This is a genomic window from Streptomyces sp. ISL-12 (genome assembly GCF_018614415.1).
Classification (GTDB): domain Bacteria; phylum Actinomycetota; class Actinomycetes; order Streptomycetales; family Streptomycetaceae; genus Streptomyces.
This window is the reverse complement of sequence record NZ_JAGGOO010000078.1, coordinates 57672-115342: the sequence shown is the minus strand read 5'-3', so window position 1 is coordinate 115342 and position 57671 is coordinate 57672. Positions and strand designations below refer to the sequence as shown.

Sequence of the window (57671 nt, the reverse complement as noted above, 5' to 3'; positions counted from 1 at the left end):
TAGTCCTGCGTGACGTACAGCGAGTCCTCGGCCGCGACCTGGATGCAGACGGCCTCCTCCCGGCCCGCGGGCTCGATGCTGTCGATGAATCGCATCGGGCGTCCGCCGCCTCCCGCCGCGTGGTACTTGTCGCGCTTACGGGCGAGGCGGAAGGGCTCGATGCCCTCGGGGAGACGGATGTCGATGACGTGGGCGTCGTGCCGGTAGGCGATCTCCCGGCCCTTCGCGAGACCGGGCTCACGGCCCTCGGCGTCCCTGCGGCGGGTGTACGCGACCCCGCCCAGTGACCTCACCAGCGCGATCACGTCGTCGCGCAGGAGAACCGAGGTCGTCGTGTACTGGATGCGGCAGGTGCGGTCCGTCTGAGTGACCGGTCCTCCGTCGGAGTCGAGCAGGCCCTGGAGCACGGCCAGTCGCACTTCGGCGGAGTTCTCGAGATAGTCGTCCGGCACGTACTTGGTGTGGGAGCGGGTGCGCAGGAGCTCCAGCTCGCGGAGGAGCCGCGTGACCGGGTTCTCCAGGGTGACCACGTCACCCGGCGACTTGATCCGGTTGAGGACGTAGTCAGGTCCGCCCCGGTGGCGGGCGCTGATACCGGGGATCGCCGCTTCGAGAGCCTGCGTCAGCTCAGGGTCTTCCGTGGCGAACGACGGGGTGGTGGATCCGGTCAGGCAGCCGTCACCCAGCAGCAGCCCCAGGGCGTACGGGTCCATGGGAACGTCACGTTCGGGAAGCTGGACCGGTGCCGTGAGGAGCGGCAGCTCGTACCGGCGTGCGTGTGCCGCGCGCAGGTTGCCGATCATCTCCTGCGTCTCCAGGACGCGCCAGGGCTTGTCGCGGCGCTTGTCGGCCGCCGTGCGGACCGTCCACAGGTGTTCGCCGCAGCACAACGTCCAGGAGCCGTCCTGGGCACTGACTCGGTAGATGTCCTTCTCACCCTGCGGATAGACGCCAAGGACCGGAGTGGGCTCGCCGTCGGAGCCGACGACCAGGTCACCCACCTGGAGGTCGCCGATGGGGCGCCAGCCATCCGGGGTCAGAACCTTGGTGAAGGTCGGCTGTGCGCGGCCGCGCATGTACGCCAGCGGCGCCACCTCGATCGTGCCGGCCGCCATCAGCCGGGGGATCGAGTCCGGGTCGATCATGTCGTGCAGGGCGTCGTAGAGCGGGCGCAGGTAGGGGTCGATCTTCTCGTAGAGGGTGCCGGGCAGGAAGCCCAGGCGCTCGCCGGCCTCGACCGCGGGGCGGGTCAGGATGATGCGGTTGACCTGCTTGGACTGGAGGGCCTGGACGGCCTTGGCCATGGCCAGGTAGGTCTTGCCGGTGCCGGCGGGGCCGATGCCGAAGACGATGGTGTGCTTGTCGATGGCGTCGACGTACCGCTTCTGGTTGAGCGTCTTGGGGCGGATGGTGCGGCCTCGCGAGGACAGGATGTTCTGCGTGAGCACCTCGGCCGGGGTCTCCGGGCCGTCGCTCTCCCCGTTCTCGCTCGCCTTGAGCATGGCGATCGAGCGTTCCACTGCGTCCTCCGTCATCGGCTGCCCGGTGCGGAGCACCAGCATCATCTCGTCGAACACGCGCTGAATGAGGGCGACGTCCGCAACGTCGCCGGTCGCGCTGATCTCGTTGCCCCGGACGTGGATGTCGGCCGCCGGGAAAGCCTTCTCGATCACGCGCAGCAGGGAGTCGCCGGACCCCAGGACGGTCACCATGGGGTGCTGGGCGGGGACGGTGAACCGTGCACTCGCCTGCCGCTGCGCGGGGGTGTGAGCTGTGGGTGTCTGAGTCATGGGCCGGCGCTCAAGGCCTGCGGTTCCTCCTCGTCATGGCCGCACGCTGAGGGCGGCCTCGCGTGTTCCAGGGTACGACGGTGGACTGACAACACCGTAGGAGTTTTCGTATCACCGTGGTCCGCCCCCTCCGGTCCGCTCACGGCAGTTGCTCACTGCGGTGTGCGGAAGCCGATCGTGGGGACCGCGCGGCGCAGCGGCCACGGGCGGGCCGCGTGGCAGGGGCCGCCGTCGGGCACGAGGTCGGCCAGGAAGGCGTACCGGGACAGGGCCGCCGGGTCCTGGTCGTCGACCGACCGCACCTCGCGCCACCAGGCGCCGACCTCGGACCAGCCGGGCGCGGACAGGGAGCCGCCGAACTCCTGGACGGAGAGGGCGGCGGTCAGCCCGGCGAAGGCGAGGCGGTCGGCGAGCGGCCAGCCGGCCAGGGTGCCGGTGACGAACCCGGCGACGAAGACGTCCCCGGCGCCGGTCGGGTCGAGGGCCTCCACGGCGATGGCGGGGACCTCGGCGGTCTCTCCCGTGCGCCGGTCCACCGCGTAGGCGCCCTCCGCGCCGAGGGTGACGACGGCCAGCGGTACGTGCTCGGTGAGGGCGTGGGCGGCGGCGCGCGGGCAGTCGGTGCCGGTGTAGCGCATCGCCTCCTCGGCGTTGGGCAGGAACGCCTCGCAGTGCGCCAGGTCGGGCAGGGCGGCCAGGTCCCAGGCGCCGGTGTCGTCCCAGCCGACGTCGGCGAAGACGCGGGTGCCGTGCGCGGCGGCGCGGGCGATCCAGGGGGCGCGGACGCCGGGGGTGAGGGAGGCGACGGCGCCGCGCGCGCGTGGGGGGCAGCCGGGGGCGGGCTGTTCCTCGGCGGGGGCCTCGTGGCCGTGGGAGACCATCGTGCGTTCCCCCTCGTACGCCATGGAGACCGTCACCGGCGAGTGCCAGCCGGGGACGGTGCGGGAGGGGGACAGGTCGATGCCCTCGCCCTGTTCGAGGGCGTCCCAGCAGTAGTCGCCGTAGTGGTCGTCGCCGAAGGCCGCGGCGAGCGAGGTGCGCAGGCCGAGGCGGGCCAGGGCGGTGGCCATGTTGGCGACGCCGCCGGGACTCGATCCCATCCCGCGGGCCCAGGACTCGGTGCCGCGCACCGGGGCGGAGTCGAGGCCGGTGAAGATGATGTCGAGGAAGACGGTGCCGGTGAGGTAGACGTCGACGGGCGGGTCGCCGGGGGCGCGCAGGGCGGCCAGCGGGTCGGCCGACGGGCCGGCGCCCGGGTGACGGTGGTGCCCCTCTCCGAAGGGCGCGATGGAGGCGGTCACGTGTGCGCTCCCTGACGTGGTGCGGATGCAGGCCAGTGTGCACCACGGCACCGACGGTCCGTCGGCCGTCGCGCCGGGCGCCGGGGCGGATCGGTGCGCGTACCGCGCGAGGTGCAGGGCGGGCACCGGTCGACCCCTGGTGGTGTCCGGGGTTCCGTCGACCGCTGGATGCCGGGTGCGTCGGCCGGGCCCTGGCTTCCTCTCCTGTCACACGGGCGCGGTGACCGCCGAGGCCACGCCGGCGTCCTCGGCATCGTCGGCTTCGCGCCGCGCTACGACAACCCCGTCCAGGACGCGATCAGTTGCTCGGTGCCGTGGCCCGGCTGACGCCGCGCACGAGCGGCGGATCGTCGCGGTGACGCGGGAGATCCGGGCGAAAGCGGAGGTGCCCGTTCCGGGCGGGAACGGGTCGGCCGACCCGCGGCAGCGCCAACTGCTACCCGGCTTCCCGGTATGCAAACCATACAGTGACCTAGATCACATCATCTGGTTTCGCTCGCGCCTGCCCGCGCTTGATACAAATTGCCCGCGCGCCTGTCAATCAAAGGTCGCAGTCTCTCCTTTCTTTGCACTTCCCTGACCGCTTCCTTTCGCATGCCTTGGGAACGCCCGTGTTCGCCCGCACCACCCCCTGGCCCCTCGTCGCCCTTTTCACGGCCGGGTACCTCGCCCCGTACCTGCTGCCCACCACCGTCGGCAGACTGGACGCCGGGCTCCCCCTGACCGCCACCCAGGCCGGTGCCGTCGGCAGCGCGCTGCTGCTCAGCTCGGCGTCGGCCGGATTCCTGCTCGCCTCCCGCGTGGAGCGGGCCGGCGCCCGGACCCTGGCCCGGCTGGGCCTCGCCCTGGCCGCGCTCGGCTACGGCGCCGCCGCGCTCACCGCCTCCGTACCGGGCGTCGTGGCCGGCGCGGTCGTGGGCGGGTTCGGGTCGGGTACGGCGACGACGGTCGCCGCCACCCGGATCGCCGCCGAGAAGGACCCCCACCGGGCGTCCACGCTCGGCCTGTTGTCCGTCTCCGCGCTGGCCGCCGCCGTCTACCTGACCGTCCCGCACCTCGGGTCCGGCCACGGGCTGCCGCTGGCCGCCATAGCGCTGACCGCGCTCGCCGTGTGGCCGCTGACCGGCCGGCTGCCCGGCCCGACCCGGGACGTGACGGCCGGTCACGAGCGGGCCCCGCTCCCCCGCCGCCGCTCCGGACTGGTCCTCGCCGGCGCGATGGTGTGCTGGTCGCTCGCGCAGAACTCCCTGTGGGGCGTGAGCAGCCGGATCGGCCTGGAACAGGCGCACCTCGGCGAGGCCGCGCTCGGCGCGGTCCTCGCGGCGGCGCTGGGCGCGGGACTGGTCGGGGTGCTGACCGCCGGGGCGCTCGGCGCCCGGCTGGGGCGCGCGGTGCCGGTGGGCGCCGGGACGGTGCTGATCGCCGGGTGCATCGCGCTGACCGCGTCCGCGACCGGGCCCGTCTCCTTCACGGCCGGGGAGATCGTCTGGAACACCCTCTACCCGGTGGTGCTGTCCTATCTGATCGGCCTCGCCGCCTCGCTCGATCCGCGCGGCCGGTGGGCGGTGCTCATCGGCTCGGCGTCCTCGCTGGGCACCTCGGCCGGGCCGCTGACCGGCAGTGTGCTGGCCGCGCAGGCCGGGTTCGCGGGCATGGGCGTGGTCCTCGGCGCCGGACTGCTGCTGATCGCCGTGCCGATGACGGCCGTGGCCCTGCACACCGGCGGGCGTCCGCTGCTGCCCGGCGCGGTCCGCCGGCGCGGCGGTCACGCGGCCGCCGTGGTCGCCGCGACCACCGGCACGCCGAGCGGGGCGGTGCCGGAGGTCGGGGCGCCGGAGCAGCCGGTCGTGGAGATCCCGGTGGACGGCGCGGCCGTTCCCGTCCGGCGGGCCTACGGCACGGCGGGGCCCCGCCAGCAGGGGCCCTCGGCCGGGTGAACTGCCGGGTGAGCTAGGGGAAGACGTACGCCTCCACCTCGGCGAGGTACGTGGCCCGCAGCTCCTCGTCGTCCTCCAGGAAGGAGGCGAGGAAGGAGTTGCGGGCCAGTTCGCGCAGGCGGTCCTCACCGAGGCCCAGCGTGTCCCGTACGGCGTCGAAGTTGTCGCCCGCGTAGCCGCCGAAGTAGGCGGGGTCGTCGGAGTTGACCGTGCACAGCAGCCCGGCGTCGAGCAGGGCGGGCAGCGGGTGGTCGGCGAGGGTTTCGACGGTGCGCAGCCGGACGTTGGACAGGGGGCACAGGGTCAGCGGGACGCGGTCGCGCACCAGCCGTTCGACGAGTGCCGGGTCCTCGGCGCAGCGCAGGCCGTGGTCGATCCGCTCGACGCCGAGCACGTCCAGGGACTCGGTGATGTAGGCCGGCGGGCCCTCCTCGCCGGCGTGCGCGACCCGGCGCAGCCCGAGGGCCGCGGCCTCGGCGTAGACCTCGCGGAACTTGGCCGGCGGGTGCCCGACCTCGGCGGAGTCCAGGCCGATGCCGGTGATGCGGTCCAGGTAGGGGCGGGCGGCGGTCAGCGTCTCCAGGGCCGCGTCGGCGGGCTGGTCGCGCAGGAAGCACAGGATCAGCCGGGTGGAGACGCCGTGGTTCTCCCGGCTGCGGCCGAGCGCCCGCCACAGCCCCTCGACGACGGTGCCGAGCGCGACGCCCCGGGCGGTGTGCGCCTGCGGGTCGAAGAAGATCTCCGCGTGCCGCACGCCCTGCGCGGCGGCGCGGGCCAGGTAGGCGTTGGCGAGGTCCTCGAAGTCCCGCTCGGTGCGCAGGACCGCCATCAGCTCGTAGTACAGGTTCAGGAAGGACTGGAGGTCGGCGAAGCGGTACGCCTCGCGCAGGGCCTCGGTGTCCGGGTAACGCAGGGCGACACCGTTGCGGGCGGCCAGCTCGAAGGCCAGCTCCGGCTCCAGGGTGCCTTCGATGTGCAGGTGCAGTTCAGCTTTGGGCAGGGGCATCACAGAATGGTACGGGGACTTTACCGACGTTTCGGAACCGGCACCCGCAGCAGGTCACGGGCCACGGTCAGCTCGCCCTCGTATCCGGCGGCCCGTGCCTGCCGCTCGAACTCCTCCGGCTCGGAGTAACGCTGGCTGAAGTGGGTGAGGACGAGGTGGCGCACCCCGGCGTCGCGGGCCACGCGGGCCGCCTGCCCGGCGGTGAGGTGGCCGTGCTCGACGGCGAGGGTCTCGTCCTCGTCGAGGAAGGTCGACTCGATGACCAGCAGGTCGCAGCCGTCGGCGAGCGCGTAGACGCCGTCGCAGAGGCGGGTGTCCATGACGAACGCGAAGCGCTGGCCGCGGCGGGGTTCGCTGACGTCGTCGAGCGAGACGCCGTTCAGTACGCCCTCGCGCTGGAGGCGGCCGACGTCCGGTCCCTGGATGCCGTGCGCGGCGAGGCGGTCGGGCAGCATGCGGCGGCCGTCGGGCTCGGTGAGGCGGTAGCCGTAGGACTCGACGGGGTGCGAGAGGCGGTGGGCGTCGAGGGTGTAGGCGGGGGTGCGGGCCAGGACCCCGTCCGTGTCGACCGGGGCCTCGGTGAGGGCGACCGTCTCGCGGTAGGCGGTGGCGTAGCGGAGGCGGTCGAGGAAGCGCTGCCCGGAGCGGGGGTAGTGGGCGGTGACCTCGTGCGGGACGCGGTCGAGGTTGACGCGCTGGATCACACCGGCCAGGCCCAGGCTGTGGTCGCCGTGGAAGTGGGTGACGCAGATCCGGTTCAGGTCGTGGGCGGCGACCCCGGCGCGCACCATCTGGCGCTGGGTGCCCTCGCCGGGGTCGAACAGGATGCCGTCGCTGTCCCAGCGCAGGAAGTAGCCGTTGTGATTGCGGTGGCGGGTCGGGACCTGGCTGGCGGTGCCGAGGACGACGAGTTCGCGTACGGACAAGGCTTATCCGGGGGGCCACTGGAGGCCACGGCCGCCGAGGACGTGGGCGTGCGTGTGCCAGACGGTCTGTCCGGCGCCGGCACCGGTGTTGAAGACGATGCGGTAGCTGTCGAGTTTCTCGTCGTCGGCGACGGCCTGGGTCTCGCGCAGGACGTCGGCGGCGAGTTCCGGGGCGCCGGCGGCGAGGGCGGCGGCGTCCTTGTAGTGGGCCTTGGGGATCACCAGGACGTGCGTGGGGGCCTGGGGATTGATGTCGCGGAAGGCGACGGTCGTCTCCGTCTCGCGGACGATGGTCGCGGGGATATGGCCGGCGGCGATCTTGCAGAAGAGGCAGTCTTCCTGGGGGTCCCCTGGCATGTGCGGGTGCTCCTTCGGGCGGGTCAGGTGGTGATCGTAAGCGTATCGTCGCCGGGTGCGGACACCCCCTAGGTGCCCCCTAGGAGGGCAGGCCCGGGGGCGTCTTCGCCGGTACCGTCTCCAGAGCCTCGAGTGCCAGTCGTACCGCCTCGTCCAACTGGGGGTCCCGGCCCGCCGCGTGGTCCTGCGGGCGTTGCTCCACCTCCACGTCCGGATCGACGCCGTGGTTCTCCACGCCCCACTCGTAGCCCTCCAGCCAGAAGGCGTACTTCGGCTGGGTGACCAGTGTGCCGTCGACCAGCTGGTAGCGGCTGTCGATGCCGATGACGCCGCCCCAGGTGCGGGTGCCGACGACGGGGCCGAGGCCGAGGGCCTTGATCGCGGCGTTGACGATGTCGCCGTCGGAGCCGGAGAACTCGTTGGCGACGGCGACGACCGGGCCGCGCGGGGCGTCCTGCGGATAGCTGTAGGGCCGCATGCCGCGCGGCACGCCCCAGCCGACGATCCGGCGGGCCAGTTTCTCGACGACGAGCTGGGAGGTGTGGCCACCGCGGTTCTCCCGGACGTCGACGACCAGGCCCTCGCGGGCGACCTCGACGGCCAGGTCGCGGTGGATCTGGGCCCAGCCGGGGGCCTGCATGTCGGGGACGTGGAGGTAGCCGAGCCGGCCGCCGGACAGTTCGTGGACGCGGGCCCGGCGGTCGGCGACCCAGGCGTGGTAGCGCAGGGGTTCCTCGTCGGCGACGGGGACGACCACGACGTGCCGGGCCTCGCCGCCGCCGGCGGGCAGGACGGTCAGCTCGACCGGGGTGCCCGCCGTGCCGACGAGGAGCGGGCCGGGGCCGGTGACCGGGTCGACGGGGCGGCCGGAGACGGCGACGATCGCGTCCCCGGCGCGTACCGCGACGCCGGGTGCGGCGAGCGGGGAGCGGGCGTGCGGGTCGGAGGTCTCCGAGGGCAGCACGTGGTCGACGCGCCAGGTGCCGTCCTCGTGGCGGGAGAGGTCGGCGCCGAGCAGGCCCTGCCGGGCGCCGTGGCCGTGGCCGCCGCGCGGGACGACGTAGGCGTGCGAGGTGCCCAGCTCGCCCTGCACCTCCCAGAGGAGGTCGACCAGGTCGTCGTGGGTGGCGACGCGGTCGAGGACGGGGCGGTAGCGGTCCAGTACGCCGTCCCAGTCGACGCCGCTCATGTCGGGCCGCCAGAAGTGGTCCCGCATGACGCGGCCGGTCTCCTCGTACATCTGCCGCCACTCGGCCGCCGGGTCGACGGTCCCCAGGACGCGGGAGAGGTCGACGGTGATGTTGGTGTCGCTGTCGTCGTCGTTGGAGGCGCGGCGGTCGCTGGGGACGACCTTGAGGCGGCCGTCGGTCCACAGCAGGACGCGTTTGCCGTCGCCGCTGACGGTGAAGCGGTCGGCGTCCGAGGCCAGGTGCTCGACGCGCTGCTGGGCGAGGTCGTAGCGCTCCAGCTCGGTCCCCGGGTCGGGGTCCTCGGGGGTGGCCCGGGAGGCGCCGAGGACGCCGGTGACCGGGTGGCGCAGCCACAGCACGCCGTCCTTGGCGGCGCGCAGGCCGGAGTAGCGGGCGGCCTCGACCGGGAAGGGCACGATCCGGTCGGCGAGTCCTTCGAGGTCGACGCGGGTGGTGGGGGCGCCCTCGCTGTCGGGGGTGCCCTCCTTGTCGGAGGTCTCGAAGGGGCGGCCGTGGCGCTGCGGGCCGAACGGCGACGGCGTGGTCGCGGCCAGCGTGATCAGGTGCGGGCGGGTGCCCTCGACGAAGCCCAGGTCGAAGACGTGCTCGTCGTAGACCGGGTCGAAGGAGCGGGTGGAGAGGAACGCCAGGTGCTTGCCGTCGAGGGTGAAGGCGGGGGCGTAGTCCTGGAAACGCAGCGGGGTCGCCTCGGTGACCGTGAGGTCGGTGGTGTTGGCGAGCTTGAGCTGGGACAGGGGGCGGGGCCCGGGGTGGGACCAGGCCAGCCAGGCGGAGTCCGGCGAGAAGACCAGGCCCCGGGCGTCGCCGTCCTCGCTGCGGTCGACCTCGCGGACCTCGCCGGTGGCCCGCTCGACGAGCAGGACCCGGCCGTCGTGGGAGGCGACGGCGGCCTTGCTGCCGTCGGGGGCCATCGCGAGGCCGAGGACGCGGCCGAGCCGTCCGGCGGCGAGGCGGCGCGGGGTGGCGCCGGGCAGCAGGCCGGTGGCGGGCGCGAACTCCAGGGCGTCCTCGCCCTCGGCGTCGGTCACCCACACCGCCCACTGCTCGCCGTCGGCGCGGAAGGCGCGCGGCAGCCGGGCCCGGACACCGGGAGTCGCGGCGAGGGCGCGGGCGGGGCCGGAGCGGTGGGTGACCCAGTGCACGCCGCCGCGCACGGCGACGGCGCTGCCGCGCCCGGTGTGGTCGGGGGAGGCGGAGCCGAACCAGCGGGCGGCGTTGACCGGGTAGGGCTGGAGGTCGACGCGCGGGCCGCCGAGCCGTACGTCGAGGCGGCGGGGTTCGGCGCCGTCCAGGTCGTCCAGCGTCCACAGCTCACCGGCGCTGGAGTAGACGACGCGGGTGCCGTCGGTGGCCGCGTGCCGGGCGTAGAAGCCCCCGAGGGGGGTGTGGCGGCGCAGGTCGGTGCCGTCGGCGAGGGAGGAGTACACCGCGCCGGTGCCCTCGTGGTCGGAGAGGAACGCGAGCCTCCCCCAGTCTCGGCTGCGCTCGACCGGGGGGACCCCCATCCCGACCCAGAAGGGGTACTCGATGTTGCCGTCCAGACCGGCGTGGAGCCGTACGAACTCCCCGTCGTCCTCGGCGTCGATCCACAGCTTGCCCGCCGTACCGCCCCGGTACCGCTTCCACCAGGCGGCCTCGCGGCCCATCGGCGCGGACAGCAGCACGGTGTGCGGGCCGAACGCGACGTCACCGACGGGGCCGTAGGGCAGGGTCTCGGCGGGGCCGCCGTCCAGCGGGACCGCGCGGGCCCAGGTGCGGCGCAGGCTGGCCTGGCCGTAGGTGCTGATGGCCAGTACCCGGCCGTCCGGCAGCCAGCCGCAGACCTGCGTCCTGAAGCTGCCCCAGTACGTCAGGCGCCGGGACGGGCCGCCGTCGACCGGCGCGACGTGCACCTCGGGGGCACCGTCCCGGGTGGAGGTCCAGGCGACCGTGGTGCCGTCGGGCGAGATGCGCGGCTGGGTGACGGGGGTGTTGTCGGCGCTGACCCGCCAGGCGCGTCCCCCGTCGAGGGGCGCGAGCCACACGTCGTCCTCGGCGGTGAAGGCGGTCAACTCACCGTGTGGATGCGGGAACCGGAGGTAGGCAGCAGCTGCGGACTGAGTCACCCCCTCACCCTAAGCAGCGGCGGCGGCGCGGGACAGGGGTTTGGATCACTTGCCCTCGGGCCAGCACTGGGGGCGGGTCTGGCAGTAGACGGTCTTGGTGACGGTCACGGTGACGGTGGGCCCCGGTCCGTTCCGCGTCGGGTCGCTGTTCACCGGCGGGGTGGGGGTGGCGTCGCAGTCGCCCAGCCCGCTGACCCGGAACCGCTCCTTGCCGTCGACCTTGGCGGTGAGTTCGCCGCGCACGCAGGAGCCCTCGACGACGCGGGTGACGTGGCCGTCGACGGTGATGTCCTTGCCGTCGTCGGTCTGCCCCTCGCAGTCGACCTCCGCCACGGTCCGCTCCCCCGCGGAGGGGCTCGCACCGCCGTCGTAGGACGCGTTGCAGGTGATCCACCGCACGCCCGTGTCCCGCCGCTCCAGTTCGCGGGTGACCGTCTCGTCGGTGGTGTACGCCACCGACGCGGAACTCACACCGGCGGGATCGCAGGCCACGACGGAGCCGACGACCACGACGGCCAGTACGGCGGCCGGCACCCCGCGCCGCCCGAGCCGAAGACGCCTCAAAACCCCCATGCGGGCAGACTGCCACCGACGGGGGCGGGGCGGTAGGGCGCATACGGACACTCCGCACCACCCCGGCGCGGTCAGCCCCAGCGACCCGTGCGGCCCAGGAGCAGGGCGGCGGCGGCGGTTCCCGCGGTCGAGGTGCGCAGGACGGTGGGGCCGAGGACGTACGGCCGGGCGCCCGCCTCCTGGAAGAGCGCCAACTCCTCGCGGGAGACGCCGCCTTCGGGGCCGACGACGAGCACGATGTCGCCCTCGGCGGGGAGTTCGGCGCCGGCCAGCGGTTCCGTTCCGGTCTCGTGGAGTACGGCGGCGAAGTCGGCGTCGGCCAGAAGTGAGGCAACCCGCTTGGCCGTCGCCGCGTCCGCGACCTCGGGGAAGCGGACCCGGCGGGACTGCTTGCCGGCCTCCCGGGCGGTGGCCCGCCACTTCGCGAGCGCCTTGAGGCCCCGGTCGCCCTTCCACTGTGTGACGCACCGGGACGCCGCCCAGGGCACGATCGCGTCGACGCCGACCTCGGTCATCGTCTCGACGGCCAACTCCCCCCGGTCGCCCTTGGGGAGGGCCTGTACGACGGTGATACGGGGCTGGGGCGCGGGCTCCTCGACCACGGCGTGCAGCCCCATGACGACCAGCCGGTCCTTGCCCTCGGCGGCCTTGACGACGCCCTCGGCCCAGTGGCCGTGCCCGTCGGTGAGGACGACGTCCTCGCCGGGCCGCAGCCGCTTCACGGAGACGGCGTGCCGTCCCTCGGGTCCGTCGAGGACGTACTCCCCGCCGGGCAGGTCGTCGAGGGAGTCGGCCACGAACACCGGTGCCGTCATCGGTCCGCACCTCCGGTGGTGTAGTGCGACAACGCCGCCCCGGCGGCGGTGAGTTCGGACACGAGCACCTCCATGAGCTGCCCGGCGGGCAGGTCGCGGGCCATCCGGTGGCCCTGCCCCGCCCACAGGGCCAGGCCCTGCGGGTCGCCCGCCCGCGCGGCCGCCTTGCGCAGCGGCGCGGTGAGGTGGTGGACGTCCGGGTAGGCGGCGGGGGCGTAGGGGCCGTGCTCGCGCAGGAAGCGGTTGGCCAGGCCGCGGGCGGGGCGTCCGGAGAAGGCGCGGGTCAGCTGGGTGCGGACGAACAGGGGGTTGGTCAGCGCGGCCTTGTGCAGGGCGTGCGCGCCGGACTCGGCGGTGGCGAGGAAGGCGGTGCCGAGCTGGGCCGCGCTCGCACCGGCCGCGAGGACGGCGGCGATCTGGCCGCCGCGCATCAGACCGCCGGCGGCTATGACCGGAAGGTTCACCGCCTCGCGTACCTGGGCGACCAGCGACAGCACCCCGATGCCGGAGCCGTCCGTCTCCGGGGCGTCCCGGTGCGTGCCCTGGTGGCCGCCGGCCTCGACGCCCTGCGCGATCACCGCGTCGGCGCCGGCCTCCTCGACGGCCCGGGCCTCGTCGGCGGTGGTGGCGGTGACCACGGCGAAGGTGCCGACGCGGTGCAGGGCGTCGACCACCTCACGGCCGGGGACGCCGAAGTGGAACGACACCACCGGCACGGGGTTGTCGAGCAGTACGGCGAGCTTGGTCTCGTAGCCGTCGTCCCGGCCGCTGTCCGGGTCGCCGAGTTCCGTCTCGTACCAGGCGGCCTCGCCGGCCAGCTGGTGGGCGTAGACGCCGATGGCCGCGGGGTCGGCCGTCTCCGGCTGCGGCAGGAAGAGGTTCACGCCGAACGGGCGGCTCGTCAGACTCCGCAGCTGCTTGATCTCCTGGTACATCCCGTCGGGCGTCTTGTACCCGGCGGCCAGGAAGCCGAGCCCGCCCGCCTCGCAGACGGCGGCGGCCAGCCGGGGCACGGAGACGCCGCCCGCCATGGGAGCCTGCACGATCGGGTACGGGAAGAGATCGGTCAGCGCGGAGGACATGACCGCATCGTGCCATGTCCTCCGGGCAGGACCGAATCCGACCTTCCGTGCCCCGGCCGGGCTCCGCTCACCGTCGTACGGACGTGCGCCGGCGCCCGTCGAACGCGTCCTTCGACCGCGAGAACGACCCGTCCGCTCAGCGGCCGTTGAAGGCGTCCTTCAGCCGGGAGAACAGCCCCTGCTGACCCGGCTGGAACTGCCCCTGGGGCCGCTCCTCGCCGCGCAGCTTGGCCAGTTCGCGCAGCAGGCGCTCCTGGTCGGGGTCGAGCTTGGTCGGCGTCTGGACCTCGACGTGCACGATGAGGTCGCCCCGGCCGCCGCCGCGCAGGTGGGTCACGCCGCGGCCGTGCAGCGGGATCGACTGGCCGGACTGGGTACCGGGCCGGATGTCGACCTCCTCCAGGCCGTCCAGCGTCTCCAGCGGCACCTTGGTGCCGAGGGCCGCCGCCGTCATCGGGAGGGTGACCGTGCAGTGCAGGTCGTCGCCCCGGCGCTGGAACTGCGAGTGCGGCAGCTCGTGGATCTCGACGTACAGGTCGCCGGCCGGGCCGCCGCCGGGGCCGACCTCGCCCTCGCCCGCGAGCTGGATCCGCGTGCCGTTGTCGACACCGGCCGGGATCTTCACCGTCAGCGTGCGGCGGGAGCGGATGCGGCCGTCGCCCGCGCACTCGGGGCACGGCGTCGGCACGACCGTGCCGAAGCCCTGGCACTGGGGGCAGGGCCGGGAGGTCATGACCTGGCCCAGGAAGGACCGGGTGACCTGCGAGACCTCACCGCGCCCGCGACACATGTCACAGGTCTGCGCAGAGGTGCCGGGGGCCGCGCCCTCGCCGTTGCAGGTGTTGCAGACGACGGCCGTGTCGACCTGGATGTCCTTGGTCGTACCGAAGGCGGCCTCGTCCAGCTCCACCTCGATACGGATCATCGCGTCCTGGCCGCGGCGGGTGCGCGAACGGGGTCCCCGCTGCGACGCCGTGCCGAAGAACGCGTCCATGATGTCCGAGAAGTTCCCGAAGCCGCCCGCGCCGAACCCGCCGGCGCCGGCGCCGCCGCTCTGCGACAGGGGGTCGCCGCCGAGGTCGTAGACCTGCTTCTTCTGCGGGTCCGACAGCACCTCGTAGGCGGCGTTGATCTCCTTGAACCGCTCCTGGGTCTTCGGATCGGGGTTGACGTCCGGGTGCAGCTCGCGGGCGAGCCTCCGGAACGCCTTCTTGATCTCGTCCTGGGACGCGTCGCGGCGCACGCCGAGTACGGCGTAGTAGTCCGTGGCCACTTATGACTCCGCCAGGATCTGTCCGACGTACCGTGCCACTGCGCGTACCGCTCCCATCGTTCCCGGGTAGTCCATGCGGGTCGGTCCGACCACGCCGAGCTTGGCAACCGCCTCGCCGCCCGAACCGTAGCCCACCGACACGACGGACGTGGAGTTGAGTCCTTCATGGGCGTTCTCATGACCGATCCGTACGGTCACGCCCGGATCCTTCGCCTCGCCGAGCAGCTTGAGGAGCACGACCTGCTCCTCCAGCGCCTCCAGCACCGGCCGGATCGTGAGGGGGAAGTCATGGCCGAAGCGGGTGAGGTTGGCGGTGCCGCCGATCATCAGCCGCTCCTCGTTCTCCTCGACCAGCGTCTCCAGCAGCGTGGAGAGCACTGTGGCGACCGTACCGCGCTCCTCCGCCTCGAAGGCGTCGGGGAGGTCCTCGACCAGTGTCGGCACGTCCGTGAACCGGCGCCCCGCGACCCGGCTGTTGAGCCGCGCCCGCAGATCCGCCACCGAGGTCTCGCCGAACGGCGACGGGCAGTCGACCATGCGCTGCTCGACCCGCCCGGTGTCCGTGATCAGCACCAGCATCAGGCGCGCGGGCGCGAGCGAGAGCAGCTCCACGTGCCGCACGGTCGAGCGGGTCAGCGACGGGTACTGCACCACGGCGACCTGCCGGGTCAGCTGCGCCAGCAGCCGCACCGTGCGGGCCACCACGTCGTCGAGGTCGACGGCGCCCTCCAGGAAGTTCTGGATCGCGCGCCGCTCGGGGGCGGTCATGGGCTTGACCCCGGCGAGCTTGTCGACGAAGAGCCGGTAGCCCTTGTCGGTGGGGATGCGCCCGGCGCTGGTGTGCGGCTGGGCGATGAACCCCTCCTCCTCCAGCGCCGCCATGTCGTTGCGCACGGTCGCCGGGGAGACGCCGAGGCTGTGCCGCTCGGTGAGGGCCTTGGAGCCGACGGGCTCCTCGGTGCCGACGTAGTCCTGGACGATGGCGCGCAGCACTTGCAGCCTTCGTTCACTGAGCATCGCGCACACCTCCCGGTCTCGTCCGGTCACTTCTGCCCTGGCACTCACCGCGTGCGAGTGCCAGACTTCCCCGGCCCAGTGTACGGCCGTGGGGTACACCCCCGGCAAGGGCCGCCCCGTGCTGCCGTCCCCGGCGGGCTCGCACCGTTAGCGTCGCCGCCATGACGGTGACTTGGGAAGAGCTGGGCTGGGAGCGGGTGGCGGCCGGGGTGGGGCGGCGCCGGCTGCCGGTGTGGGACTGCACGGCGGGGCTCGTGGTCGGCGGGGACGCGGCGCTGGTGGTCGACGCGGGGTCCAGCCTCGGCGAGGGCTCGCGGCTGCGCACCGAGGCGCAGCGGCTGGCCGGCCGGCGTGTGACGCATCTCGCGCTGACCCACGCCCACTTCGACCACGTCTTCGGGGCGGCGGCGTTCGCGGGGGCGGAGGTGTACGGCGCGGCGGGGGTGGACGCGGTCCTCGGCGCGGGGCGGGCGGCGCTGCGGGCGGACGCGCTGGCCAACGGTCTGGACCGGCGCCGCGCGGCGGAGGCGGTGGACGCGCTGGTGTCCGTCCGGCACGAGGTGGGCGGCGAGCGGACCCTCGACCTGGGCGGCGGCCGGCGGGTGCTGCTGGCCGACGTGGGCCCGGGGCACACGGCGCACGACCTGGCGGTCGTGGTGCCGGGCAGCCCGGCGGTCGTCTTCTGCGGGGACCTGGTGGAGGAGTCGGGGGAGCCGCAGGCGGGGCCCGACGCGCTTCCCGGGCAGTGGCCGGCCTCGCTGGACCGGCTGCTCGGCCTGGGCGGCGAGGACGCGCTGTACGTGCCCGGTCACGGGGCGGTGGTGGACGCGGCGTTCGTCCGGGCGCAGCGGGACGCGCTGGCGGCGCGGTTCGGCGTGTCGTACTGATCACGTCCGTGGCGTTCCTCGTATCGTCGGCAGAATGCGCCCACCCGTCTCCCACCACCGCCCTTCCAACGAGGGCCCTTCGGGCCCGCGCCCTCGTGTGTACTCCGCCGACCTGACCCCACCGTGGAAGAAGCCGCAGCCGGTGCCCGAGGTCCCGGCCGATCCCGGTCTCGTCGTGGAGGAGCCCGGCACCGGGTTCTGCGGCGCGGTGATCGGCTGCGAGGCGGGCACGGTGACGCTGGAGGACCGCTTCGGCAAGCACCGGGTGTTCCCGCTGGAGCCGCGCGGGTTCCTGCTGGAGGGCCGGGTGGTGACGCTGGTGCGGCCGTCGTCGGGTCCGGTACGGCCGTCCCGTACGGCGTCCGGTTCGGTCGCCGTCCCCGGCGCGCGCGCCCGGGTGGCCCGCGCCGGGCGCATCTACGTGGAGGGCCGGCACGACGCCGAGCTGGTCGAGAAGGTGTGGGGCGACGACCTGCGCGTCGAGGGCGTGGTGGTCGAGTACCTGGAGGGCGTCGACGACCTGCCGTCGGTCGTCGACGGTTTCGCACCGGGTCCGGACGCGCGGCTGGGGGTCCTCGTGGACCATCTGGTGCCGGGCTCGAAGGAGTGGCGGATCGCGGAGTCGGTGACCAGTGAGCACGCGCTGGTGGTCGGCCATCCGTACATCGACATCTGGGAGGCCGTGAAGCCGGCCGCGCTGGGGATCGAGGCGTGGCCGCGGGTGCCGCGCGGGCAGGACTGGAAGACGGGGGTGTGCCGGGCGCTGGGGTGGCCGGAGAACACGGGGGCCGCCTGGCAGCACATCCTGGGGCGGGTGCGGTCCTACAAGGACCTGGAGCCGGAGCTGCTGGGGCGGGTGGAGGAGCTGATCGACTTCGTCACGGGCAGCGGTGGGGCCTGACGTTCTCGTGGACGGCGGACTCGCCGGTGTCCGGTTCGACACCGGCGAACCGGGATCAGGGACCGCACCGCCCCTCGGCAGCGCTTCACCCACCCGAGTGATCAGTCCACCAGATCCCTGACCACCCCGTCCGCCAGCAGCCGCCCCCGCAGCGTCAGCACCGCGCGCCCCTCCCCGTACGGCCCCGCCTGGAGCAGCCCGTCCGACAGCGCCCGGCGCGAGGCGGCGAGGCCCGCCTCGTGGAGGAGGGAGAGCGGGACGCCCTCGCGCAGGCGGAGTTCCAGGAGGATGCGCTCGACGCGGCGGTCCTCGTCGGTGAGGAGTTCGCGCCCGGCGCCCGGGGAGCGGCCCTGCGCCAGCGCCGCCGCGTACGCGCCGGGGTGCTTGACGTTCCACCAGCGCACGCCGCCCACGTGGGAGTGGGCGCCCGGTCCCGCGCCCCACCAGTCGGCGCCCCGCCAGTACAGCTCGTTGTGCAGGCAGCGGCCCGCCTCGGAGGTGGCCCAGTTGGACACCTCGTACCAGTCGAACCCCGCCGCGGCGAGGGTCTCCTCGGCGATGAGGTACCGGTCGGCGTGCACGTCGTCGTCGGTCATCGGGACCTCGCCCCGGCGGATGCGGCGGGCAAGCCGGGTGCCCTCCTCGACGATGAGCGCGTACGCGCTGACGTGGTCGGGTCCGGCGCCGAGGGCCGCGTCCAGGGAGGCCCGCCAGTCGTCGTCCGTCTCGCCGGGGGTGCCGTAGATCAGATCGAGGTTGACGTGGTCGAAGCCGGCCGCGCGGGCCTCGGCGACGCAGGCCTCGGGACGGCCGGGGGTGTGGGTGCGGTCGAGGATCTTCAGGACGTGCTGCCTGGCGCTCTGCATGCCGAAGGAGATCCGGTTGAAGCCGCCCTCGCGGAGGGTCTCCAGATACGCCGGGCCGACGGATTCCGGGTTGGCCTCGGTCGTGATCTCCGCGTCGGGCGCGAGGCCGAACTCGTCGCGGATCGCGCCCAGCATCCGTACGAGGTCGCCGGCGGCCAGCAGGGTGGGCGTGCCGCCGCCGACGAAGACCGTGCGGACCTCGCGGGGGTCGTCGCCGAGCACCTTGCGGGCGAGGCGGACCTCGTCGGTGAGGGTGTCGGCGTAATTGTCGCGGGAGGCGAGGACGCCGCCGGTGGAGCGCAGCTCGGTGGCGGTGTAGGTGTTGAAGTCGCAGTAGCCGCAGCGGGTCGCGCAGTACGGGACGTGCAGGTAGAAGCCGAGGGGGCGGCTCGCGGCCCCGGCGAGCGCGGAGGCGGGCAGCGCGCCGTCGGCGGGGACGGGCTCGCCGTCGGGGAGTGCGGAGGGCATGGGCTCCATTGTCCCGCATCCGTGTCCCGCATCCGTGTCCCGCCTACCGGCCGCTACTCGGCCTGGAGCACCAGCAGGGCCAGGTCGTCCTCCGGCGGGCCGTCGCCGAACGCGTGCACCAGCCCTCGGACGCGTGCGGCGATCAGCTGCGCGTCCAGGCCCGCGCACCCGGCGAGGGCGACGGCGAGGCCCTCGTCGTCGTCGAACTGGCGGGAGCCGTTGCGCCGCTCGGTGACGCCGTCGGTGACGCACAGCAGACTGTCGCCGGGCCGCAGGTCGAAGGTCTCGCTGGTGTACGTCTCGTCCTCCACGACCCCCAGCAGCGTCTGGGGCCGCGCGACCGTGCGGACGTCGCCGTCAGGCGTGAGCAGCAGCGGCAGCGGATGTCCGGCGGAGGCGAGGGTGCAGTGCACCCCGCCGTCGAACGGGACCAGTGTGCCGTAGAGCAGGGACAGGAATCGGGTCTGCGGACCGTCGCCCGGGGCAACCGGCCGGCCCCCGACGACGACCAGGGCCCGGGCGGCGGCGTCGGCGGCCTCGGTGGCGTCGTCGAGCAGGAGCTGGTTGAGGCGGTCCAGGACGTCGGCGACGCCGTAGCCCTCGCGGGCCAGCAGCCGCAGCCAGGGCCGGGCCAGGCCGATGACCACGGCGGCCTCCGGGCCCTTGCCCTGGACGTCGCCGACGGCGAAGCACCAGCGGCCGTCGCCGGCCGGGAAGAGGTCGTAGAAGTCGCCGCTGGGTCCGCCCTGGTCGCGGGGCTCGTAGACGAGGGCACTGCGCATGCCGGGGATCTCGGCGACGGCGCCGGGCAGCAGGCCGCGCTGGAGGACGGCGCTGATGGTGGCCTGACGGGCGTACTGGCGGGCGGTGCCGATGGCGAGCGCCACCCGCCGGCCGAGGTCCTCGACCAGGCCGGTGATCTCGTCGGGGAAGCGCACGGCGGCGGCCCGGCCGATGACCAGCGTGCCCAGCGGCCGGCCGCCCGCGACCAGCCGGTACGCGAGCGCCGCGCCCCACGCGCCGCGCGGGCCGAGCGCGTAGCCCGGCCAGGGGTGGGTGACCGGCCCGGAACGCCACGGGGCGGGCGGGCGCGGCGGGTCCTTCTCCAGGGCCCGGCGCAGTTCCTCGATGCGGTGCTCGCTGCCGTGCCAGACCCGGGCCAGACGGACGCCCACCGATGTGCTGCCGTCGCCCCAGTCGGCGCGGCCCAGGGACTCGTCCTCCAGCCAGACCGCGCACCAGTCGGCGAGCCGGGGCACCACGAGCTGTGCGGCGAGGGAGGCGATCCGGTCCTCGTCGAGCTGCCCGGCCAGCAGGTCGGACGCCTCGGCGAGGAAGGACAGCGCGCCGCGGCCCAGCCACTGCCGGTCGCGGACGTCCCGCTGCCCGCCGCTGTCCGGGGCCACGGTCCCGGGGTTCGCTCCGTTCTCTCCGGTACCGTCGGTTTCTGGTCTCGCTCCTGTCCCGCTCGCCTCCCCTGTGACTTGAGGCCCCGTCGGCGTGGTCGTGCCACCCGTTCCCCGCCGGACCCACTGTTCCACCGAGTCCCACGGGCCCCGCGGTGCCCGGTCCCCGTCCACGGCGTGGAGCCCCGGGCCCCGTTCCCCGGCGTACGCCTCGATGCCCTCGGCGGCGGTGAGGGCGACCGCGTCACGGTCCGGCGGAAGGCCGGCCCAGACGGTCTTGACGCCCGTGCGGTACGTGATCCCCCAGGCGTCGGAGACCGTGGCGACGAGCCGCAGACCGCGGCCGTACTCGGGCGTCTCGGTCGAGGACTCGGCGTCGGTGCTGCGGGGAGCGCGCGCGGGGTGGCGGTCGGAGACCTCGACGACGAGCGTGCCCGTCGGCTCCAGCCGGAAGGCCACCCCGACGTCGGTACCGGCGTGGACGACGGCGTTGGTGACCAGTTCGCTGACGACCAGCAGCGCGTCGTCGGCGTGCCGGTCGGTCAGGTACTCGGTGCCGGGCAGGGCCTGCTCCGTCCAGTCGGCGAGCGCCACCCGGACCAGCGCGCGGGCCGCGCCCGGCGCGAGAGAGGTGCCGGGCAGTTCGGCACGCACCTGCGCGGATGTCTCCGACGGGTGCGCGGACGCCCCGGTGGCAAGGGAGACGGTCTCCCGTTGCGTCGGAATGGCCCCCATGGACAGCTCCCCGGGCAGTTCGTACGAATACGCCGCAGTCGATGGCGACAGAGTGACAGACTGGCCCCGCCCATAAGCGTCGAGTCACCGAAGTGGGCCGCGATGAGTGAGAACCGTGCTACATCTGTGCGCCCCGAAGGGCCCGAGGGACCGGCTGACGACCGGTTCCGCGTCACGGAACCCAGTGAGGTCCCGTCGCCATGACCGCCGAGCCGACGACAGCCGAGCGCGCCGCGATCCTCCTGGTCGACGACCTGGAGGACAACCTGATCGCGCTGGAGGCCGTCCTGGGGCCCCTCGACGAGCCCCTGGTCCGGGCCCGTTCCGGCGAGGAGGCGATCCAGGCGCTGCTGAGCCGCCGGTTCGCCCTGATCCTGCTGGACGTGCGGATGCCCGGCATGGACGGTTTCGAGACGGCCGCCACCATCAAGCGGCTCGACCGGACCAAGGACGTCCCGATCATCTTCCTGACCGGCACGGAGGACGCCTCCGGCTACGCGTTCCGGGGCTACGCCACCGGGGCCGCCGACTATGTCACCAAGCCCTTCGACCCCTGGGTGCTGCGCGCGAAGGTCAGCGTCTTCCTCGACCTGCACCGCAAGAACCGCCAGCTGGAGCGGCTGCGGGCGGGCGAGCGGGCCGGACAGGAGGCGATCGAGGCCCGGCTGGCCGCGCTGGAGGCCCACCTGGACGCTGACGCGCCACCGGACGTACCGGAACTGCGCCGGCAGCTGCGGGAGCTGCGGCACTTGATCGTGCGCGGCGAGGAACGCGGGAGGCGTATGCCGTGACGGACGGCGCGGGGCAGGCGCCTCGGTGTCAGCCCGTGCCCCGCGCGCCGGGACTACGCCTCGCGCGCCCCCGCGTACATCTCGTCGATCAGGTGCTTGTACGCCCGCTCCACCACCGGCCGCTTCACCTTCAGGCTCGGGGTGACCTCGCCGTGCTCGATGTCGAGGTCGCGGGGCAGCAGCCGGAACTTCTTGACCGTCTGCCAGCGCTGGAGCCCGGCGTTGAGCTGGTCCACGTACCCCTGGACCATCCCGATCGTCGCCGGGGCCGCGACGACCTCGGCGTACGTCTTCCCGGCCAGCCCGTTCTCCTGCGCCCACGCCATGATCGCGGCCTCGTCGAGGGCGATGAGGGCGGTGCAGAAGTTCCGGTCGGCGCCGTGCACCAGGATGTTGGAGACGTACGGGCACACCGCCTTGAACCGGCCCTCGACCTCGGCGGGCGCGATGTACTTGCCCCCGGACGTCTTGATCAGGTCCTTCTTGCGGTCGGTGATGCGCAGATAGCCGTCGGGCGACAGCTCGCCGATGTCGCCGGTGTGGAACCAGCCGTCCGGTTCCAGGACCTCGGCGGTCTTCTCGGGCAGCTTGTGGTAGCCCTGCATGATGCCGGGGCCGCGCAGCAGGATCTCCCCGTCGTCGGCGATGCGCACCTCGGTGCCGGGCAGCGGCTTGCCGACCGTACCGGTGCGGTACGCCTCGCCGGGGTTGACGAAGGAGGCGGCGGAGGACTCGGTGAGGCCGTAGCCCTCCAGGATGTGGATGCCGGCGCCGGAGAAGAAGTAGCCGATGTCGGGGGCGAGGGCGGCGGAGCCGGAGACGCAGGCGCGCAGGTTGCCGCCGAACGCCTCGCGGATCTTGGCGTAGACGAGGGCGTCGGCGGCCTTGTGCTTGGCGGACAGGCCGAAGGGGGCGCTCGCGGTGCCGGTGCGGCGGAAGTTGTCCTGGGTGACCTTGGCGTACTCGCGGGCGACCTCGGCGGCCCACTGGAAGATCTTGTACTTGGCGGCGCCGCCGGCCTTCGCCTTCGCCGCGACCCCGTTGTAGACCTTCTCGAAGATGCGCGGGACGGCCGCCATGTACGTCGGCCGCACGACCGGCAGATTCTCGATGATCTTGTCGACGCGGCCGTCGACGGCGGTGACGTGGCCGGCCTCGATCTGTCCGGAGGTCAGCACCTTGCCGAAGACGTGCGCGAGCGGCAGCCACAGGTACTGCACGTCGTCCGCGCTGATCAGCCCGGTGGCGGTGGTCGCCTTCGCCATGTACGACCAGCAGTCGTGCGGGAGCCGCACGCCCTTGGGGCGGCCGGTGGTGCCGGAGGTGTAGATGAGGGTGGCGAGCTGGTCCTTGGTGAGCGCGCCGACCCGGTTCTCGATCAGGTCCGGGTCCTTCTCCAGCCGGGCCGCGCCCCGGCGCTCCAGCTCGTCGAGGGTGAGGACCCAGTCCTCGCCGGTGTCGGCACCGGCCGGGTCGATCACCACGACATGGGTCAGGTCGGGCAGTTCGCCGCGCTTCTCCTTCACCTTGGCGAGCTGGGCGGCGTCCTCCGCGATCAGCACCCGGCTCCCGGAGTCGGAGACGATGTAGGCCGATTCGTCGGCGTTGGTCTGCGGGTAGACGGTGGTCGTCGCCGCGCCCGCGCACATGATGCCGAGGTCGGCGAGGATCCACTCGATCCGGGTCGACGACGCCAGCGCCACCCGCTGCTCGGGCTCGATCCCCAGCTCGATCAGACCGGCCGCGACGGCGTGGACCCGCTCGGCGGCCTGCGCCCAGGTCAGCGACCTCCAGTCGTCCGGTCCCTCGCCCGAGGCCGGCGGTACGGGATAGCGGTAGGCCTCGGCGTCCGGCGTGGCCGCCACGCGCTCCAGGAAGAGGCCCGCCACGGACGGCGGACGGTTCTCGATCAGGGTCTGTGTGTCGCTCACGACATCCTCCGGGCCCGCGACGGTGCGGCTGGCTCTGTTGCGGCTGGCTCTGCCGGCTCTCTTGGCTCTCTTGGCTCTCTTGTTTAACTCGCGAGTAACTATCGAGCAGGGGATCAGAGTAAGGCCCGACCGGCCGGTATGTAAGGGCCCACGCCCTGCCACTTCCCCGCTGTTTCCTCCGGACAGCGGTCACGGGGACGGACAGGGGCCCGTCGCACTTCCGTGCGACGGGCCCCTTGCGTCCGATGCCGGGGTTACTTCTTGCCCTTGCCCGATCCCGCGTTGTCATCGCTGGAGAGGACGGCGATGAAGGCCTCCTGCGGGACCTCCACGGACCCCACCATCTTCATCCGCTTCTTGCCTTCCTTCTGCTTCTCCAGCAGCTTCCGCTTGCGGGAGATGTCACCGCCGTAGCACTTGGCGAGGACGTCCTTGCGGATGGCTCGGATGGTCTCGCGGGCGATGACCCGGGAGCCGATGGCGGCCTGCACCGGCACCTCGAAGGCCTGCCGGGGGATCAGCTCCTTGAGCTTGGCGACGAGCCGCACACCGTAGGCGTACGCCTGGTCCCTGTGGGTGATCGCCGAGAAGGCGTCCACCTTGTCGCCGTGCAGCAGGATGTCGACCTTGACGAGGCTGGAGGTCTGCTCGCCGGTGGGCTCGTAGTCCAGCGAGGCGTAGCCGCGGGTCTTCGACTTCAGCTGGTCGAAGAAGTCGAAGACGATCTCCGCGAGGGGCAGGGTGTAGCGGATCTCGACGCGGTCCTCGGAGAGGTAGTCCATGCCGAGCAGGGTGCCGCGCCGGGTCTGGCACAGCTCCATGATCGAGCCGATGAACTCGGTCGGCGCCAGGATCGTGGCGCGCACGACCGGCTCGTACACCTCGGTGATCTTGCCTTCGGGGAACTCGCTCGGGTTGGTGACGGTGTGCTCGCTGCCGTCCTCCATCACCACCCGGTAGACCACGTTGGGCGCGGTGGCGATCAGGTCGAGGCCGAACTCGCGCTCCAGCCGCTCCCGGATCACGTCCAGGTGCAGCAGGCCGAGGAAGCCGACGCGGAAGCCGAAGCCGAGGGCGGCGGAGGTCTCCGGCTCGTAGACGAGGGCGGCGTCGTTGAGCTGGAGCTTGTCGAGGGCCTCGCGCAGTTCGGGGTAGTCCGACCCGTCCAGGGGGTACAGCCCCGAGAAGACCATCGGCTTCGGGTCCTTGTAGCCGCCGAGCGCCTCCGTGGCGCCCTTCTGCTGGCTGGTGACGGTGTCGCCGACCTTGGACTGGCGGACGTCCTTCACACCGGTGATGAGGTAGCCCACCTCGCCGACGCCGAGGCCGTCGGCGGGGAGCATCTCCGGCGAGTTGGTCCCGATCTCCAGCAGCTCGTGGGTGGCGCCGGTCGACATCATCTTGATGCGCTCGCGCTTGTTGAGCTGGCCGTCGATGACACGGACGTAGGTCACGACACCGCGGTAGGAGTCGTAGACCGAGTCGAAGATCATCGCGCGGGCGGGGGCGTCGGCGACGCCGACCGGGGCCGGGACGTCGGCGACGACCCGGTCCAGCAGCGCCTCCACGCCGAGACCGGTCTTGGCGGAGACCTTCAGCACGTCGTCGGGGTCGCAGCCGACCAGGTTGGCGAGCTCCTCGGCGAACTTCTCGGGCTGCGCGGCCGGCAGGTCGATCTTGTTCAGTACGGGGATGATCGTGAGGTCGTTCTCCATCGCCAGGTACAGGTTGGCGAGGGTCTGGGCCTCGATGCCCTGGGCGGCGTCGACCAGGAGGATGGTCCCCTCGCACGCGGCGAGCGACCGCGAGACCTCGTAGGTGAAGTCGACGTGCCCCGGGGTGTCGATCATGTTGAGGATGTGCGTGTCGTTCTTGTCATGGGTGGGAGCCCACGGCAGACGCACCGCCTGAGACTTGATCGTGATGCCGCGCTCGCGCTCGATGTCCATGCGGTCGAGGTACTGGGCGCGCATCTGCCGTTGCTCGACCACACCGGTCAGCTGGAGCATCCGGTCGGCGAGCGTGGACTTGCCGTGGTCGATGTGCGCGATGATGCAGAAGTTGCGGATCAGAGCCGGGTCGGTACGGCTCGGCTCGGGCACATGGCTAGGGATCGCGGGCACGCAGGGTCCTGATTCTTGAGGCGTCCGCAGTGTCTGCGGTCTCGGGTCGGATCGATACGTAGCTTCCATCGTCCCACGGGCGGGGACCGGGGGGCGGTCTGGGAGGGGCGGTCGCGGACCGGTCGACGGCGGGTTTGGGCGCCTCGACGGGCCGCTGGTAGTGTGGGGGGCTGTGTCTCTTGCCCTCTCAGCGTGAGGCACGACTTCTGGAAAATCACCGGTACGGGACCCGTGGGCCCCGTGCCTGAACCTGTAGAGGCTCATTCGTGGCGAACATCAAGTCCCAGATCAAGCGGATCAAGACCAACGAGAAGGCGCGGCTGCGCAACAAGGCCGTCAAGTCCTCCCTGAAGACCGCGATCCGCAAGGCCCGCGAGGCCGCTGCCGCGGGTGACGTCGAGAAGGCCACCGAGTACCAGCGCGTCGCCGCGCGTCAGCTCGACAAGGCCGTCTCCAAGGGCGTCATCCACAAGAACCAGGCCGCCAACAAGAAGTCGGCGCTGGCGCAGAAGGTCGCCGCCATCAAGGGCTGAACCCTCATCTGGTCTGTCTGACCGCCGGAAGGACCCCGAGCGGGCCCTCTCTCATCCGCTCCCGACCGGCACCCCGAGCCCGCACGCGGCCTGCGTTCGCCACGCGGGTGTGGGCTCACCTGAAGCGTGACCCGAGGCCCCGCCTTTTTGGGCGGGGCTTTGGTGTGTCCAGGGGCCGACCGGTGGTGCTGCGGACCTGTCCGGCGGGACGGGTCTTCTTTGGCCCGTCCGGCGTTCGAGGACGAGGCCGTTCAGGCCGATGGGGGTCTGGGGGCGCAGCCCCCAGGGGCGGGGAGGGCAGGGGCGGAGGGGGCGACCACGGGGCCGGCACCAAGGAGTACTCGCGCCCGGAACCTGAACCCACCCGGGCTCGTGCCTACCGTCCCCGCGACCGCGCCGCCCGCGCGATCGTGACGACCGCCTTCTCCAGCGCGTACCCGGGATCGTCTCCCCCGCCCTTGACCCCCGCGTCCGCCTCGGCCACCGCCCGCAACGCGACGGCCACGCCGTCCGGCGTCCAGCCGCGCATCTGCTGCCGCACCCGGTCGATCTTCCACGGCGGCATGCCCAGCTCCCGGGCGAGATCGGCGGGACGTCCCCCGCGCGCGGAGGACAGCTTGCCGATCGCCCGCACTCCCTGCGCCAGCGCGCTCGTGATCAGCACCGGCGCCACCCCCGTCGCCAGGGACCACCGCAGCGCCTCCAGCGCCTCCGCGGTGCGGCCCTCGACCGCCCGGTCGGCGACCGTGAAGCTGGATGCCTCGGCCCGCCCGGTGTAGTACCGCCCGACGACCGCCTCGTCGATGGTCCCCTCGACGTCCGCGACCAGCTGGGACACCGCCGACGCCAGCTCCCGCAGGTCGCTGCCGATCGCGTCCACCAGCGCCTGGCACGCCTCGGGCGTGGCCGACCGCCCGGTGGTACGGAACTCACCGCGCACGAAGGCCAGCCGGTCCGCCGGCTTGGTCATCTTCGGGCACGCCACCTCCCGCGCCCCCGCCTTGCGCGCCGCGTCCAGCAGCCCCTTGCCCTTGGCGCCGCCCGCGTGCAGCAGGACCAGGGTGATCTCCTCGGCGGGTGCGCCGAGGTAGGCCTTGACGTCCTTGACCGTGTCGGCGGACAGGTCCTGCGCGTTGCGTACGACCACGACTTTGCGCTCGGCGAAGAGCGACGGACTGGTCAGCTCGGCGAGTGTGCCGGGCTGCAACTGGTCCGGGGTGAGGTCGCGTACGTCCGTGTCGGCGTCGGCGGCCCTCGCGGCGGCCACCACCTCCCGCACGGCACGGTCGAGCAGGAGGTCCTCCTGGCCCACGGCAAGGGTCACCGGGGCGAGAGGATCGTCATTCGCAGTCTTCCTGGCCATCGCGACAAGCATCGCACGCGGCACTGACAGCGGACTTCGGGCCGGGACCGACGCCAGGGGTCGGGGACGACGCCAGGGGCCGGGGGCCGGGGGCCGGGGGTCGGGGACGAGGCCGAGGGCCGGGACCGACGCCAGGAGCCGGGGGCCGGGACCAAACGCCAGGGGCCGGGGGCCGAGGCCAGAAGCGGGGGGCCGAGGCCAGAAGCCGGGGGCCGGGACCAGAAGCCGGGGGGCCGGGACCAAACGCCAGGGGCCGAGGCGAGGGGCCAGGGGCCAGGGGCCAGGGGCCAGGGGCCAGGGGCCGGGGAGGCTAAGGCTCCTCGCGCCAGCCGTCCCACTCCGTGGCGAACTCGTCCAGCTCCCCGGCGTCCAGCCGCCGCTCCTCGTCCCGCAGGACGACGAGCCACTGGGCGTCCTCGGCGTCGTCCTCCCCGGCCAGCGCGTCCCGGACGAGCCGCGGCTCCTCGGTGACGCCGAACCGCTCCCCCAACGCCTCGGCCACCTCCTCCGCCGCGTCGCGGTCGGGCAGCACCAGCACATGTCTCACGTCACTCACGCCGGACATTGTCCGTCACCGGCCGCCCGGTCGGCCCGACCAGCCCGACCAGTCCGCACAGGCCGGTCAGCCCGGTCAGCCCGGACACCCCGGACACCCCGGTCAGCCCTTGGGGACGATCTGTATGTCGAGGTCGATGGTGATGCTCGGCCCGACCACGGCGATGCCGCGCGCCAGCATCGTCTGCCAGCTGACCGTGAAGTCGTCGCGGTGCAGTTCCGTGGTGGCCCGGCAGGCCGCCCGCACCTCGCCCTCCATGCCGTTGCCGAGCCCGAGGTACTCGGCGTCCAGCGTCACCGTCCGCGTCACGCCGTGCAGCGACAGCCCGCCGGTGACCGCCCACCGGTTGCCGCCCCGGTGCGCGAACCGGTCGCTGTAGAACTCCAGCGTCGGATACCTCTCCACGTCCAGGAAGTCCGCCGACCGCAGATGGTCGTCGCGCATCCGCACATTGGTGTCGATGGACGCCGCGTCGATCACCACGTGCATCGCCGACTGCTCCATCTCGTCGGCGATCCGCACCGCCCCGGCGAAGGAGTTGAACCGCCCGTGGATTCGGGCCAGTCCGATGTGCCGCGCGGTGAAACCGATCGAGGAGTGCGCCGGCTCGATCTCCCAGTCCCCCGCCTTCGGCAGCTCCGGCACCGCCGCGACCTGCAAGGTCACATCGCCGAGCGAGGAGAGCGAGTCCTCGGCCACGGTCGCGGACGCCCGGTACGGGGTGAATCCCTCGGCGGACACCGCGAGCCGGTACTCCCCCGCCGGCACCGCCGTGACGAACGACCCGAAGGGGTCCGTCCCACCGCGGACGATCTTGCGCCCCATGCCGTCACTCACCGTCAACTCGGCGTGCGCCACCGGTTCGTTCACCGGATCCAGCACCCTGCAGCTCAGCACTCCCGCGTTCGGCGGAACCCGCACCGCCGCCAGGGGCCCCGTCCGTCGTACCCGCTTCGCGCGGCTCCCCAACAAGCGGCCGATCATCTACGACACCCTCTGCACGACGCCGAATCATCCCTATCGAAGACGCATTCGATCACCGTTGAGGCTTTCCAGGCAACACGGAACCACATCACAGCAAAGCGGCGCATGTGACGGCACTGCGTATGAGTGGCCCCGCTGTGGCCCGAATTGGCGGCTCCGGTATCGGTTTGCACAACTGGCGCACAGCCGGCACCTGTTGCCCGCCCAGCTCTCACCTTCCTGTCACCCGCAGCCCCTCCCCCTCCGTACCCGCGACCGCCAGCGCGCCGTCCCGGTCGGTCCGCAGGACAGCGGCGCCCTGGGCACGCAACGCCGCGAGCGTGCCGGGGGCGGGGTGGCCGTACATGTTGTGCGCACCGCAGGAGATCAACGCCACCCGCGGGGCCGCCCGGCGCAGCAGCCCCGGGTCCTGGTGGGCCGAGCCGTGGTGGGCCACCTTGAGCACGTCCACCCCTTCCAGCGCGGAGGCCACCGGCGATCCGGCCAGTGCCCGCTGGGCGGGCGGTTCCAGGTCACCGAGCAGGAGCAGCCTGAGGCCGGCCGTCCTGACCAGCAGGCTGACGCTGGCGTCGTTCGGGCCCTCCACGGCGAGCCGCTGACTCGACGCGGGCGGCGGAGGCCACACCACCTGCCAGGACAGCGCCCCCGTCCGCCGACGCTCCCCGGCGACCGCGTGCCGTAACGGAATCTTCCGGGCCGCCGCCTGTCCGCGGACGAAGTCCACCTGGTCCGCCGGTTCCTCGAAGCCGGTCGTCTCGATGGCGCCCACCGAACGCCCCCGGAGCACTCCGGGCAGCCCGGCCACATGGTCGGCGTGGAAGTGGGTCAGCACGACGAGCGGGACCCGGGTGATCCCGAGCGAGCGCAGACAGCGGTCGGCGAGGACCGGATCGGGTCCGGCGTCCACCACCACGCCCGTGTCCTCGCCAGCCGCGAGCACCATCGCGTCACCCTGTCCGACGTCGCACATCACCAGCCGCCAGTCCGGGGGCGGCCAGCCCGTGATCACCCGGGTCAGCGGCGCCGGCCGCAGCACCGCGACCACCAGCGCCAGCACACAGACACCGCACCACCAGGGATGCCGTATCAGCCGCCGCCCCGCGAGCAGTACACCGACCGTCACCAGCGCGAGCGACGCCGCCCCGGTCCAGCTCCCGGGCCAGTCCACCCCCGCGCCGGGCAGCGCCGCCCCGGTCCGGGCCACCCGCGCGAGCCAACCGGCCGGCCAGCTCGCGCACCACGCCAGTACCTCGGCCACGGGCATCGCCACCGGGGCGGTGGCCAGCGCGCCGAAGCCCAGGACCGTGGCGGGCGCGACGGCGAACTCGGCCAGCAGATTGCACGGCACCCCCACCAGACTCACCCGGGCCGACAGCACGGTGACGACGGGCGCGCACACCGCCTGGGCGGCGGCAGCGGCGGCCAGCGCCTCGGCCAGCCGGGGCGGCACCCCTCGGCCGCGCAGGGCGGTGCTCCAGCGCGGCGCCAGCGTGAGCAGGGCACCGGTGGCCAGCACCGAGAGCAGGAAGCCGTAACTCCGGGCGAGCCACGGGTCGTAGAGCACCAGCAGCAGGACCGCCGTCGCCAGCGCCGGGACGAGGGATCTGCGGCGGCCGGTGGCCAGGGCGAGCAGTGCGACACCTCCGCAGGCCGCGGCCCGCAACACGCTCGGATCGGGGCCGCACACGACGGCGAACCCGAGGGCCAGCGCCGCCCCGAGCAGTGCCGTCGCCCGCAGCGGGACGCCGAGGCGGGGTGCCAGTCCCCGGCGCTCGCTGAGCTGGGCCAGACCGGGCGGGCCCAGCAGCAAGGCGAGCAGGATGGTGAAGTTGGCCCCGCTCACGGCGAGCGTGTGCGCGAGGTCGGTCTCCTTGAACGCCTCCTCCAGGTCCGGGGTGATCCGCGAGGTGTCGCCGACGACCAGCCCGGGCAGCAGCGCCCGGGCGTCCGCCGGGAGGTCGTCGGTGGCCGCCCGCAGCCCGGCACGCAGCCGTCCCGCGACCCGCTGTGCCCCCGACGGTCCGGCCACGACGTCCGGCGCCGCCCCGCCCCGTACCCGCCACAGGGCGGCGATACGGTCCCCGCCCACCGCCGGCGGCGCCGAGCGGGCGGTGACCCGCACCCGCGTGGTCGGCAGCAGCCCGAGCCAGGGCGAGGCGCGGGCCCGGTCGGCGGCCGTGCCCGGGGCCGCGCCCTCGGGGTCGCGTGCCGACGTCCCCGGGACCGGGGCCCCCGGATTCCGTTCCTGCGCCCCCGCGTCCAGGTCGACGATCATCCGTACCGGTGTCCGGGTCGTCACCGCCGTCCCGTCCGCCTGCTCCACGCGGCGTACGTCGGCGTCGACCAGCACGGCGGGCGGCGTCTCGTGGTTGCCCTGGACGCGGGGGCGGGTGAGACGCGGGCCGGAGGTCAGTTCCACCTCGGCGGTCACGGTGGCGTACCGCCGGGCCAGCTCCGGTACCGGGCCCCGGCGCAGGTCGGCGCCGTGCAGTCCGGCCGAGGCGGCGGACGCGGCGACGCAGAGCAGCAGGGCGGCGACGGCGGGCCGGTGTCGGCCCCAGCGTCCACCCTGGCTTCGTCCCCAGCGCGCTCCCTCGTGTTCCCCCTGCACTCGTCCCCAGCGCGCTCCCTCGTGTTCCCCCTGCACTCGCCCCCAGCGCGCTCCCTCGTGTTCCCCCTGCACTCGCCCCCAGCGTGCTCCCCGGTGTTCGCCCTGGAATCTCCCCCGGATTGTCCGGCACGCCAGCAGGAGCCCGGCGGTGACCGCGCAGCCGACCACCGCGCAGACGGTCCACCCGGCGGACTTGTCCAGGAACAGGGCCGCCGCGGCCCAGGCTCCGAGGGCGGGCGGCACCAGGCGCAGGTCCACCGGCCCCTCCTGCCGGGGACGGGCGGCGCCGAGCCGCTTCCCGGAGGCCGCGTGGACGGCCGTCCGGCTCGCCGCGGCGGGCGCCTGCCCCGGCTCGGCCGGCGGGTGTGCGCCGTGCCGGTCGTCCGGCGCGTGGGCCGGCGCGGTGCGGCGTGTCATGGCCGTACGAGGTCGCGCAGGTCGGCGAAGCGGCGCTCACCGATGCCGTTGACCTCGCGCAGTTCGTCGACGGAGCGGAAACCGCCGTGCTGAGTGCGGTACTCGACGATGTGCCCGGCGAGCACGGGGCCGACGCCCGGCAGGGTGTCGAGTTGGTCGACGGTGGCCGTGTTGAGGGAGACGGGGGCGGCGGGCCCCGCTCCGGGTCCCCCGGCGGTACCGCCACCGGACGCGCCGACGGAGCCGGCTGCCGTACCCGCACCCTGCGGGGGCGGGCCGACGATGACCTGTTCGCCGTCCACCAGGAACCTCGCGCGGTTGAGCGCGCCGGTGTCGGTACCGGGGCGTACGCCACCGGCCGCGCGCAGGGCGTCCGCCACCCGCGAACCCGGCGGCAGCCGGTGGACGCCGGGTTCGCGGACCTTGCCGCTGACGTCCACCACGATTTCGGCGCCCGGAGTGGCCCCCGGCGTGCCGGCCGTCATCGGGTCCGTCCCGCCCGGCGTGCCCGTGGCCCCGGCCTCTCCCGCGGGCGTGCTCCGCCCGCCGTACGGCGTTGCCGCCGCCCGCACCAGGTCGGGTGCGGGCACGGACTGGGTCCGGCCGGTCCAGAAGTGCTGCACCGCCAGACCCGCGGCGGCGACGAGCACCACGGTCAGCGCCAGCACACCGCGCCGTTCCAGCCCGCACCTGGTCTGGAGCCACAGCGGCATCCGCTCCCGCAGCGCCAGCCGGACCCGCTCCCAACGGGACCCGGCGTCACGGACGGCCCCGACGTCCGGGACGGCTCCCGTACCAACGGCGGCCCCGCCATCCGGGACGGCTCCCGTACCAACGGCGCCCCCGACACCCGAAACAGCCCCCGCATCCGTGACGCCCCCAGCCTCCCCGGTGTCCGCACAGGTCTCCGCCCGCAGGGCGTCAGCGTCCGGGCCCCCGGCCCGCCGTCCGGGCGGTGCCTTCCCCGGCTCCCGCCGCTGAACGCCCCCTTCCCCGAAGCCGGCCCGTCCCGGCCGTTCGCCGAACAGCGCCTCCGCCCGCTTTCGAAGTTCCTCCGCCGAAGCCGAAGCCGAAGCCCGGCGGCCGTGGTGCCGCGCCCGGCCCGGGTCCCGTACCCGCCCGTGGACCTGTGGTGGGCGTCGGTGGCGGAAGCGGCCGTCGGAGGCGGGGCGGCGGCCCGGGCCGCTGGTGGGTGCCGTTGCGCGAGAACGTGATCGAAGTGCCATGCGCCGAGGATCGGACGACCCGGCACACTCGCGATGATCATGGTCGGTTTCTGGGGACCGACGCCCGCTTGTGGATATCTCCGCCACCCGCCCGGGTGACGGGCTTCACCGGGACGAGACGACGACCCCCAGCAATCCGGGTCCCGTGTGCGCCCCGATCACCGCCCCGACCTCGCTGACGTGCAGGTCGGCCAGGAGCGGCACCCTGGTCCGCAGCCGGTCCGCCAGGGCCGCGGCCCGGTCGGGGGCGGCGAGATGGTGGACGGCGATGTCGACCTCGGCGCCGCCCGCCCGGTCGGCGGCGATCTCCTCCAGGCGGGCGATGGCCTTGGATGCCGTGCGCACCTTCTCCAGCGGCTCGATCCGGCCCCCGTCCAGCCGCAGCAGCGGTTTCACCGCCAGCGCGGACCCGAACAGGGCCTGCGCGGCCCCGATCCGGCCGCCGCGGCGCAGATAGTCGAGGGTGTCGACGTAGAAGTAGGCGGACGTGCCCGCCGCCCGCTTCTCCGCCGCCGTGACGGCCTCGTCCACCGTGCCGCCGCTCTCCGCCGCCTCGGCCGCGGCGACCGCGCAGAAACCCAGCGCCATGGCGATCATGCCGGTGTCCACGACCCGTACCGGGACGGGCGCCTCGCGTGCCGCGACCACCGCCGCGTCGTAGGTACCCGAGAGCTCGGCGGAGAGGTGCAGGGAGACGATGCCGGTGGCGCCGGAGCCGGCGGCCTTCCGGTATGCCTCGGCGAACGTCTCCGGGCTGGGACGGGAGGTCGTGACCGGGCGTCGCTTCTGCAACGCCTGGGCCAGCGAGCGGGTCGAGATCTCGGTGCCCTCCTCCAGCGCCCGGTCGCCCAGGACCACGGTCAGGGGCACCGCGGTGATGCCGTGACGCTCCATCGTCCGGGGCGGCAGGTAGGCCGTTGAATCGGTGACGATCGCGACATGGCGGGACATGAGCTGGAGGTTACCTGCCGTAGCGCCCATACGGCAGTCCGGCCCCGGTCACCGGCACCGGCACCGGCACCGGCACCGGCACCGAACAAGCCGTACTGCCCAGCAAGGTTGCCGGGCCAGGCTGTCACGTCGTGCCGTCAGCCCTGCCGTCACGTCGTACCGTCACGTCGTACCTCAGGTCCTGCCGTCAGGTCGTGCTCTCCGGCCGGGCCTTCTTCTGCCAGGGGTACGTCGGGCGCGGCCCGGCCTGGTCGATCGCCGGTCGCGCCGGTTCCCCGGCGGAAGCCGGCCGCCCCGGTCCGGCGCTCGCGTCGGTGGCGGCCTGGGCCTCGGGCCACGGGGGCGGCGGGGAGGCGGGCTCCGTCCGGGTCCAGTGCCGCAGGGCGCCCGCCTCTACGTCGATCTGGGCGCTCAGCGAGTCCAGGTCGTCGTCCGCGAAGCGGCGAGCCCGGTCGCGGGCCGCCCAGCGCAGGGAGTCGGCCGCCTGGGTGATGCGCTCGGTGCGCTCGCGCAGCCCGGGGAGGCGCTCCGCGAGGGTGGCGCGGTCCGGCTCGGTCTCCAGCCGCCGCAGCTCGGCGTCGAGTTCGTGCCCGTGCGCGCTGAGCCTCGCGAACAGGTCCAGGGACTCCTTGAGGGACTCGTCCTCGGCCACGCCCGCGTCCAGCGCGTCCTGCGTGGCCCGCATGGACGTCCGCAGCGACAGCCGCAGCCGCGCGACCTCACCGGCCGAGCCCGGCTGGACCAGGGACTTGGCGCGCAGCGTGTGCTCCTCCACCGTGCGGCGGGCCTGGGTGATGCCGCGGTCCACGCCCCGCTTGGCGGCGCCGACGGCCTTCACCGTGACATAGGCGCCAAGGGCGATCATGAGCACGAAGAGCAGGGCGACGACTGCGATCACTGCTTCCACGGTGCTCCTCCTCCGGCCCGCCCCGCGGGCGCTCGCGGCGCCCACCGCGCCACTCTCTTCCACCGTAAACGCAACGGGCAGGCCCGGAGTTCCAGAAAAACCCCGAACCTGCCCGTAGGGGACCGCCCTGAGCCCCTCAGCCGGTCATACCAAGCTCATGCCTAACCCATGCCGCGCTCACGCCGAACCCATGCCGCGCTCACGCCGGACTCAGGCCGGGTTCACGCCGGCACGATGTTGACCAGCTTGGGCGCCCGCACGATGACCTTGCGGATCCCGGCGCCGCCCAGCGCGGCCACGACCTTCTCGTCGGCCAGCGCCGCCTTCTCCAGGTCCGCCTCGGAGATGTCCGGGGCGACCTCCAGCCGCGCCTTGACCTTGCCCTTGATCTGGACCACGCAGGTGACGGTCTCGTCCACGACGTAGGCCGGGTCGGCGACCGGGAAGTCCTGGTGCACGACGGAGTCCGTGTGGCCCAGCTTGCGCCACAGTTCCTCGGCGACGTGCGGGGCCAGCGGCGCGACCATCAGCACCAGCGCCTCGGCGACCGGCCGCGCGAGGGGGCCGCCCACCTTGGTCAGGTGGTTGTTCAGCTCGGTGACCTTGGCGATGGCGGTGTTGAACCGCATGCCCTCCAGGTCGCCGCGCACCCCGTCGATCGCCTTGTGCAGCGCCCGCAGCGTGTCCACGTCGATGTCGGCGGGGTCGGTGTCCACCACCGTCACCTCACCGGTCGTCTCGTCGACGACGTTGCGCCACAGCCGCTGCAGCAGCCGGAACTGGCCGACCACCGCGCGGGTGTCCCACGGCCGGGAGACGTCCAGCGGGCCCATGGCCATCTCGTACAGGCGCAGCGTGTCCGCGCCGTACTCGGCGCAGATCTCGTCCGGAGTGACCGCGTTCTTCAGCGACTTGCCCATCTTGCCCAGCAGTCGCGACACCTTCTCGCCCTGGTAGAAGTACGCGCCGTCGCGCTCCTCCACCTCGGCGGCCGGTACGGCGATCCCGCGCGCGTCCCGGTAGACGTACGCCTGGATCATGCCCTGGTTGAACAGCTTGTGGAACGGCTCGGCCGAGGAGATGTGCCCCAGGTCGAACAGCACCTTGGACCAGAAGCGCGCGTACAGCAGGTGCAGCACGGCGTGTTCGGCGCCGCCGACGTACAGGTCGACGCCCCCGTGCGGCTGTCCCTCGCGCGGGCCCATCCAGTACTGCTCGATCTCGGGGTCGACCAGCTGCTCGGAGTTGTGCGGGTCCAGGTAACGCAGCTCGTACCAGCAGGAACCGGCCCAGTTGGGCATGGTGTTGGTCTCGCGCCGGTACTTCCGCGGTCCGCGTCCGTCGCCCAGGTCCAGGGTGACGTTGACCCAGTCCTCGTTGCGGGACAGCGGCGTCTCGGGCTGGGTGTCGGCGTCGTCGGGGTCGAAGGTGCGCGGCGAGTAGTCCTCGACCTCCGGCAGTTCCAGCGGCAGCATCGACTCGGGCAGCGGGTGGGCGATGCCGTCCTCGTCGTAGACGATCGGGAAGGGCTCACCCCAGTAGCGCTGGCGGCTGAACAGCCAGTCACGCAGGCGGAAGTTGACGGTGCCCTCGCCGATGCCGCGCTCGGTCAGCCACTCGGTGATGCGGGCCTTGGCCTCCACCACGCCCAGGCCGTCCAGGGAGACGTCCGCGCCGGTGGAGTTCACGATCTTCGCGTCGTACGAGGCGAAGGCGTCGTCCCAGGTCGTGGGGTCGGTGGAGCGGCCGTCGGACGGCTCGACGACACAGCGCATCGGCAGCTCGAAGGCGCGCGCGAAGGCGAAGTCGCGGCTGTCGTGCGCCGGTACGGCCATGATCGCGCCGGTGCCGTAGCCCATCAGGACGTAGTCGGCGATGAAGACGGGGATCTTCTCGCCGTTGACAGGGTTGGTGGCGTACGCGCCGGTGAAGACGCCGGTCTTGTCCTTGGCCTCGGCCTGGCGCTCGACGTCGGACTTGGCGGCGGCCTGCGCGCGGTAGGCGGCGACGGCCTCGGCGGGGGTGGCGTGACCGCCGGTCCACACCTGGTGCGTGCCCTCGGGCCAGGCGGCGGGCGTGAACTTCTCCACCAGGGGGTGTTCGGGGGCCAGCACCATGTAGGTGGCGCCGAACAGGGTGTCCTGGCGGGTGGTGAAGACGGTGATGTGCTCGCCGTCGATGGGGAAGTCGACGCGGGCGCCCTCGGAGCGGCCGATCCAGTTGCGCTGCTGCAGCTTGATGGCCTCGGGCCAGTCCAGCTCGTCCAGGTCCTCCAGCAGCCGGTCCGCGTAGGCGGTGATCCGCATGTTCCACTGGCGCAGCTTGGCCTTGAAGACGGGGAAGTTGCCGCGCTCGGAGCGGCCGTCGGCGGTGACCTCCTCGTTGGCCAGCACGGTACCCAGCCCGGGGCACCAGTTGACCGGCGCGTCGGAGGCGTAGGCCAGCCGGTACTCGCCCAGGACGTCGGCGCGCTCGGCGGCGGTCAGCTCGCTCCAGGCCCGTCCCCCGGGGACCTCACGCGCGCCGGACTCGAAGGCGGCGACCAGCTCGGCGATCGGCCGGGCCTTCCTCGCCTCCTCGTCGTACCAGGAGTTGAAGATCTGCAGGAAGATCCACTGGGTCCACTTGTAGTACTCCGGGTCGATCGTGGCGAACGACCGGCGCTTGTCGTGGCCCAGGCCCAGCCGGCGCAGCTGGGCCTTCATGTTCTCCATGTTGGCCTCGGTGGACACGCGCGGGTGCGTGCCGGTCTGCACGGCGTACTGCTCGGCGGGCAGGCCGAAGGCGTCGAAGCCCAGGGTGTGCAGGACGTTGTGGCCGGTCATCCGCTGGAAGCGGGCGAAGACGTCGGTGGCGATGTAGCCCAGGGGGTGGCCGACGTGCAGGCCCGCACCGGACGGGTACGGGAACATGTCCATGATGAACTTCTTGGGCCGGGCGACCGTCTCCGGGTCGCCCGCCAGGTCACCGGTCGGGTTCGGCGCCGCGTAGGTGTCCTCGGCGTCCCAGAAGTCCTGCCAGCGTGCCTCGATCTCGGCCGCCAGGGCGGCCGTGTAGCGGTGCGGCGCCACCGCCTCGGCGGCGGTGGCGGGGTTCGTCTCGCTCATGATCCTCAAAGCTCCATCGATCGTCTTCGCCTGCGGCTGCGACTCTCACTCATGACAGAAATGAAAAATCCCCTCGCACAGGAGGGGACGCCGCGCCGATGCCGACCGTCCGGAGCACCGGCGGTCGGTACTGATCAGCGCGGCCCGCTAAGCAGAAGGCGTACGGCACGCATGGGGTCAGGGTACCGCAGCCGCCGAGCGGGCCGCGACGGGGTTCCGTCGCCTGAACCGCGGTCAAGGTTTACTTCGCGTAACAGCCACTAAAGGGCATCACAACGACCGCATAGTCATTTGATAACAGCGCAATAACTCAAACCTCGTACCCACGGGTATGGCGCCACCTAGAGTGCGGCACCGGGACCGCTTCCCCGAACCGCTCGGAGTGCCCCCATGAACCCATCCCTCGCCGCCACGGCGGACGACTCGTTCGCGGAGTTCCTCGATTTCGGCGCCGGCGTCCTGGCGCTGGTCTGCCTCAGCTGCTCGGTGATCTGGGGACTGGTCGCCCAGGACCGGATCCTGCTCGTGGCCCGCCAGCGCATCCTCGCCCAGGCGGTGCACCGCACCACCGCCGTCGCCTCGATCGTCTTCCTGCTGGTGCACGTCGGGGTCAAGCTGGCGCTGGCGCACACCACCTGGGTCGCCGCGGTGATCCCGTTCGGCCTGCTCCTCACGGACGACGAGCAGTTCGGCGGCCGGGCCTTCCTCATCGGCCTCGGCACCCTGGCCGGCCTGCTCATGGTCTTCGTGGGCGTCACCGGCGCCCTGCGCAACCGCTTCGCCTCCCCCGCCCCCGTCGCGGCCCGCTGGCGGGCCATGCACATGCTGGCCTACCCGGCCTGGTGCTCGGCCCTGCTGCACGGCCTCTACGCGGGCCGCGCGGCCAAGCCGGTCTTCCTGGTCCTGTACGGCCTGTCGGTGGCCGGCGTGATGGCGGCCCTGGCGCTGCGGGCGGCGCCGGGGCCCGTCAAGCGCCGGATCGCCGACCGCGTGGCCGCCCTCCTCGACCAGGGGGGCCGGCCGGACCGCGAGGAGCCGGTCCGGGACGGCGCCCGCACGGCGCCCGGCACCACCCCGCAGGGCTCCGCGCTGCCGGGCCACGAGACCGCGGGGGTCCCCCGGCAGCGCAGCGCCGCCGCCCCGCCGCCGTACGAGCCCGCTGCCGCCGCGCCCCGGGAGTCCGTGAACGGGTTCGCCGCCGCCTACCGCGCCGTCTCCGCCCCGCAGCACCCCTGGCAGCAGCCCGCCGCCCCCGACCGGACCGCCCCCATGGACCTGCCGCCGGACATCCGCCCCGCCGCGGCACCCACCACGACACCCCCGGCCCCCGGCGCGGCGATGCCCCCCGGCGGCTGGCCGGTCCCGTCCCCGCCGCCGCTCGGCGAGGCCCCGCCGTCGGCGTACGACCCCCTCACCGACACCGGACACACCATCCCGGCCTACGGCAATCCGGACGGCTACGGCTACCGGCCGAGTGATGTGTACGACACCGGTGAGCAGAACACCGTCCCCGGCGCGTACTACCCGGACGACACCTACCCGAGCGGTCCCGCCCCCGAACCGGCCCCCGGCGCGTCCTACGACTTCGACGCGCCGGGGCCGGGTGAACCCTGGAACACGCCTTCCGGAGGCATGAAGTGAACGAGGCCCTGCCCGACGTCCCCGAGGTCCGCGTCGTCGGCCTTCCCCAGCTCACGTCGGGCTTCGACCTTGTCGAGCGGCTGGATCTCCCGATGCACCTCAAGGTGCACGGCCCGCTCGAACCCCTTGGCGGCGAACAGCTCGCCAAACTCGCCGAGGCGATCAATCTCAGGGGCCGCGGCGGCGCGGGCTTCCCCTTCCACAAGAAGCTGCGCTCGGTCGCCGAAGCGGCGATCAAGCGCGGCGTCCGCCCGGTCGTCGTCGTCAACGGCAGCGAGGACGAACCGGCCTGCCGCAAGGACACCGTCCTCATCAACCGCGCGCCGCACCTGATCCTGGACGGCGCGCTGCTGTGCGCCGAGGCGATGGGCGCGCGCACCCTCGTCGTCGGGGTCACCCGGGAGTCCACCCAGCGCTCCATGGAGGCCGCGCTCGCCGAACGCGGCCTGAGCAACGGCCGCCGTTCGGCGCTCCGCGCGCGCGTGCAGCGCAATCCCGTACGGATGGTCACCGGCGCCGCCGCCTCCCTGATCCGCTCCATCGACGGCGGCCCGGCGATCCCGCCCGGCCGCAAGGTCAGCGCCTCCAGGAGCGGCGTGGGCGGAGCGCCGACGCTCCTGTCGAACGCCGAGACCTTCGCCCAGCTCGCCATCGCCGCCCGCATCGGCCCCGAGCGCTACGGCAACACCGGCCTGTACGACGAGCCGGGCACCGTCATGCTCACCGTCTCCGGCGCGGTCGCCCGCCCCATGGTCATCGAGGTCCCCACCGGCGTACCGCTGCGCTACGTCCTCCAGCTGGCCGGCGCACCGCCGGTGCCCCAGGGGGTGCTGACCGGCGGCTACCACGGCAAGTGGATCGACTCGGCCACCGTCGACGAGGCGGTCGTCTCCCGCAACTCGCTGGACGCGGTGGGTGGTTCACTGGGCGCGGGCGCCATCCTGCCGATCGGTCAGGAGACATGCCCGCTGGGCGAGTCGCTCAGGGTGGCGCAGTGGCTGGCGGAGGAGAGCGCGGGCCAGTGCGGCCCCTGCTACCTCGGTCTGCCGGCCGCCGCGCGCGGCCTTCAGGACATCCTGGACGGCGGCGGTCCGGCCGCCCTGGAGGCGCTCAAGCAGGTCGCGAAGAACGTCAAGCGGCGCGGCGCGTGTTCGCATCCGGACGGCTCGGCGATGTTCCTGGAGTCGACCGTCAAGGCGTTCACGGACGACCTGGCCGCCCATGTCCTCGGCAACGGCTGCGGACGGCCCGTGCAGGGCGTGCTGCCGCTCTTCGAGGGGGGCAGGGCCCCGACGGGCGTCCCGGGCGGCGGCGCCGCCGCGGAGAACGGCCCCAGCCGCCAGAAGATCTACGTCGACTGGACGCTCTGCCGCGGCCACGGGCTATGCGCGGACATCCTCCCGGAGGTCTTCCAGCTCGGCGCCGACGGTTTCCCGACCGTGGCGCAGGCGCAGGTGCCGCGCTACGCGGAGGCCAAGGCGCTGCGCGCGGTGCGCCGCTGCCCGGCGCTCGCCCTGCGTATCGAGGAGGACACCCGGGCCCAGGCGCCGGCCCGGGCCAATCTGCCGGTGCTCGCCCCGGGACGCGGCCGGCGCGCGCTCGGCCGCTGAGCAGAACAAAACCCCCCGGATCATCGATCCGGGGGGTTTCCCTGTGGAGCTAAGGAGAATTGAACTCCTGACCTCCTGCATGCCATGCAGGCGCTCTACCAACTGAGCTATAGCCCCGCGTTTTACCGCTTCGCTCCGCCCGGTTTCCCCGGCGGCGACGCCAACATTACACGGTCGACCGGGTCCAACACCAAATCGTTTCCGGTCTGCCCGATTTGACCACTTTTCCCACCGGATGGTCGGCCGTCAGGCGGCCACGAAGGAGTAGAACCGCTTGAGCGTGCAGTGCTCCTCCAGGAGACGGCCGTAGATCGGCTCGCCTTCGAGTTCCCGGTACGTCTCGATGGGGTCGCCTTTTATGATCAGCGCCCGCGCGCACTCCTCGCACCAGTACTGGTACTCGGGATTGACCGGTTCCATGTCGCGGACGATCGGAGTGCCGCTGCCGCACCAGTCGCACTTCCGCCTGTGTGCCCCCATCGATCAGCTCCAGCTGTCGCCGCAGGCCGTGCACACGTACGGGACGCCGCCGTTGTCCCCGAGGATGCTCGCAGGCATCGGTACTCCCTCCCGTCGGGCCGCGCCCCCTTCCGGCCGTTTGATTCTGCCACGCCCGGACCGACACGGTCAGCGACGCCTCAGTACCAGTACGGACACGGTGACCGGCGCGGATCTCCATGGAGCCATACGTCCGGCGGACCCCTGGTGCTCAAGTGAGGCAACGAAAAATCCCGCCCCTCGAGGGGACGGGATTCATCGTGTTGCTTCTGGACCTTCTGGTCCTTCTGTGGAGCTAAGGAGAATTGAACTCCTGACCTCCTGCATGCCATGCAGGCGCTCTACCAACTGAGCTATAGCCCCGGGCCGGTGTTCTTCCCGCTCAGCGGGGCGAACAAGAAGAACTTTAGCCTGCGACCTGCCGGAAAGTGAAATCCGGGTCCCGCACACGGCTCAGTCGTCGTCGCCGAGCACCGGCTCCGGCAGACTGCCGGCGTTGTGCTCGAGCAGCCGCCAGCCACGGACGCCCTCGCCGAGGACGGACCAGCAGCAGTTGGTCAGGCCGCCCAGGGCCTCCCAGCTGTGCGCGTCCAGGCCGAGGAGACGTCCGATGGTGGTGCGGATGGTGCCGCCGTGGCTGACCACGACGAGGGTGCCGTCCTGCGGCAGCTTGTCCACGTACCGCAGCACCACGGGGGCGGCGCGGTCGGCGACCTCGGTCTCCAGTTCGCCGCCGCCGCGGCGGACCGGCTCGCCGCGCTTCCACGCCGCGTACTCCTCGCCGTACCGGGCGATGATCTCGTCGTGCGTCAGCCCCTGCCAGACGCCCGCGTAGGTCTCCCGCAGGCCCTCGTCGTGGGCGACCTCCAGGCCGGTCAGCGCGGCCAGCTCGGCGGCCGTGTCGGCGGCCCGCTTCAGGTCCGAGGCCACGATCGCGTCGGGCCGCAGACCGGCCAGCAGCCGGGCGGCCCGGCGGGCCTGGGCGACGCCGGTCCCGGTCAGCTCGACGTCGGTGGTGCCCTGGAAGCGGCGCTCCACGTTCCACGAGGTCTGCCCGTGCCGCCACAGAATGACGCGGCGCCCCCGGCCGGTCCCCCGGTCCGTCACCTCGCCGGTGGCGCTCACCACCCGTCCCCGTCCGGGGCGGGGGACTCGGCGGCCTGCGCCCGGGCGTGCTCCTCGCCCTTGCCGCGGGTCGCCTTGGCGTCGGCGGGCAGCTCCAGCTCGGGGCAGTCCTTCCAGAGCCGCTCCAGGGCGTAGAAGACGCGCTCCTCGCTGTGCTGGACGTGGACGACGATGTCGACGTAGTCGAGCAGGACCCAGCGGGCCTCGCGGTCGCCCTCGCGGCGCACCGGCTTGACGCCGAGCTCCTTGCTGAGCCGTTCCTCGATCTCGTCGACGATCGACTTGACCTGTCGGTCGTTGGGTGCGGAGGCCAGCAGGAAGGCGTCCGTGATCGACAGCACGTCGCTGACGTCGTAGGCGATGACGTCGTGGGCGAGCTTGTCGGCGGCCGCCTGAGCGGCGGTGTTGATGAGCTCCAGGGAGCGGTCGGTCGCGGTCACTACCAGGCTTTCGGTCGACGGTCGTTTGACACCAAGGGTCTCACGACCGCCGACCTCTGCCCATGCGGTCACCGTCCGGTCACGACGCGGGCTCGTAGTCCTGGCCGAGGACCACCGACACGCGCGCGTTGGCGGAGACGTCGCCCTTGGCGACCGTGCTGGTCGGCAGGCCGAGCGTCTTGGCGACCTCGGTGGCGTTCTCCTTGTCGGCGGCGTCCGCGTAGAGCACCTCGGAGGTGGCCTGGGCAGCGGATGCGGTGCCGCCCTCCACGAAGGCGAAGCCGCCGTTGACCAGGGTGATCCGGACCTTGGCGGTGTTGTTCTTGTCACCGCTGGCGTTCTGCACGGAGACGCTGACCGCGGCGTCCTCGTCGGGGCTCTTGGCGGTGCCGCCGAGGACGTCCTTGACGACGCCGGAGCTGTCCTCGGTGCTGAGCGTGCCGTCGTCCTGGACGGGCAGCAGGGCCGTCTTGTGGTCGCCGCCCTTGGCGAGGTCGGCGAGGGAGGCGAGGAAGGAGCCGAGGTCCTTGTCGGTCAGCGGCGGGTCGAGGATCATGCCCAGCGTCTGGACGGTGGTCGTCGCCGCCTGCGCGTCGGAGGACAGCTTGCGCAGCACCCCGTGCACGACCTGCCCGAACCGCTCCAGTTGGGCGTCCTGCGCCTCCCCGGAGGCCTGGTAGGTGGCGTAGGCGACGGCCATCTTGCCGCTGAGGGTCTGTTTCTCGCCCTTGTGGACGAGAACGGCGGCGTCCTTGTCGTCCTCGGCGTCCGGGTCGGGCACGTCCGCGTCCGTGTCGACCTCGATGTTGCCGACCAGGTCGACGAGGTTCTGCAGGTAGGGCGTGTCCAGGCGCCAGGTGCCCTCGATGGCGGTGCCGAGCACGGAGTCGAGCGCGTCCTGGGTGGCGTCGGGGCCGTCGTCGTCGACCGACTTGGCCAGCGTGGTGACGCTGCCGTCGTCGCCGGTCAGCGCCAGCGAGTTGGGCAGCAGCACGGTGGTGGCCTGCTGGGTGGTGGTGTTGTTCACCAGCAGCGCCGTGGACGTGGAGCCGCCGTCGGTGTCGTGCAGGTGGAGGGCGATCACGTCGCGCTTCTGGGCGCCCGCCGCCGTCGTACCGCCGGTCGTGGAGTCCGACGAGGACATGCCGGGGAGCTTTCCGGCGTACCAGAGGTAGCCGATGCCGCCGACGGCGACGAGGGCGAGGACGACCACCAGGGCGACGGCACGCGCGCGTGCCCGGCGCCGGGCCTCCTCCCGGCGCTCGGTCCGGTTCTCCGTGAACTTCATCCAGTCGATGACGTCCTCGGAGTCGCCGTCCGGCTCCTCGACGAAGGCGAACTCCTCGGTGTGGTACTCCGGCCCCGCCGCCCCGGGTTCCGCCGGGCCCGCCGCCCCGGGCCCCTCCGGCTCCTCGCGCGGGCCCGCCTGCTGCGGGATGCGTGCCGTCTGCTCGGCGACCCGGGCCTGCGGCTGCCCGCCGGCGGCGGCGTAGGGGTCGTAGGGACTCTGCGGGCTCTGCGGGGGGACGGGCGCCTGCTGAGCGGTGTCGTAGGCGCCCTGCGGGGGAACAGGCGCCTGCCGGCCGGTGCCGTAGTTCGCGTAGGGGTCGTACGGGGCGGAGGGCTGCTGCCCGCCGGTGCCGTACGGGTCGTAGCCGTACTCCTGCTGTGCGTGCTGCGTCTGCTGCCCCGGCTGCGCGTACGGGTCGTACGTCTGCTGCTGTGCCGGGGCCTGGCGGTAGACCGGCCGGCCGTACTCGTCGTAGCCGACGATCTCGTACGGGCCCTCCTGGCCGCCGCCGTGTCCCGCGTCGTATCGGTCGTTCACCGGTGCCCCTCTCGGCTCACTCGCCGCGGTACAGCTGACGCTTGTCGATGTAGCGCACGACGCCGTCGGGCACCAGGTACCAGACGGGGTCGCCCTTGGCGACTCTCGCCCGGCAGTCCGTGGAGGAGATGGCGAGGGCGGGGACCTCGATGAGAGAGACGCCTCCCTCGGGCAGTCCCGCGTCCGTCAGGTGGTGGCCGGGGCGGGTGACGCCGATGAAGTGTGCCAGGGAGAAGAGTTCCTCGCTGTCGCGCCAGGTGAGGATCTGGGCGAGGGCGTCGGCGCCGGTGATGAAGAACAGGTCCGTGTCCGGGTTGAGCGAGCGCAGGTCGCGCAGGGTGTCCACGGTGTAGGTGGGGCCGCCGCGGTCGATGTCGATGCGGCTCACGGAGAACTGCGGGTTCTCGACGGTGGCGATGACCGTCATCAGATACCGGTCCTCGGCCGCGGAGACCGCGCGGTGGCTCTTCTGCCAGGGCTGCCCGGTGGGCACGAACACCACTTCGTCGAGGTGGAACTGTGTGGCGACCTCACTGGCCGCGACGAGGTGCCCGTGGTGGATCGGGTCGAAGGTGCCGCCCATGACGCCGAGCCGGCGCTTGCCCGGTCGTGACGGGGCGGTGCCGGGACCGGGGCGGTGCCGTGTGCCGCTTGCCGGGCCGTTCACCGGGCCGGTAGGCATGTCCTGCTCTCCCATGCGTGCAGACCCTACCGGCCCCGGCTGAACGTCTCGGCCGCCTGTTCCCCCGAGGACGCGCTCAGCGGTCCCGGTTGAAGCGCGTGGTGATCCACAGCAGCAGCATCAGGATGACGAACGCGCCGATGCCGGTGACGTAGGGGCTGAGGCTCTCGTGGTTGCCGCCGTGCTCCTCGCCCTCGGCGGCAAGGGTGACCAACTGGGCAGCGGTGCTGTGGAAGCTCATCTTCGGCAGGACCTATCGCGTGTGGGCGGGATAAAGACGTGGGCTCATCGTATGCGGGCCCCCCGCACGCGATCACGCCGACTCCGCCGTTGGGAAGCCCCTGGGGACTGTCGGGGAACCGCCGGGAAGCCGGCGGGACGGGTCCGGGCCGCCCGGGGAACCTTACGGCCGCCTCAGTCGTCCTTCGATTTGTAGCCCCGCAACAGGAACCACGCGGTGAGCACACAGCCCAGCACCATCACGATCAGCACGATCTGGAGCAGGTGGCCCGACCCGGGCTGCTCGGCGGCGTTCGCGGCCCCGGCGAGCCAGGCGGGGTGTGGGACATGCTCCATGACACGGACTCCTTAGCTGTACTGCCCGTCCACGGTAACTCCGCCTAGGCTGGGCTCTGCTTCGGGGGCACAAAGGACCGCACAAGGGTTCGCAAAGGGCCACTAGGACGCACCTGGGGGAAGTCATGGCCGACGGCCATCAGAGCAACGGGCACGAGCAGGTGCCCAGCAGGTCACGCAGGCGCTTCCCGGGGATCTCCTCGCGCGCGTACGAGCACCCGGCCGACCGCAGCGCCCTGGTGGCGCTGCGCAAGCTGAGCGGCTTCGACACGGTGTTCAAGGCGCTCAGCGGGCTGCTGCCGGAGCGGAGCCTGAGGCTGCTGTTCCTCTCCGACTCGGTGCGCGTCTCGGACCGGCAGTTCGCCCACCTCAACGACATGCTGCGGGACGCCTGCTACATCCTGGACCTGGAGAAGGTCCCCCCGATGTACGTCAACCAGGACCCGAACCCGAACGCGATGTGCATCGGCCTGGACGAGCCGATCATCGTGGTCACCACGGGGCTGGTCGAGCTGCTCGACGAGGAGGAGATGCGGGCGGTCGTCGGGCACGAGGTCGGGCACGCGCTGTCCGGGCACTCGGTCTACCGGACCGTCCTGCTCTTCCTGACCTCGCTGGCCGTCCGGGTCGCCTGGATCCCGCTGGGCAATCTGGCGATCATGGCGATCGTGACCGCGCTGCGCGAGTGGTTCCGCAAGTCGGAGCTGTCCGCCGACCGCGCGGGGCTGCTGGTCGGCCAGGACCTGACGGCGTCCATGCGCGGCCTGATGAAGATCGCGGGCGGCAACCACCTGCACGAGATGAACGTGGACGCGTTCCTGGAGCAGGCCGACGAGTACGAGGCCGGCGGCGACCTGCGCGACTCCGTACTGAAGATCATGAACGTGCTGCCGCGCTCCCACCCCTTCACCACCGTGCGGGCCGCCGAGCTGAAGAAGTGGGCGGCCTCCCGCGACTACCAGCGGATCATGGACGGCCACTACCCGCGGCGCGACGAGGACAAGGACACCTCGGTACGCGACTCCTGGCGGGAGTCGGCGTCCAGCTACGCCACACATGTGCGCACGTCCAAGGACCCGCTGATGAAGCTGGTCAACGACATCGCCGGCGGGGCCGGGGACCTCGGCGGGCGGGTGCGGCGGGGCTTCGGCGGGTTCGGCTCCCCGCAGCCGGGGCCGAAGGGCGGGCGGGACGGCTCGGAGGGCCCCGGTGGCCCCGAGGGCCCTGGGGACGCCTCGGACGGCGGGCCGGAGGGCCCCCGGCCCCGCGATTGACCGGGACCGGTCACACCTTCGGCTGCGCGCTCTCGGCCAGGGTGCCGCACAGGGCCGTGGCCTCGCCCGTGGCGTACGGGTCGGTGCCGGCCGGGCCGCCCTCCTTGGCGCTCTGCCCGGCGAGCAGCGGGCGCAGGTACCCGGCCGCGTCCTCGGCGCAGGACAGCGGGCCCGCCTGGAGCGAGGTGAGGGTGAGCCGGGCCTGGTGCAGCCGCAGGTCGTCCCGGTCGAAGCGGAAGTGCAGCTCGCGGCGGACGGTGAACAGCGACACCTCGGCGCGGGTGTCGCCGGTGGGCCGCAGCGGATAGACGACGGTGTGGGCGGCGACGACCTCCAGGGTGGAGGAGTCGCTCTCCAGGGCCCGCAGGGAGCCCCGGACGCGGATCTCGGCGCCGGCCAGCTCGACGCGGGCCGGGTCGAAGCGCACCAGCCATCCGGTGGCCGCGTGCCGGCCGTCGGCGGCGGGCTCCTCGAAGCTCTCGTCGAACTGGCCGGTCTGGTCGGGGTCGAGCAGCACCCGCACCGAGCGGGTCTCCCCGCCGACCAGTACCTCCCGGTCGAGCGACGAGCGCACCACGTACTCCTTGGCGGTGAGCAGGGCGTTCCTGACCTGCTCGTCCGCGAAGTGGGCGGTGCTGCGGTAGGGCGGCAGCGTGACGCCCGCGGCGCCGGCCCGGAACTGCGCGGCGGGACTGCGCGCGTACAGCCGCTCGGCGTCGGCGGCGCCGGGCACCTTGCCGCGCGGGGCGAGCGGGACGACCGTCATCCGCACCTGCTCGGCGGCCTGCCGCGCGGCGGGGCTCTGGTAGGGGTGGCGTACGCCCATGTACACGGCGGTGCCGAAGGCCACGGCGATCAGCACGACCAGGATCAGGGCCTGCCGGGACAGTCCGCCGCGGCGCAGCGGCGGGCGGCGGCGCACGGCGGGCGTGTGGTCGGCGATGCGCTCCTGGGCGGAGAACTCCTGGAGGTGGGCAGCGCGGACGAACGATTCGTCGAAGACGACGGACCGGTACTCGTCGTCGCCGCCTCCGGGGGCGCCCTCGGGTGTCCCTTCAGGCGGGTCTGGAGGCCCTCCCATATCTTCAGAGTAGGTCGCCGGCCCCCCGGATAAACGCCCAGGTACACGACAAGTTCGGACTGCTTCGCAGCGAGGTCGCGGGCGTCGCTCAGGGGCTGCGCGGGATCACCGGAACGGCCGGCTGGGAGTAGTCGGCGGAGGCCGAGGGGGTGGCGGCGCCGCCCTGCTCGGGGCCGGTGGAGGCGGGCGGCGGCACCTGGTCCCGGTCGCTGTCCGAGGACGCGCCCCGGTAGACGGCGCTGAAGGCCAGCGCGACCATGCCGATGCCCATCACGAGGGCGAGCATCCAGGCGACGGGGCGGTGCCAGCGGACCTGCTTGCCGTAGCTCGCGGGGGCGCCGTAGGGGCGGTCGAGCGGGTCGGCGTCGTCGTCCGGGTCGTCGTAGTCGGGGTCGGCCGGGTCGGGGCCCAGGTCGCCGTACCCGTCGTCGTAGCGCTCGCCCCTGGTGCGGGCGCGGCGGGCGGCCTCGGCCTCGGATGCCTCCGCTCTGGCTTCGGCGGCGGCCAGCAGACGTTCGACGGCGGTCGGCTCGTGGACCGTGGCCGCGCCCACGAAGTCCTCGTCGAAGACCACGGAGGCGAACTCTTCGTCCGACACCCCGCGGTCGTGGTCGTCGTCGGGCTCCCAGCCGTCAGGGAACGGCGTGCCCCCCACGTCCTCCGGCACGCATCCAGAGTAGACCTGGGGGGTCATTTTGGGCAGACGGTATGGAAATTCATCCGGTGGGTGAGACGGGCGCGAGGCGCTGCGCGGGGGCGTGTGCCCGGCCGCGCGCCGGGGGCCGGTTCAGCGCCGTACGTGTCCGTCGCCGGTGACGATGTACTTGGTGCTGGTCAGTTCCGGCAGGCCCATCGGGCCGCGGGCGTGCAGCTTCTGGGTGGAGATGCCGATCTCGGCGCCGAAGCCGAACTGGCCGCCGTCGGTGAAGCGGGTGGAGGCGTTCACGGCGACCGTCGTGGAGTCGACCAGCTGGGTGAAGCGGCGGGCCGCCTGCTGCGAGGTGGTGACGATCGCCTCGGTGTGGCCGGAGGTCCACAGCCGGATGTGCTCGACGGCCCGGTCGAGGGAGTCGACGACAGCGGCGGCGATGTCGTAGGAGAGGTATTCGGTCTCCCAGTCCTCCGGGGTGGCCTCGACGACGGTGGCGCGGGAGTCCTTGGCGTACGCCATCACCCGCTCGTCGGCGTGCACGGTGACGCCGGCGTCGGCGAGGGCGTCGAGGGCGCGGGGCAGGAAGCCGGCGGCGATGTCCTGGTGGACCAGGAGGGTCTCGGCGGCGTTGCAGACGCCGACCCGCTGGGCCTTGGAGTTGATCAGGATGTCGACGGCCATGTCGAGGTCGGCCTGCGCGTCGACGTAGACGTGGCAGTTGCCGGTGCCGGTCTCGATGACGGGGACGGTGGACTCCTGGACGACCGTGTTGATCAGGGAGGCGCCGCCGCGCGGGATGAGGACGTCGACCAGGCCGCGGGCACGCATCAGCTCGCGGACGCTGTCGCGGTTCTCGCCGGGGACGAGCTGGACGGCGTCGGCGGGCAGCCCGGCGCCGCCGACCGCGTCGCGGATCACCCGGACCAGGGCGGTGTTCGACCGGTACGCGGACGACGAGCCGCGCAGCAGGACCGCGTTGCCGGACTTCAGGCAGAGGGCGGCGGCGTCGACGGTGACGTTGGGCCGGCCCTCGTAGATGATGCCGACCACGCCGAGCGGGACGCGGACCTGGCGCAGGTCGATGCCGTTGGGGAGGGTGTTGCCGCGGACCACCTCGCCGACGGGGTCGGGCAGGGCGGCGACGTCCCGTACGTCGGAGGCGATGGCCCGCACCCGCTCCGGGGTGAGGGTCAGCCGGTCGATGAGTGCCTCGGCGGTCCCGGCCTCGCGGGCCTTGGCCACGTCCTGGGCGTTGGCCTCGACGATCTCGCTCGTACGGACCTCCAGCGCGTCGGCGACGGCGAGCAGGGCGTCGTCCTTGACGGCCCGCGGCAGCGGCGCGAGGTCGGCGGCGGCGGCCTTGGCCCGGTAGGCGGCCTGGGTGACCGGGGACATCGAGTCGTACGGCGAGAGCGTGGTCATGGGGGAAGGGTAGTGCGCCGGGCGACGTCAGTCCGTGTACGTCCCACACCCCGAGACGGGACTCCGGCAGGTGGACGAGCGGGGTCGTTTCCGCCCAGAAAGGTTCCGTTCAGAAGGGGTGCACTCCGACCGGCGTCGCCGGGGCGGGGCCGTAGCCCGCGGCGATGCGCTGGTGGTAGGTGACGCGGTCGATGACCTCCAGGCCGACGATCTCCCAGGGCGGCAGGCCCGCGGTCTGCCGGTGCTCGCCCCACAGGCGCAGGGCGACGGCGGCGGCGTCGTGCAGGTCGCGGGCCTCTTCCCAGTACCGGATCTCGGCGTGATCGCCGGCGTAGCGGCTGGTCAGCAGGAAGGGGTGGTCGTGGGCGAGCTGTTCGAGGGCGCGGCGGACCTCGGCGAGGGGGGTGCGCTCACCGGAGACGCTGAGGGTGACGTGCCACAGGCGCGGGACCTCCTCGGGCCCCTGGTCCGGGAAGCGGTCACCGGCCGCGACGCTGGTGAGGGCGCGTTCCTCGCCGGCCGCGCGGGCGCCGGCACCGCCGCGGGACGCGGCCGCCCCCGGGCGCACTCGTCTCACGACGGCCTCCTTCTCGCTCGCGCGTCGTCCCGGCGCGGTCGGCCCGGACGGTTGTCCCTGCGACAAAGTGGAGCAGGCCCCGCGCGATCACGGAGGCGGTTTCGCGGAACGTCCACCACCGGTGCGGGGACGTTTCGACCCATTACGGGTACAGGATCACCAGATCGTCCCTGTGTACGACCTCACGTTCGTACGCGGGTCCGAGGTCGCGGGCCAGCTCCCGGGTGGAGCGGCCGATCAGCCGGGGGATCTCCTTGGCGTCGAAGGAGACCAGGCCACGGGCGATCGCGCGCCCCGCGCCGTCCCGCAGCTCGACGGGGTCGCCCGCCCCGAACTCGCCCTCGACGGCGGCGATCCCGGCGGGCAGCAGCGACTTGCGGCCCTCGACCACGGCGCGCACCGCCCCGTCGTCGAGGGTGAGCGCGCCCTGCGGCGCGGAGGCGTGCTGGAGCCAGAGCAGGCGGTTGGTGGAGCGCTTGCCGGTGGGGTGGAAGTAGGTGCCGGTGTCCTGGCCGGTGAGGGCGTCGGCGGCGTGGACCGCGCTGGTGAGCACCACGGGGATGCCGGCGGCGGCGGCGATCCGGGCCGCCTCGACCTTGGTGACCATGCCGCCGGTGCCGACCCCGGCCTTCCCCGCGCTGCCGATCTCGATGCCGGCGAGGTCGGCGGGGCCGCTGACCTCGGCGATGCGGGAGGTGCCGGGGCGGCTCGGGTCGCCGTCGTAGACGCCGTCGACGTCGGAGAGGAGGACGAGCAGGTCGGCGCGGACGAGGTGGGCCACGAGGGCGGCGAGCCGGTCGTTGTCGCCGAAGCGGATCTCGTCGGTGGCGACGGTGTCGTTCTCGTTGACGACCGGGAAGGCGCCCATCGCGAGGAGCTGGTCCAGGGTCCGCGAGGCGTTGCGGTGGTGGGAGCGGCGGCTCATGTCGTACGAGGTGAGCAGGACCTGTCCGACGCGGACGCCGTAGCGGGCGAAGGAGGCGGTGTAGCGGGCGACGAGCAGGCCCTGGCCGACGCTGGCGGCGGCCTGCTGGCGGGCCAGGTCCTTGGGGCGCCGGCTCAGGCCCAGCGGCGCGAGGCCGGCGGCGATGGCGCCGGAGGAGACCAGCACGATCTCCCGCTCCCCCGCCGCGCCGCGCACCTTGGCGAGTACGTCGACGAGCGCGTCGACCCGGTCGGCGTCCAGACCGCCGGCCGCCGTGGTCAGCGACGAGGAGCCGACCTTGACGACGATCCTGCGGGCCTCACCCACGGCCTGCCTTGCCCCTGTCACCTGTACTCTTTCCCCTCGCGTCCGACCTTTCCAGCAATCTACGCGAACCCGGTCCGACGCCGTGCGGCGGTCCACGCTGCGGAACGGACACCCCGTGACCGTTCGCTCACGCAACGCGTTCGGCCGGAAAGTTGTGCCGAATGCCAGTAGAAATCAAAAGGCTGACAAACATACTGTGAACACTGTGTCACCATCAGACTCCGCGGCGCCCCGCACGAAACGCATCCTGCTTCGTTCCGGCAAGAGCCCCTTCGACGTCGTCCCCGTAGAGCAAGCCCTGCACCGGGACGTCATCCTCACCAACGCAGGCAACCTGATCTTCAGCGACGCCTCGCACAAGATCCTCCAGACGCCCGGCGTCGAGGTGGTCTCCAACAAGAACAAGATCGACGTGAACGCGGCGGCCCGGATCAACGAGGAGTACGACGCCTTCGTGGTGCCCCTCGCCAACGCCTTCCGCCCGTCGTTCGAGCCAGTGCTCCAGCGGATGACCCAGTTCATCCGCAAGCTGCGGATCCCCGTGGTGGTGCTGGGCGTCGGCGCCCAGGCCGGCCTCGACAACGACCCGGCCCGGCTGAAGCCCCTGGAGGCGAGCGTCCGCTCGTTCGTCTCGGCGGTGCTCGACCGGAGCGCGTCGATCGGCGTGCGGGGCGAGTTCACCGAGCAGTACCTGCGGGACATGGGCTTCCGGGACGTCGAGGTGATCGGCTGTCCCTCGCTGTTCATGCACGGCCGGGAACTGCGCGTGGAGAAGCGGGTGTCCGAGGTGACCCCCGCCTCCCGCATCGCCATCAACGGCTCGCACTCCGCGGTCAAGGGCCAGGGCCTGGACCAGATCATCCGGCGCACCCACGAGCGCTACCCGAACCTGACGTTCATCTGCCAGAACCTCAGCGACGCGCGGCAGTTGCACTGGCGGGACATGTCCGACCCGAACGCCAAGGTCACCGGGATGCCGTCGCACCCGGACCACCCGATGTACGCCGAGGACAAGGTCCGGGTCTACATCGACCCGGTCACCTGGATCGACGACCTGCGCGGCTACGACTTCTCCTTCGGCTCCCGCATCCACGGCAACATCGCCGCCCTGCTCGCCGGGACGCCCGCGACCGTGCTGACCGCCGACTCGCGGACGCTGGAGCTGTGCCGGTACTTCGAGATACCGCACCAGCGGATAGACCAGCTCCCCGACGACCTCGACCCCGCCCGGCTGTACGAGCAGGCCGACTTCAGCGGCCTGGTCGGCAACCACGCCGAGCGCTTCGACCGGTTCACCGGGTTCCTCGACAAGAACGGCCTGGAGAACACCTTCACGCACGGCGACGGCGGCGCGGCCTTCGAGAAGAAGCTGCGCTCGCTGTCCTTCCCGCCCGGCGTCCGGCCGTGGCTCGGCGAGCCCGCCTCCGTCACCGAGCGGATCGGCTTCCTGTACGGCCGGGTCTCCGCGCTCACCTCCGAGAACAACAAGCTGAAGCGGGAGCTGAGCCAGGCGAAGAGCAAGGCCAAGGCCCAGGCGAAGGCCGCGACGACCGCCGCGGCGAAGAAGCCCGCAGCGTCCGACAGTTCGGTGATCCGCAGGGCCCGCCGCGTGGTGGGCCGCGCCTTCCAGTCGGGCCGTTAGTCCGCGTGCGACGCACCCCGCCGGACCGTCGGCGGGGTGCATAGCACGAGCCCTCACCCCAGGGTTCCGGCGACACGCGCGTGTCGTCGGAAGGTCGGCGCGCGTTAACCCGGGAGTCCGTTTCGCGACGACCCTGGAGTGACCGCAGTGCCCGAACCCTCGTCCCGCCGGTGGCAGATGGCGCGGCCCCGCCACCGCCGGATCACCGCCAAGCTGCTCGTACTGGCCGCCTTGGCGACGGCCTTCACCGCGCAGGCCGTCGGCGCGCTGCTGCCGAACGTGCCGCTGCTGCTGGCGGCCACCGCCTCGTCACTGGCCGCCGAGGGCGCGGTGTACCGGTGGCAGCGCGGCATGCTGTCGCTGCTGACCAAGTCGCACGCGGACGTCACCGTGCGGCACGTCCTGCGCGACCTGCTGCTCGTGGTGGGCCTGCTGCGGCTCGGCGAACAGCACCGCGAGACGGTGTACGCCCCGCTCGTCGCCGGCCTGCTCGCCTGCTACGCGCTGCACTGCGCGATCCAGGCGGTCTCCGTACTGGTCCGCCGCAGCCGCACGCTGCCGGTGGTGACCCGGAACATCGACGCCTCGGCGCTGCGGCTGACCCCGGCGCCGCCGGTGCTGCTGCGCCGCCCCGGCCACCGGCTGCTGGTCCTCGGGCTGCCCGCGACCGGCGGGCTGCTGGCCACGGTGGCGGCCGACGCGCCGCTGTGCGGGGCGGTGGGCCTGGCCGTGTCCCTGGCGTTCTCGGTGGCCGGTCTGGGCGCCCTGCTGCTGCGGCTGCTGCCGGGCCGCCGGCCCGCCGGTGAGCAGGAGGTGCTCGACTGGTTCGACGCGTGGCTGGCGGAGTACGAGCCGACGGTCGGGCTGTACTTCTCCGGCGGCGCCTCCTCGGCGTACCAGGCCAACATGTGGCTGGAGCCGCTGGCCCGGCTCGGTGAACGACCGGTGGTCGTGCTGCGGGAGCGGTTCATGGTGCAGAAACTCGCGGCGACCGACCTGCCGGTGGTGTGCCTGCCGAAGGTGTCCACGCTGATGCGGCTTGAGCACTCCACGCTCCAGGTGCTCATCCACCCCTCGAACTCCGGCAAGACCTCCCAGGTGCTGCGCATCCCCACCATCAAGCACGCCTTCGTCAACCACGGCGAGAGCGACAAGCTGTCCTCCTGCAACCCCTACGCCAAGGCGTACGACGAGGTGTGGGTGGCCGGTCCGGCGGCGCGCGAGCGGTACGCGCTGGCCGAGGTCGGCGTCGAGGACAAGGACGTCGTCGAGATCGGCCGCCCGCAACTGGACGCGGTACGCCCGTACGCGGGGCCGCCGACCGGCCCGTACACGACCGTGCTGTACGCGCCGACCTGGGAGGGCTGGGACGGCAACCCCGGCAACACCTCGGTGATCGCGGCCGGGGAGAACCTGGTCCGGGCGCTGCTCGCCGACCCGGGCGTACGGCTGCTGTACAAGCCGCATCCGCTGACCGGGACGGTGGACCCGCGGGCCGGGGCCGCCGATCTGCGCATCCGGGAGCTGATCCGGGCGGCGAACCAGGGGCGGCGGACAGCGGTGCATCCGGCCGCCTCGGAGGAACTGGCCCGGTACGCGGCCGAGATGCACCGGCTGACGACGTCCGCGCCACGGGCCGGGGCGGACCAGGTGGAGCGGATGCTGACGCAGTCGGCGCCGGAGCCGGGACGGGCCGCGGCGGTGGCGGCGGCCGCGGCCGGCTGGGACGAGGCGTACTGGGCGTCGCTGCCCGAGGGCGAGCACCGGGTCGTCACCGAGGCCCGGCCCGCGCTGTACTCCTGCTTCGACCGGGCCGACCTGCTGATCAGCGATGTGTCGAGCGTGATCAGCGACTTCCTGGCCAGCGGCAAGCCGTACGCGGTGGCCAACACCAGCGGGCTCGCCGAGGAGGCGTTCCGGGTGGCGTTCCCGACGGTGGCGGCGGCGACCGTGCTGACGCCGGACGCCGCCGGAGTGCCGGCGCTGCTGGAGGCGGTGCGATGCCCGGAGAAGGACATGTTCGCCGAGGCCCGGGCCGCGCTGGCGCTGCGGCTGCTCGGCCCGGCCGAGCCGCCCGCGCAGGAGCGGTTCGCCGCGGCCGTGCGGGCACTGTGCGCGTCGGCCCGCGACCACCGGGCCCGGACGGCCGGGCGCCGCACGACCGAACTGCCCGGTCAGCGGCAGGAGCGGACGGCCGGGTCGGCGTCCCTCACACCACCGCGGGCCGGACGCCACCGGTGAGGTCGCGGGTGAGCGTCCGCCGCTCCCGGCAAGCCGAGGTGTCCATCACGCCGCCGTCCGGCCCCTTCCACTGAGGCGGGAGTGCGGAAGGGCGCGGCGGACGGCACGGCGCAGCAGGGAGCCCGGCGCCTGCTCCACATAGCCCAGGAAGGGACGCGCCTCGCGGCCCCGGGCGCGGTAGATCTCGTCGGGTATGCCCGCCTTCCGGTCCCGGAAGTGCGGGTAGACGAGGTACAGCCGACGGCCGCCCTTCTCCAGGAGGGCGGCCGCCTGCTTCTTGGCCCGGATGAATTCCAGGACGTCGTCCAGAAGTCCGGTCTGCCGGGTCGCCACCAGGTGCATGCGCAGCCGCTCGTTGACCTTCAGCAGATCGGCGACGCCCGGGGTCCAGTAGGCGTCCAGCAGGGGCTTCGCCAGGTCGAGCTTGTGCCGCCGGACCTCCTCGCTGTCCTTCAGCCAGCGCGGGCCGAACTGGGCCAGCACCGTGACGCCGAAGGGACGGACCATGAGCTGGTCGCGCCGGTCGCCGGCGGGCACCAGCTCGGCGATCAGCTCCATCAGGGCGCGCGCGTGGCCGAAGCGCCCGGGGTAGGTGGAGGTCTTCGTCACGTGCTTGCCGTCGTCGCGGCCCACCAGGTAGTAGCAGGTGTAGTCGGCGAGCACGGAGACGCCGTCGGCCCGCAGGTACGCCTCCATCGTGAACAGCGCGTCCTCGCCGCTGAACAGGGACTCGTCGAAGCGCATGCCGTGACGTTCCAGCAGCGCGCGGCGGAACAGCTTCTGGGCGGTGAGCGTGTACTTGATGTTGGAGGAGAAGACGTCCGTGCGCTCCAGCGACGTGCGCCACACCGACCTGGGGGCCTTGCGGTTGATCCCCTCGATGCGGCCGACGACCACGTCCGTGCCGGCCCGGTCGGCCATCGCGACCATCCGCTCCAGGGCCTCGGGGCCGAGCCGGTCGTCGGCGTCGAGGA

General features: G+C 73.0%; 46 protein-coding genes and 2 tRNA genes (2 of these 48 cut by a window edge). 10 read left to right on the top strand and 38 right to left on the bottom strand.

Annotated features, from left to right (window positions below; genetic code table 11):
• Both J7I94_RS22015 and J7I94_RS22010 read right to left on the bottom strand, forming a co-directional pair.
• Positions 1–1790: the 5' portion of a PhoH family protein gene (locus tag J7I94_RS22015; RefSeq protein WP_215169122.1), read on the bottom strand. 370 nt of this gene lie to the left of the window's left edge; 1790 of the gene's 2160 nt are visible here — the first part of the coding sequence; it begins with the start codon at positions 1788–1790; its stop codon lies beyond the left edge, outside the window.
• 152 nt (positions 1791–1942) lie between these two features.
• Positions 1943–3091 (bottom strand): carbohydrate kinase family protein, encoded by a 1149-nt coding sequence (locus J7I94_RS22010; RefSeq protein ID WP_374198408.1) that lies wholly within the window; start codon positions 3089–3091, stop codon positions 1943–1945.
• 611 nt (positions 3092–3702) lie between these two features.
• On the opposite strand from J7I94_RS22010, the gene J7I94_RS22005 reads away from it, so the two are divergent.
• Positions 3703–5028 carry an MFS transporter gene (locus tag J7I94_RS22005; RefSeq protein ID WP_215169121.1) on the top strand — a complete coding sequence of 442 codons (1326 nt, stop codon included), beginning with the start codon at positions 3703–3705 and terminating at the stop codon, positions 5026–5028.
• 13 nt (positions 5029–5041) lie between these two features.
• Here J7I94_RS22005 and J7I94_RS22000 read toward each other — a convergent pair whose 3' ends face one another.
• The 9 genes from J7I94_RS22000 to hrcA all read right to left on the bottom strand — a co-directional run bounded on the left by J7I94_RS22000 (position 5042) and on the right by hrcA (position 15393).
• Positions 5042–6034 carry an adenosine deaminase gene (locus tag J7I94_RS22000; protein WP_215169120.1) on the bottom strand — a complete coding sequence of 331 codons (993 nt, stop codon included), beginning with the start codon at positions 6032–6034 and terminating at the stop codon, positions 5042–5044.
• Positions 6035–6054: 20 nt separating this feature from the next.
• The gene (locus tag J7I94_RS21995) at positions 6055–6960 is read right to left on the bottom strand and encodes a ribonuclease Z (protein WP_215169119.1); all 906 of its coding nucleotides are present in this window, start codon (positions 6958–6960) and stop codon (positions 6055–6057) included.
• A gap of 3 nt (positions 6961–6963) precedes the next feature.
• Entirely contained in the window at positions 6964–7317 is a 354-nt protein-coding gene (locus J7I94_RS21990; protein ID WP_215169118.1) for a histidine triad nucleotide-binding protein, read from the bottom strand.
• 79 nt (positions 7318–7396) lie between these two features.
• Positions 7397–10633, bottom strand: a complete 3237-nt coding sequence (locus J7I94_RS21985; RefSeq protein ID WP_215169117.1) for a S41 family peptidase — start codon at positions 10631–10633, stop codon at positions 7397–7399.
• A gap of 45 nt (positions 10634–10678) precedes the next feature.
• Complete coding sequence (locus J7I94_RS21980) at positions 10679–11206, bottom strand: hypothetical protein (protein WP_215169116.1); 528 nt, start codon at positions 11204–11206, stop codon at positions 10679–10681.
• Between the two features lie 71 nt (positions 11207–11277).
• Positions 11278–12021: a 16S rRNA (uracil(1498)-N(3))-methyltransferase gene (locus tag J7I94_RS21975; RefSeq protein WP_215169114.1), complete on the bottom strand. Its 744-nt coding sequence runs from the start codon at positions 12019–12021 to the stop codon at positions 11278–11280.
• Positions 12018–13103: a nitronate monooxygenase gene (locus J7I94_RS21970; RefSeq protein ID WP_215169112.1), complete on the bottom strand. Its 1086-nt coding sequence runs from the start codon at positions 13101–13103 to the stop codon at positions 12018–12020. Before J7I94_RS21970 ends, J7I94_RS21975 begins: the two co-directional genes overlap by 4 nt.
• Positions 13104–13239: 136 nt before the next feature.
• Positions 13240–14376, bottom strand: a complete 1137-nt coding sequence (dnaJ, locus tag J7I94_RS21965) for a molecular chaperone DnaJ (RefSeq protein WP_215169111.1) — start codon at positions 14374–14376, stop codon at positions 13240–13242.
• Positions 14377–15393, bottom strand: a complete 1017-nt coding sequence (gene hrcA / locus J7I94_RS21960; RefSeq protein ID WP_215169109.1) for a heat-inducible transcriptional repressor HrcA — start codon at positions 15391–15393, stop codon at positions 14377–14379. It lies immediately after the preceding gene.
• A gap of 161 nt (positions 15394–15554) precedes the next feature.
• On the opposite strand from hrcA, the gene J7I94_RS21955 reads away from it, so the two are divergent.
• Both J7I94_RS21955 and J7I94_RS21950 read left to right on the top strand, forming a co-directional pair.
• Positions 15555–16280 (top strand): MBL fold metallo-hydrolase, encoded by a 726-nt coding sequence (locus tag J7I94_RS21955; protein ID WP_215169108.1) that lies wholly within the window; start codon positions 15555–15557, stop codon positions 16278–16280.
• A gap of 34 nt (positions 16281–16314) precedes the next feature.
• Positions 16315–17181: a DUF3097 domain-containing protein gene (locus J7I94_RS21950; RefSeq protein ID WP_251075517.1), complete on the top strand. Its 867-nt coding sequence runs from the start codon at positions 16315–16317 to the stop codon at positions 17179–17181.
• Positions 17182–17282: 101 nt separating this feature from the next.
• Here J7I94_RS21950 and hemW read toward each other — a convergent pair whose 3' ends face one another.
• Entirely contained in the window at positions 17283–18515 is a 1233-nt protein-coding gene (gene hemW / locus J7I94_RS21945) for a radical SAM family heme chaperone HemW (protein ID WP_215169107.1), read from the bottom strand.
• Positions 18516–18568: 53 nt separating this feature from the next.
• Positions 18569–20656: a SpoIIE family protein phosphatase gene (locus J7I94_RS21940; protein ID WP_215169106.1), complete on the bottom strand. Its 2088-nt coding sequence runs from the start codon at positions 20654–20656 to the stop codon at positions 18569–18571.
• Positions 20657–20856: 200 nt separating this feature from the next.
• On the opposite strand from J7I94_RS21940, the gene J7I94_RS21935 reads away from it, so the two are divergent.
• Positions 20857–21447, top strand: a complete 591-nt coding sequence (locus J7I94_RS21935) for a two-component system response regulator (protein WP_215169105.1) — start codon at positions 20857–20859, stop codon at positions 21445–21447.
• Positions 21448–21500: 53 nt separating this feature from the next.
• On the opposite strand, the gene J7I94_RS21930 is transcribed toward J7I94_RS21935, so the two are convergent.
• Complete coding sequence (locus J7I94_RS21930; RefSeq protein WP_215169104.1) at positions 21501–23378, bottom strand: long-chain fatty acid--CoA ligase; 1878 nt, start codon at positions 23376–23378, stop codon at positions 21501–21503.
• 254 nt (positions 23379–23632) lie between these two features.
• Entirely contained in the window at positions 23633–25501 is a 1869-nt protein-coding gene (gene lepA / locus J7I94_RS21925) for a translation elongation factor 4 (RefSeq protein WP_215169103.1), read from the bottom strand.
• A gap of 266 nt (positions 25502–25767) precedes the next feature.
• Here lepA and rpsT point away from each other — a divergent pair, with 266 nt between their 5' ends.
• A complete protein-coding gene (rpsT, locus tag J7I94_RS21920; RefSeq protein ID WP_215169095.1) occupies positions 25768–26034 on the top strand; it encodes a 30S ribosomal protein S20 in 267 nt (88 codons plus the stop codon).
• Positions 26035–26410: 376 nt separating this feature from the next.
• Here the strand turns inward: rpsT and holA are convergent, their stop codons facing one another.
• From holA to leuS, 8 genes are all read right to left on the bottom strand, one after another.
• Positions 26411–27397, bottom strand: a complete 987-nt coding sequence (gene holA, locus J7I94_RS21915) for a DNA polymerase III subunit delta (RefSeq protein ID WP_215169094.1) — start codon at positions 27395–27397, stop codon at positions 26411–26413.
• 310 nt (positions 27398–27707) lie between these two features.
• Positions 27708–27953 (bottom strand): hypothetical protein, encoded by a 246-nt coding sequence (locus J7I94_RS21910; protein ID WP_215169092.1) that lies wholly within the window; start codon positions 27951–27953, stop codon positions 27708–27710.
• Positions 27954–28055: 102 nt separating this feature from the next.
• Positions 28056–28937, bottom strand: a complete 882-nt coding sequence (locus J7I94_RS21905; RefSeq protein WP_215169089.1) for a YceI family protein — start codon at positions 28935–28937, stop codon at positions 28056–28058.
• 211 nt (positions 28938–29148) lie between these two features.
• Entirely contained in the window at positions 29149–31965 is a 2817-nt protein-coding gene (locus J7I94_RS21900; RefSeq protein ID WP_215169087.1) for a ComEC/Rec2 family competence protein, read from the bottom strand.
• Positions 31962–33191 (bottom strand): ComEA family DNA-binding protein, encoded by a 1230-nt coding sequence (locus tag J7I94_RS21895; protein WP_215169085.1) that lies wholly within the window; start codon positions 33189–33191, stop codon positions 31962–31964. Before J7I94_RS21895 ends, J7I94_RS21900 begins: the two co-directional genes overlap by 4 nt.
• Before the next feature lie 105 nt (positions 33192–33296).
• A complete protein-coding gene (locus J7I94_RS21890) occupies positions 33297–34142 on the bottom strand; it encodes a DegV family protein (protein WP_215169083.1) in 846 nt (281 codons plus the stop codon).
• A 187-nt stretch (positions 34143–34329) separates the two neighbouring features.
• Entirely contained in the window at positions 34330–35049 is a 720-nt protein-coding gene (locus J7I94_RS21885) for a hypothetical protein (RefSeq protein WP_215169081.1), read from the bottom strand.
• 221 nt (positions 35050–35270) lie between these two features.
• Complete coding sequence (gene leuS, locus J7I94_RS21880; RefSeq protein ID WP_215169079.1) at positions 35271–38156, bottom strand: leucine--tRNA ligase; 2886 nt, start codon at positions 38154–38156, stop codon at positions 35271–35273.
• 390 nt (positions 38157–38546) lie between these two features.
• On the opposite strand from leuS, the gene J7I94_RS21875 reads away from it, so the two are divergent.
• Positions 38547–39797 (top strand): ferric reductase-like transmembrane domain-containing protein, encoded by a 1251-nt coding sequence (locus J7I94_RS21875; protein ID WP_215169077.1) that lies wholly within the window; start codon positions 38547–38549, stop codon positions 39795–39797.
• The gene (locus tag J7I94_RS21870; protein WP_215169075.1) at positions 39794–41407 is read left to right on the top strand and encodes an NADH-quinone oxidoreductase subunit NuoF family protein; all 1614 of its coding nucleotides are present in this window, start codon (positions 39794–39796) and stop codon (positions 41405–41407) included. Before J7I94_RS21875 ends, J7I94_RS21870 begins: the two co-directional genes overlap by 4 nt.
• A gap of 44 nt (positions 41408–41451) precedes the next feature.
• On the opposite strand, the gene J7I94_RS21865 is transcribed toward J7I94_RS21870, so the two are convergent.
• The 9 genes from J7I94_RS21865 to J7I94_RS21825 form a co-directional block, all read right to left on the bottom strand.
• Positions 41452–41524 (bottom strand) — tRNA-Ala (locus tag J7I94_RS21865).
• A gap of 129 nt (positions 41525–41653) precedes the next feature.
• Positions 41654–41887 carry a hypothetical protein gene (locus J7I94_RS21860; RefSeq protein ID WP_215169073.1) on the bottom strand — a complete coding sequence of 78 codons (234 nt, stop codon included), beginning with the start codon at positions 41885–41887 and terminating at the stop codon, positions 41654–41656.
• A gap of 308 nt (positions 41888–42195) precedes the next feature.
• A tRNA-Ala gene (locus tag J7I94_RS21855) sits at positions 42196–42268 on the bottom strand.
• 90 nt (positions 42269–42358) lie between these two features.
• Positions 42359–43030, bottom strand: coding sequence for a histidine phosphatase family protein (locus tag J7I94_RS21850; RefSeq protein WP_215169070.1), 672 nt, complete (start codon positions 43028–43030; stop codon positions 42359–42361).
• Entirely contained in the window at positions 43027–43470 is a 444-nt protein-coding gene (gene rsfS, locus J7I94_RS21845; protein WP_215169068.1) for a ribosome silencing factor, read from the bottom strand. The genes J7I94_RS21850 and rsfS overlap by 4 nt, the downstream gene beginning before the upstream one ends.
• A 79-nt stretch (positions 43471–43549) precedes the next feature.
• Positions 43550–45298 carry an LCP family protein gene (locus tag J7I94_RS21840; protein ID WP_215169066.1) on the bottom strand — a complete coding sequence of 583 codons (1749 nt, stop codon included), beginning with the start codon at positions 45296–45298 and terminating at the stop codon, positions 43550–43552.
• 16 nt (positions 45299–45314) lie between these two features.
• The gene (gene nadD, locus J7I94_RS21835) at positions 45315–45995 is read right to left on the bottom strand and encodes a nicotinate-nucleotide adenylyltransferase (protein WP_215169064.1); all 681 of its coding nucleotides are present in this window, start codon (positions 45993–45995) and stop codon (positions 45315–45317) included.
• A 61-nt stretch (positions 45996–46056) separates the two neighbouring features.
• The gene (locus J7I94_RS21830) at positions 46057–46221 is read right to left on the bottom strand and encodes a hypothetical protein (RefSeq protein WP_215169062.1); all 165 of its coding nucleotides are present in this window, start codon (positions 46219–46221) and stop codon (positions 46057–46059) included.
• Positions 46222–46394: 173 nt separating this feature from the next.
• Positions 46395–46556 carry a hypothetical protein gene (locus J7I94_RS21825; RefSeq protein ID WP_215169060.1) on the bottom strand — a complete coding sequence of 54 codons (162 nt, stop codon included), beginning with the start codon at positions 46554–46556 and terminating at the stop codon, positions 46395–46397.
• A gap of 125 nt (positions 46557–46681) precedes the next feature.
• On the opposite strand from J7I94_RS21825, the gene J7I94_RS21820 reads away from it, so the two are divergent.
• Positions 46682–47830, top strand: coding sequence for a M48 family metallopeptidase (locus J7I94_RS21820; RefSeq protein WP_215169058.1), 1149 nt, complete (start codon positions 46682–46684; stop codon positions 47828–47830).
• 10 nt (positions 47831–47840) lie between these two features.
• Here J7I94_RS21820 and J7I94_RS21815 read toward each other — a convergent pair whose 3' ends face one another.
• The 5 genes from J7I94_RS21815 to proB form a co-directional block, all read right to left on the bottom strand.
• Entirely contained in the window at positions 47841–48911 is a 1071-nt protein-coding gene (locus J7I94_RS21815) for a hypothetical protein (RefSeq protein ID WP_215169056.1), read from the bottom strand.
• Positions 48912–48999: 88 nt separating this feature from the next.
• Positions 49000–49605, bottom strand: a complete 606-nt coding sequence (locus tag J7I94_RS21810; protein WP_215169055.1) for a hypothetical protein — start codon at positions 49603–49605, stop codon at positions 49000–49002.
• Positions 49606–49698: 93 nt separating this feature from the next.
• Entirely contained in the window at positions 49699–50985 is a 1287-nt protein-coding gene (locus J7I94_RS21805) for a glutamate-5-semialdehyde dehydrogenase (protein ID WP_215169054.1), read from the bottom strand.
• A 109-nt stretch (positions 50986–51094) separates the two neighbouring features.
• Entirely contained in the window at positions 51095–51553 is a 459-nt protein-coding gene (locus J7I94_RS21800; protein ID WP_215169224.1) for a hypothetical protein, read from the bottom strand.
• Positions 51554–51704: 151 nt separating this feature from the next.
• Positions 51705–52835, bottom strand: coding sequence for a glutamate 5-kinase (gene proB / locus J7I94_RS21795; protein WP_215169053.1), 1131 nt, complete (start codon positions 52833–52835; stop codon positions 51705–51707).
• A gap of 184 nt (positions 52836–53019) precedes the next feature.
• Between proB and J7I94_RS21790 the strand changes: the two genes are divergently transcribed.
• Complete coding sequence (locus tag J7I94_RS21790; RefSeq protein WP_215169052.1) at positions 53020–54456, top strand: polysaccharide pyruvyl transferase family protein; 1437 nt, start codon at positions 53020–53022, stop codon at positions 54454–54456.
• A 177-nt stretch (positions 54457–54633) separates the two neighbouring features.
• A complete protein-coding gene (locus tag J7I94_RS21785) occupies positions 54634–56697 on the top strand; it encodes a hypothetical protein (protein ID WP_215169222.1) in 2064 nt (687 codons plus the stop codon).
• 45 nt (positions 56698–56742) lie between these two features.
• Here the strand turns inward: J7I94_RS21785 and J7I94_RS21780 are convergent, their stop codons facing one another.
• Positions 56743–57671 carry the 3' portion of a glycosyltransferase gene (locus J7I94_RS21780; protein ID WP_215169051.1) on the bottom strand. Its footprint extends 283 nt past the window's final position, so only the last 929 of its 1212 coding nucleotides appear in the window; the start codon falls outside the window, past its right edge; it ends in the stop codon at positions 56743–56745.

Coding starts and splice junctions, on each gene's coding strand:
- J7I94_RS22000 (WP_215169120.1), bottom strand. CDS start 6,034: ATGCCCCTGCCCAAAGCTGAACTGCACCTGCACATCGAAGGCACCCTG.
- J7I94_RS21990 (WP_215169118.1), bottom strand. CDS start 7,317: ATGCCAGGGGACCCCCAGGAAGACTGCCTCTTCTGCAAGATCGCCGCC.
- J7I94_RS21980 (WP_215169116.1), bottom strand. CDS start 11,206: ATGGGGGTTTTGAGGCGTCTTCGGCTCGGGCGGCGCGGGGTGCCGGCC.
- J7I94_RS21975 (WP_215169114.1), bottom strand. CDS start 12,021: ATGACGGCACCGGTGTTCGTGGCCGACTCCCTCGACGACCTGCCCGGC.
- J7I94_RS21970 (WP_215169112.1), bottom strand. CDS start 13,103: ATGTCCTCCGCGCTGACCGATCTCTTCCCGTACCCGATCGTGCAGGCT.
- hrcA (WP_215169109.1), bottom strand. CDS start 15,393: ATGCTCAGTGAACGAAGGCTGCAAGTGCTGCGCGCCATCGTCCAGGAC.
- J7I94_RS21955 (WP_215169108.1), top strand. CDS start 15,555: ATGACGGTGACTTGGGAAGAGCTGGGCTGGGAGCGGGTGGCGGCCGGG.
- J7I94_RS21950 (WP_251075517.1), top strand. CDS start 16,315: ATGCGCCCACCCGTCTCCCACCACCGCCCTTCCAACGAGGGCCCTTCG.
- hemW (WP_215169107.1), bottom strand. CDS start 18,515: ATGCCCTCCGCACTCCCCGACGGCGAGCCCGTCCCCGCCGACGGCGCG.
- J7I94_RS21940 (WP_215169106.1), bottom strand. CDS start 20,656: ATGGGGGCCATTCCGACGCAACGGGAGACCGTCTCCCTTGCCACCGGG.
- J7I94_RS21935 (WP_215169105.1), top strand. CDS start 20,857: ATGACCGCCGAGCCGACGACAGCCGAGCGCGCCGCGATCCTCCTGGTC.
- holA (WP_215169094.1), bottom strand. CDS start 27,397: ATGGCCAGGAAGACTGCGAATGACGATCCTCTCGCCCCGGTGACCCTT.
- J7I94_RS21905 (WP_215169089.1), bottom strand. CDS start 28,937: ATGATCGGCCGCTTGTTGGGGAGCCGCGCGAAGCGGGTACGACGGACG.
- J7I94_RS21900 (WP_215169087.1), bottom strand. CDS start 31,965: ATGACACGCCGCACCGCGCCGGCCCACGCGCCGGACGACCGGCACGGC.
- J7I94_RS21895 (WP_215169085.1), bottom strand. CDS start 33,191: ATGGCACTTCGATCACGTTCTCGCGCAACGGCACCCACCAGCGGCCCG.
- J7I94_RS21890 (WP_215169083.1), bottom strand. CDS start 34,142: ATGTCCCGCCATGTCGCGATCGTCACCGATTCAACGGCCTACCTGCCG.
- leuS (WP_215169079.1), bottom strand. CDS start 38,156: ATGAGCGAGACGAACCCCGCCACCGCCGCCGAGGCGGTGGCGCCGCAC.
- J7I94_RS21875 (WP_215169077.1), top strand. CDS start 38,547: ATGAACCCATCCCTCGCCGCCACGGCGGACGACTCGTTCGCGGAGTTC.
- J7I94_RS21860 (WP_215169073.1), bottom strand. CDS start 41,887: ATGGGGGCACACAGGCGGAAGTGCGACTGGTGCGGCAGCGGCACTCCG.
- nadD (WP_215169064.1), bottom strand. CDS start 45,995: ATGGGAGAGCAGGACATGCCTACCGGCCCGGTGAACGGCCCGGCAAGC.
- J7I94_RS21830 (WP_215169062.1), bottom strand. CDS start 46,221: ATGAGCTTCCACAGCACCGCTGCCCAGTTGGTCACCCTTGCCGCCGAG.
- J7I94_RS21825 (WP_215169060.1), bottom strand. CDS start 46,556: ATGGAGCATGTCCCACACCCCGCCTGGCTCGCCGGGGCCGCGAACGCC.
- J7I94_RS21820 (WP_215169058.1), top strand. CDS start 46,682: ATGGCCGACGGCCATCAGAGCAACGGGCACGAGCAGGTGCCCAGCAGG.
- J7I94_RS21815 (WP_215169056.1), bottom strand. CDS start 48,911: ATGGGAGGGCCTCCAGACCCGCCTGAAGGGACACCCGAGGGCGCCCCC.
- J7I94_RS21810 (WP_215169055.1), bottom strand. CDS start 49,605: ATGACCCCCCAGGTCTACTCTGGATGCGTGCCGGAGGACGTGGGGGGC.
- J7I94_RS21805 (WP_215169054.1), bottom strand. CDS start 50,985: ATGACCACGCTCTCGCCGTACGACTCGATGTCCCCGGTCACCCAGGCC.
- J7I94_RS21785 (WP_215169222.1), top strand. CDS start 54,634: ATGGCGCGGCCCCGCCACCGCCGGATCACCGCCAAGCTGCTCGTACTG.